Source organism: Streptomyces sp. NBC_00354, assembly GCF_036106915.1.
Classification (GTDB): Bacteria; Actinomycetota; Actinomycetes; order Streptomycetales; family Streptomycetaceae; genus Streptomyces.
In genome coordinates this window covers 2,569,019-2,626,320 of the sequence record NZ_CP107983.1, presented here as the reverse complement: position 1 = coordinate 2,626,320, position 57,302 = coordinate 2,569,019, and the positions used below count along the sequence as shown (strand labels likewise).

Below are 57,302 nucleotides of genomic sequence, written 5' to 3'. Positions count from 1 at the left end.
AAGGAATCCGGCTCCGGCAAAGGCGAAGCATGCCCCAGCACACCTCAGGGTCTGACCGCGCTGCGGTGCCCCCCGCTGCCCGCGGCAGCGTGCGGACCACCGCGCCCTCGTCCCTCGAGGTGCTGTGGCGCTCGTACAAGGAGAACGGTGACGAGCGGTTGCGGGAGCAGCTGATCCTGCACTACTCGCCCCTGGTGAAGTACGTGGCCGGCCGGGTCAGCGTGGGCCTGCCGCCCAATGTGGAACAGGCCGACTTCGTCTCCTCCGGGGTCTTCGGACTGATCGACGCCATCGAGAAGTTCGACATCGACCGGTCCATCAAGTTCGAGACGTACGCGATCACCCGGATCCGGGGCGCGATGATCGACGAGCTGCGGGCGCTGGACTGGATCCCGCGCTCGGTCCGACAGAAGGCGCGCGCGGTGGAGCGGGCCTACGCCACGCTCGAGGCCCAGCTGCGCCGCACCCCGACCGAGCACGAGGTCGCCGGCGAGATGGGCATCGCGGTGGAGGAACTCCACGCCGTGTTCAGCCAGTTGTCGCTCGCCAACGTGGTCGCCCTGGAGGAGCTGCTGCACGCCGGCGGAGAGGGCGGCGACCGCCTCTCGCTGATGGACACCCTTGAGGACACCGCCGCCGACAATCCGGTCGAGGTGGCCGAGGACCGTGAGCTGCGCAGACTCCTGGCCCGGGCCATCAACACCCTGCCGGAGCGCGAGAAGACCGTGGTGACGCTGTACTACTACGAGGGCCTCACGCTCGCCGAGATCGGCAACGTGCTGGGCGTCACGGAGAGCCGGGTCAGCCAGATCCACACCAAGTCGGTGCTCCAACTGCGGGCCAAGCTGGCGGATGTCGGCCGGTGAGCTTGCGGCACCTCCGTAGAGTGGATGCGTGCCCAGGATTCGAGCGGCCTCTGTGGCCGAGCACCGGTCGATGCAGCGCGGCGCCCTGCTGGACGCTGCGCGCTCCCTGTTGTCCGAAGGCGGGACGGAAGCGCTGACCTTCCCCGCCCTGGCGGAGCGCACCGGCCTCGCCCGGTCCTCCGTGTACGAGTACTTCCGCTCCCGCGCGGCCGTGGTCGAAGAGCTGTGCGCCGTGGACTTCCCCGTCTGGGCCGCCGAGATCGAGGCGGCGATGGAGCAGGCGCAGTCTCCGGAGGCGAAGGTCGAGGCCTACGTACGGAGCCAGCTGGGGCTGGTCGGGGACCGGCGGCACCGGGCGGTGGTGGCGATCTCGGCCAGTGAGCTGGACGCGGGGGCGCGGGAGAAGATCCGTGCTGCGCACGGGGGGCTCGTGGCGATGATCGTGGAGGCGCTCGGGGCCCTGGGGCATGAGCAGCCCCGGCTTGCCGCGATGCTGCTGCAGGGGGTCGTCGATGCCGCTGTGCGGCGCATCGAGCTCGGCGCCGCGGAGGATCCCGGTGTGGTGACGGAGGCGGCCGTGGCCATGGCCCTGCGGGGCGTGCAGGGCTGAGGCCCCGGGGGCTCCGCCCCCGGACCCCCGCGCCTCAAACGCCGGCGGGGCTGGATTGGGGGCTCCGCCCCGGGCCCCGCGCCTCAATCGCCGGCGGGGCTAAAACTTCCTCAAGCTCCGGCCGGGCTGGATTCGTCGAGCGGCAGGAGTCTTGGCGTGGGGTGTGGGAGGACGGTCAGGGGGTTCAGGTAGGTGGTGCCTGACAGGAGGCCCCAGTGGAGGCAGGGCTTCCCGCAGTGCGTGCCTTCCGTGAGGACGGCGACCACCTGGCCCGCCGTGACCTCCTCGCCCTCCGCGACCAGCGGCCGCACCGGTTCGTACGTCGTGCGCAGGCCGCCCGGGAGCGTGAGGGAGAGGACCCTGCGGCCGGCGACCGGGCCCGCGTAGTGCACCCGGCCCGGCCCGACCGCACGCAGCTCCGCGCCCACCGGGGCGGCCAGGTCCACCCCGCGGTGCCCCGCCGCGTACGGGGTCGGGGGCGGGTCCCACCAGCGGGCCACCACCAGTGGGGGCGGCAGCGGCCGCGCCCACGGTACGAGCGCCTGGGCCAGGGTCAGCAGCAGCGTGAGCAGCAGTGTCGTCATGCCGTCCAGGTTGCCGTCGGCTCGCGCAGCGTGACGGCGCCTGTGGACAGACGGCCGGGTGTGGACAACGGCGTCACCTGGCATACCGCCCGGTCCCGTACACTTCTTACGGCGATCCGGGTCACCGGGTCGACTTCGCACGCCCCAGCACCAGCCGCTCAGGCCGGGTGAATGCGTCTCTCGGTCCCCTTGTCGGGGGGCAGGACGCGGTGGGGCGTCAGGAACCAAACCGAGAAATCAAGGAGATGGCCATGGCCGTCGTTACGATGCGGGAGCTGCTGGAAAGCGGCGTCCACTTCGGTCACCAGACCCGTCGCTGGAACCCGAAGATGAAGCGCTTCATCTTCACCGAGCGCAACGGCATCTACATCATCGACCTGCTCCAGTCGCTGTCGTACATCGACCGCGCCTACGAGTTCGTCAAGGAGACCGTCGCCCACGGCGGCTCCATCATGTTCGTCGGTACCAAGAAGCAGGCCCAGGAGGCCATCGCCGAGCAGGCGACGCGCGTTGGTATGCCGTACGTCAACCAGCGCTGGCTGGGTGGCATGCTCACCAACTTCTCCACCGTCTACAAGCGCCTCCAGCGTCTGAAGGAGCTTGAGGCGATCGACTTCGAGGACGTCGCCGCCTCGGGTCTCACCAAGAAGGAGCTCCTGGTCCTCTCCCGCGAGAAGATCAAGCTGGAGAAGACCCTCGGTGGTATCCGCGAGATGTCGAAGGTTCCCAGCGCCGTCTGGATCGTCGACACCAAGAAGGAGCACATCGCCGTCGGTGAGGCGCGCAAGCTCCACATCCCGGTCGTCGCGATCCTCGACACCAACTGCGACCCCGACGAGGTCGACTACAAGATCCCGGGCAACGACGACGCGATCCGTTCCGTCACCCTGCTCACCCGCGTGATCGCCGACGCCGTCGCCGAGGGCCTCATCGCCCGCTCCGGCGCTGCGACCGGTGACTCGAAGCCGGGCGAGAAGGCCGCCGCCGAGCCGCTCGCCGAGTGGGAGCGCGACCTGCTCGAGGGTGAGAAGAAGGACTCCGCCGACGAGGCTGTCGAGGCCGCTCCGGCCGAGGCCGCTGTCGAGACCCCGGCCGCCGAGGTCGAGGCCCCCGCCGCCGAGGCTGTCGAGGCCCCGGCCGCCGACGCCGAGCAGGCCTGACCCACTGAGAGCGCCCGGCGTTCACGCGACGGGCACTCACAGCACGGACGATGACGGCGGGGGAGCCGCGCCAAAAGCGCGGCGCCTCCGCCGTTCACCCGTAGATCTACGACTTCGAGAGAGAATCACAGACTCATGGCGAACTACACCGCCGCTGACGTCAAGAAGCTCCGCGAGCTCACCGGCGCCGGCATGCTGGACTGCAAGAACGCGCTCGTGGACGCCGACGGTGACGTCGACAAGGCCCAGGAAGCGCTCCGTATCAAGGGTCAGAAGGGCGTCGCCAAGCGCGAAGGCCGTTCTGCCGAGAACGGTGCCGTCGTCTCCGTCATCGCCGACGACAACACCTCCGGTGTCATCGTCGAGCTGAAGTGCGAGACGGACTTCGTCGCCAAGGGCGAGAAGTTCCTGGCCGTCGCCAACCAGCTGGCCGCGCACGTCGCCGCCACCTCCCCGGCCGACATCGAGGCGCTGCTCGCGTCCGAGATCGAGCCCGGCAAGACCGTCACCGCCTTCGTGGACGAGGCGAACGCGAACCTGGGCGAGAAGATCGTCCTGGACCGCTTCGCGCAGTTCACCGACGGTTACGTCGCGGCGTACATGCACCGCACGATGCCCGACCTGCCGTTCCAGATCGGCGTCCTGGTCGAGCTCGACAAGGAGAACGCCGAGGTCGCCCGCGGCGTCGCGCAGCACATCGCCGCGTTCGCGCCGCAGTGGCTGTCCGCCGAGGACGTCCCGGCCGAGAAGGTCGAGTCCGAGCGTCGCATCGCCGAAGAGGTCACCCGCGCGGAGGGCAAGCCCGAGGCTGCCATCGCCAAGATCGTCGAGGGTCGCGTCAACGGCTTCTTCAAGGACGCCACGCTGCTCGGCCAGGCGTACGCGCTGGACAACAAGAAGTCCGTCCAGAAGGTTCTGGACGAGGCCGGTGTCACCCTGAAGCGCTTCACGCGCATCAAGGTCGGCATCTGAGTCCGTCCGTACACGACGGACACCGGACCCCGGTAGGGTCTGAAGCAGTCGTCCGCCCGCGCGCGGAACGACCGCAGATCTGACGAGGAGGCCATTGCCGTAGAGGGAACCGCGAGGACCCACCGGCAATGGCCTTCTTCGTATGTGCACGAGGAGATCTCCATGAATCAGGGCGTGGACCCCCACACCGCTTCCGACGACAAGAGCGACCACGACAAGAAGGGCCGCCGCTTCATGCTGAAGCTGTCGGGCGAAGCCTTCTCCGGTGGTGGAGGACTGGGCGTCGACCCCGACGTCGTCCATGCCATCGCGCGCGAAATCGCCGCGGTGGTCCGTGACGGCGCGGAGATCGCCGTCGTGATCGGCGGCGGAAACTTCTTCCGCGGCGCCGAACTGCAGCAGCGGGGCATGGACCGTGCGCGGTCCGACTACATGGGCATGCTCGGCACCGTCATGAACTGCCTCGCCCTCCAGGACTTCCTGGAGAAGGAAGGCATCGACTCCCGTGTGCAGACCGCCATCACCATGGGCCAGGTCGCGGAGCCGTACATCCCGCTGCGCGCCGTACGCCACCTGGAGAAGGGCCGCGTCGTCATCTTCGGCGCCGGCATGGGCATGCCCTACTTCTCCACCGACACCACGGCCGCCCAGCGAGCCCTGGAGATCGACGCCGAGGCCCTGCTCATGGGCAAGAACGGCGTCGACGGGGTCTACGACTCCGACCCGAAGAAGAACCCCGACGCGGTGAAGTTCGACGCGCTGGAGTACAGCGAGGTGCTCTCCCGCGACCTCAAGGTCGCCGATGCCACCGCCATCACGCTGTGCCGCGACAACAAGCTGCCGATCCTGGTCTTCGAGCTGCTCGCCGAGGGCAATATCGCCCGCGCCGTCAAGGGTGAGAAGATCGGCACGCTCGTGAGCGACCAGGGCACCCGGGCCTGAGCGTCCCGACGCCGGGCCCGGCCCCATCGGGCCGAGCCCGCCCCGCCCGCCTGAACCATCCAAATCTGACATGCAGGAGCACGTGGTGATCGAAGAAATCCTCCTCGAGGCCGAGGAGAAGATGGAGAAGGCCGTCGTCGTCGCCAAGGAAGACTTCGCGGCGATCCGCACCGGTCGTGCGCACCCGGCGATGTTCAACAAGATCGTGGCGGACTACTACGGCGCCATCACCCCCATCAACCAGCTCGCGTCCTTCTCGGTGCCCGAGCCGCGCATGGCGATCGTGACCCCGTTCGACAAGAGCGCCCTGCGCAACATCGAGCAGGCCATCCGCGACTCGGACCTGGGCGTCAACCCCAGCAACGACGGCAATATCATCCGGGTGACCTTCCCCGAGCTGACGCAGGACCGCCGCAAGGAGTACATCAAGGTCGCCCGTACCAAGGCCGAGGACTCCAAGGTCTCGATCCGCTCCATCCGCCGCAAGGCGAAGGACGCCCTCGACAAGCTCGTCAAGGACAAGGAGTCCGGCGAGGACGAGGTGCGCCGCGCGGAGAAGGAGCTCGACGACACGACCGCGAAATACGTCGCGCAGGTCGACGAGCTGCTCAAGCACAAGGAAGCCGAGCTCCTCGAGGTCTGATGAACGACTCTCCCTGGGCCACGGAGCAGGTTCCGGCGGGTCCCGCATACGATGCGCTGGTGGGCCCGCACACTCGGCCCATGCCCATCGTGCCCGATGCCGCCGGCCGTGACTTCGACGACCGGGAAGCACGCGATCGGGGGGCCGCCGCCGACGGCGGCCCCCCGTTCCGCGCCGAGACGCCGCCGCAGGAGCCCATGCCCAGCCCCCCGCCTCCGCCCTCGCAGGCACCGCAGGACGCCTCGCCCCCGCCGCAGAAGAAGCGGGCGGGGCGAGACCTGCGTGCCGCCATAGGGGTCGGCGTCGGCCTCGGTGCGGTGATCTTCGCTTCGCTGTTCATCGTGAAGGCGGTCTTCGTCGGCGTCATCGTCGTCGCGGTCGTCGTGGGCCTGTGGGAGCTCACCTCCCGGCTCCAGGAGAAGAAGGGCATCAAGGCGCCGCTCGTCCCGCTCGCGGTCGGCGGCGCCGCCATGGTCATCGCCGGATACGTCCGGGGGGCCGAGGGTGCCTGGGTGGCCATGGCCCTGACCGCGCTGGCGGTCCTGGTCTGGCGGATGACCGAACCGCCCGAGGACTACCTCAAGGACGTCACCGCAGGCGTCTTCGCGGCGTTCTACGTGCCCTTCCTGGCCACCTTCGTCGCGATGCTGCTCACCGCCGACGACGGTCCGGAGCGCGTGGTCACGTTCCTGCTGCTGACCGTGGTCAGTGACACCGGGGCCTACGCGGTGGGCTGGCGCTTCGGCAAGCACAAGCTGGCGCCGCGCATCAGCCCCGGCAAGACCCGAGAGGGACTGTTCGGCGCGGTGGCCTTCGCGATGGCGGCCGGCGCGCTGTGCATGGAGTTCCTGATCGACGGGGGCGCCTGGTGGCAGGGCCTGCTGCTCGGTCTCGCCGTCGCGGTCAGCGCCACGCTGGGCGACCTCGGCGAGTCGATGATCAAGCGGGACCTGGGCATCAAGGACATGGGCACGCTGCTGCCCGGCCACGGCGGCATCATGGACCGGCTCGACTCCCTGCTGCCGACCGCCCCGGTGGTGTGGCTGCTGCTGGCGGCCTTCGTCGGCACGGGCTGAAACCGGCCTCCGCGGGTTCCGGCCGGCGGGCGGTTCACCAGGGGGACCCCGCTGAGCCGGGGCGACGTACGTCCGAAGGCTTCGGGTGGGTCCGGGCGGTTACTCTTGAAAGGCGCGCTGCTTCTGCGGCGCGCCTTTCGTCTTACGAGGAGTACCTGCCATGGCCCGCCCCGTCCCGGGAGAGCTCACCTTCGTCGCCCCTCGCGGAGCCAAGAAGCCGCCCCGGCATCTCGCCGACCTCACCCCCGAGGAGCGTCGCGAGGCGGTCGCCGCGATCGGTGAGAAGCCGTTCCGGGCCAAGCAGCTCTCGCAGCACTACTTCGCCCGGTACGCGCACGACCCGGCCGAGTGGACGGACATCCCGGCGGGCTCCCGCGAGAAGCTCCAGCAGGAGCTGCTCCCCGAGCTGATGAACGTCATCCGGCACATCTCGTGCGACGACGACACCACCCGCAAGACCCTGTGGAAGCTGCACGACGGCACGCTCGTCGAGTCCGTGCTGATGCGCTACCCCGACCGGGTCACCATGTGCATCTCCTCGCAGGCCGGCTGCGGTATGAACTGCCCGTTCTGCGCCACCGGCCAGGCGGGCCTGGACCGCAACCTGTCCACCGCCGAGATCGTCCACCAGATCGTCGACGGCATGCGCGCGCTGCGCGACGGCGAGGTCCCCGGTGGACCGGCCCGGCTGTCCAACATCGTCTTCATGGGCATGGGCGAGCCGCTGGCGAACTACAAGCGGGTCGTCGGCGCCATCCGCCGCCTCACCGACCCCGAGCCCGACGGTCTGGGCCTGTCGCAGCGCGGCATCACCGTCTCCACCGTCGGCCTGGTCCCGGCGATGCTGCGGTTCGCCGACGAGGGCTTCAAGTGCCGCCTCGCGGTCTCGCTGCATGCTCCGGACGACGAGCTGCGCGACACCCTCGTGCCCGTGAACACCCGCTGGAACGTCCGCGAGGTCCTCGATGCGGCCTGGGAGTACGCCGAGAAGTCCGGCCGCCGGATCTCCATCGAGTACGCCCTGATCCGCGACATCAACGACCAGGCCTGGCGCGGCGACCTCCTGGGCAAGCTGCTCAAGGGCAAGCGTGTGCACGTCAACCTGATCCCGCTGAACCCGACGCCGGGCTCGAAGTGGACCGCCTCGCGTCCCGAGGACGAGAAGGCCTTCGTGGAGGCCATCGCCCGCCACGGGGTGCCGGTGACCGTCCGCGACACCCGCGGTCAGGAGATCGACGGCGCGTGCGGCCAGCTCGCGGCCTCGGAGCGCTAGCCTGCGGTTTTCGCGGGCCCGATTCGGCCACGGGGTACCCTGTGGCCGAACCAATTGCATATTCCGACAGGGGAGCGCCACAGCGCTGAGAGTGCGGTAACCGTCATCCGCAGACCCTCTGAACCTCGCCCCGGTCATTCGGGGTAGGAAGTTCGGTCATCACTCAAGCTGTTGCGCCCTGCCCGGCGACCGCTCGCACTGAGCGCCGGGCAGGGCCGCGTCTTCTCCTGGTCATCCCAGGAGGAATTCACCAGTGAGCACCACCAAGAAGTTCGCGGGCGCAGCGCTCGCGGCCGCGCTCGGCGTCGCCACGCTCAGCGCCTGCGGCGGCGGCGACGCCAAGGACAAGTCCGCGGGCGGCGCGAGCGAGGCGCCGAAGTCCAAGACGGTCACGCTCGTCTCCCACGACTCCTTCAACGTGACCGACACGGTCCTCAAGGAGTTCGAGCAGCAGAGCGGCTACACCGTCAAGGTCCTGAAGTCCGGGGACGCGGGCGCCGCCCTCAACCAGGAGATCCTCACCAAGGGTTCCCCGCGCGGCGACGTCTTCTTCGGTGTCGACAACACCCTGCTCTCGCGCGCCCTCGACAACGGGATCTTCACGCCGTACGAGGCCAAGGGCCTGGCCGACGTGAAGCCCGAGTACGTGCTCGACAAGGAGCACCGGGTCACCCCGATCGACTCCGGCGACATCTGCGTCAACTACGACAAGGCGTACTTCGCCGACAAGAAGCTCGCCCCGCCGCAGACGCTGGACGACCTGATCAAGCCCGAGTACAAGAACCTGCTGGTCACCGAGAACGCGGCGACCTCCTCGCCGGGCCTCGGCTTCCTCCTCGCCTCCGTCGGCAAGTACGGCGAGGACGGGTGGAAGGACTACTGGACCAAGCTCAAGGCCAACGGCGTCGAGGTCGTCGACGGCTGGGAGCAGGCCTACAACGAGCGCTTCTCGGGCTCTGCGGGCGGCAAGAAGGCCAAGGGCGACCGCCCGCTGGTCGTCTCCTACGCCTCGAGCCCGCCGGTCGAGGTCCTGTACGGCGAGCCGCAGCCGGCCGAGGCCCCCACGGGCGTCTCCACCGGCACCTGCTTCCGCCAGGTCGAGTTCGCGGGCCTGCTCAAGGGCGCGAAGAACGAGGAGGGCGGCAAGGCGCTCCTGGACTTCCTGGTGAGCAAGAAGTTCCAGGAGGACATGCCGCTGCAGATGTTCGTGAACCCGGTGGTCAAGGACGCGAAGCTGCCGGAGCTGTTCACGAAGCACGGCGTGGTCGTCGAGAAGCCGGAGAACGTCTCTCCGGAGACCATCGCCAAGAACCGTGAGCAGTGGGTCAAGACATGGTCCTCGCTCGTCGTGAAGTAGGACGCGAGAGCACTCCTGCGAAGGAGGGCGTACGCGGTACGGCCGTCAGGCTCGCCCTGATGGCCGTACCGCTCGCCTTCTTCGGGCTGTTCTTCGCCTATCCCGTCGCCGCGATCGTCGGCCGCGGGATCAAGACCGAGGACGGCTGGCAGTTCGGCCGGATCGGCGAGGTGCTGACCCGGCCCGACATCGCCGACGTGCTCTGGTTCACCACGTGGCAGGCGTTCGCGTCCACGGCGCTCACGCTCCTGATCGCACTCCCCGGCGCGTACGTCTTCGCGCGCTTCGAGTTCCCCGGCAAGCAGCTGCTGCGGGCCGTGGTGACCGTTCCCTTCGTGCTGCCGACCGTGGTGGTCGGCACCGCCTTCCTGGCGCTGGTCGGCCGGGGCGGGCTGCTCGACGAACTGGTGGGCGTCCGGCTCGACACCACCGTCTGGGCGATCCTCCTCGCGCACGTCTTCTTCAACTACGCCGTCGTCGTGCGGACGGTCGGCGGGCTGTGGGCCCAGCTGGATCCGCGCCAGGAGGAGGCCGCCCGGGTGCTGGGCGCCGGGCGGTTCGCCGCCTGGCGGCGGGTGACGCTGCCCGCGCTGGCCCCGTCGGTGGCCGCCGCCTCCCTCATGGTGTTCCTGTTCACCTTCAGCTCCTTCGGCGTCGTCCTCATCCTGGGCGGGCCCGCGTACTCCACCCTGGAGGTGGAGGTCTACCGGCAGACCGCACAGCTCCTGGACCTGTCCACGGCCGCCGTGCTGACGATGGTGCAGTTCGCGGCTCTCGGCGGGATCCTCGCGGTGCACGCCTGGACGGTGCGCAAGCGGGAGACCGCGCTGCGGCTGGTGGACCCGGGGCGCACGACGCACCGGCCGCGCGGCTGGGCGCAGCGCACCCTGCTGGGCGGGGTGCTGCTGACGGTCGCCCTGCTGATCGTGGCCCCGCTGGCGGTGCTGGTGGAGCGGTCCTTCGACGCGCCCGGCGGATACGGGTTCGGTTTCTACCGGGCGCTCCAGGAGGTGGGCGCGGGCGGCGGAACCTTCCTGGTGCCCCCACTGGAGGCGATCTGGAACTCCCTGCAGTACGCGCTGGCCGCCACCGCCATCGCCCTGGTCATCGGCGGGCTCGCGGCCGCGGCCCTCACCCGGCGCGCCGGCCGTTTCGTACGGGGCTTCGACGCGCTGCTGATGCTGCCGCTCGGGGTGTCCGCCGTGACGGTCGGCTTCGGCTTCCTGATCACCCTGGACGAGCCGCCGCTGGATCTGCGGACCTCGTGGATCCTGGTGCCACTGGCCCAGGCCCTGGTGGGCGTGCCGTTCGTCGTACGGACCATGCTGCCGGTGCTGCGCGCGGTGGACGGGCGGCTGCGGGAGGCCGCCGCCGTGCTCGGCGCCTCCCCGCTGCGCGCCTGGCGGGAGGTGGACCTGCCCCTGGTCCGGCGGGCGCTGCTGATCGCGGCGGGCTTCGCCTTCGCCATCTCGCTCGGGGAGTTCGGCGCGACCGTGTTCATCGCGCGGCCGGACCATCCGACGCTGCCGGTGGCCGTGGCACGGCTGCTGGGGCGGGCCGGAGAGATGAACTACGGGCAGGCCATGGCCCTGAGCACGATTCTGATGCTGGTGTGCGCGGTGTCCCTGCTGGTGCTGGAGCGGCTGCGCCCCGACAAGACCTCGGGAGAGTTCTGATGACGTTGCTCGAACTGGCCGGGGTGTCGGTCCGCTTCGGCGAGCGTGCTGTCGTCGACGCGGTGGATCTGGAGGTCGCCGAGCACGAGATCGTGTGCGTGCTCGGGCCGAGCGGGAGCGGCAAGTCCACGCTGCTGCGGGTCGTCGCCGGGCTCCAGCCGGTCTCCGCCGGGCGAGTGCTGCTCGGCGGGGCGGACCAGGTGCGGGTGCCGGTGCACCGGCGCGGGGTCGGCCTGATGTTCCAGGACCACCAGCTGTTCCCGCACCGGGACGTGGGCGGGAACGTCGCGTTCGGGCTGCGCATGGGGGGCTCCGGCCGGGGGTCCCGCGAGGCCCGGGTCGCGGAACTGCTGGAGCTGGTCGGGCTGCCCGGGGCCCAGGGCCGGTCCGTGTCCTCCCTCTCGGGCGGTGAGCAGCAGCGGGTCGCCCTGGCCCGGGCGCTGGCCCCCTCGCCGCGGCTGCTGATGCTGGACGAACCGCTGGGGCAGCTGGACCGGGGGCTGCGCGAGCGGCTGGTGGTGGAGCTGCGGGGGCTGTTCTCCCGGCTCGGGACCACGGTGCTGGCCGTGACCCACGACCAGGGGGAAGCCTTCGCCCTGGCCGACCGGGTGGTGGTGATGCAGGACGGGCGGATCGCGCAGGCCGGGACCCCGCTCGAGGTCTGGCAGCGGCCGGCCTCGGAGTTCGTGGCGCGGTTCCTCGGCTTCGAGAACGTGGTCCCGGCGAGGGTGTCGGGCGGCGCCGCGGTGACGGCGTGGGGCAAGGTCCTGGTGCCGGCCGGTTCCCCGGAGGGCGAGCGGCGGATCCTGGTCCGGCCGGCGGGCGTGGTGCTCGCGGCGGCCGGGCTGCGGTGTGAGGTGCTCGCGCGGACGTTCCGTGGGACGCATGTGGCGCTGCGGCTGCGGCCGGAGGTGGGGCCTGAGCTGGAGGCGGAGTGCGGGCTGGCCGGTGCCCCGGCCGTGGGGGACCGGGTCGCGGTGTCCTTCGCCCCGGCCGAGGTGGTCGTCCTCCCGGCGGCGTAGCCGCTGCGCGGGGCTTGGGCTGAACAGACCCGGGGCTCCGCCCCGGACCCCGCGCCTCAAACGCCGGCGGGGCTGGGGTTGGCGGGGGTGGATTCGGGGGTGGCGTCTTCGGCCGGGGTTTCTGCGCCCTCGTGGTTGCCGTACCAGGCGACGGCCACCGCGCCGGTGACGGCCAGGACGAAGCCGAGGACCGCCAGCCATGCCAGGCCCGGCCGCGATGCGTCGCCCAGCCACAGGACGCCGATCGCACCCGGCAGGACGGTCTCGCCGACCACCAATGCGGCCGTCGCGCCGTTCACCGAGCCGATCTGGAGGGCGACCGTGTGCAGGTACATGCCGCCCACACCGGCCAGCAGGATGGCGTAGAGGGCCGGGTCGGCGAGCAGCTTGCCCAGGTCGAACGGGTCGACCCCGTCGAGGATGCGGACGCCGACGCCGAGCGCGCCGAAGGCCAGGCCCGACAGCAGGCCCGCGAGGATCGCGGCCCGGGCGCCCAGGAGGCGGACGGCCACCGTGCCGCCCGCGATGATCAGCAGGGTCACGGCGAACAGCCACCAGTGCGTGGACATCGGGGCGTGGTGGCCGCCCTCGTGGCCCGCCGCCGTCGCCAGCAGCACCAGCGCCGCGCAGACGACCCCGATCGAGGTCCATTCCTTCCGGGTCAGCCGGATGCCCAGCATCTTCACGCTCAGCACGGCGGTGATCACCAGGTTGGCGCTGATCACCGTCTGGGAGAGGAACAGGGGCAGCAGCCGGGCGGCGAGCGCGCCCAGTCCGAAGCCGACGAAGTCCAGGATGGTGCCGACGATGAACTCCCACGTCATCGCCGCCTTCGCGGTGGACGAGAGGTTCGGGCCGCCGTGCGCGGTCACCCCGGCGGCGGCCGGGGACAGCCGGGCCGCTTTGCGCGAGCCGACGGCTTGCAGGACGGACCCCGTGCCGTAGCAGATGGATGCCGCGATCGCGGTCAGCAGGCCTATGAGCACCGAGGGCTCCGTTCACGTCTGGCAGGGTTTTGCACTTTGATTACCTATGGCAGACGTGCGATCGGGCCGGTAAGTTGCCTCGGTCCGTCACTCATTTCATCGAAGCGAGTACGGCGGGGACCTCGGCCACCGAGTCGACCAGCGCGATCCGGGACTCCATCGCACGGCCGCGCGCCAGCGCCTGGAGCAGCGGCCACGCGGGCAGGTGCTCGGTCCAGTGCGTACGCCCGACCAGCACCATCGGGGTCGGCTCGCCCCGCGACCCGTAGTAGTTCGGCGTCGCGTTGTCGAATATCTCCTGGAGGGTGCCCGCGGCGCCCGGCAGGAAGACCACGCCCGCGTTCGACCGGGCGAGCAGCCCGTCCTCGCGGGTGGCGTTCGCGAAGTACTTGGCGATGTGGCCGGCGAAGGCGTTCGGCGGCTCGTGCCCGTAGAACCAGGTCGGGATCCCCACCGAGTCGCCGCCGCCGGGCCAGCGGTCCCGTACGGCGAACGCCGCCTGTGCCCAGTCGGAGACCGAGGGAGCGAAGGACGGGGCCTTGGCCAGGATCTCCAGGGCCTCCGCCAGGGCGTGGTCCGCGGCCGGAGCCAGGTAGGCGCCGAGGTTGGCGGCCTCCATCGCGCCGGGTCCGCCGCCGGTGGCCACCGTCAGCCCGGACCGGGTGAGCTCCCGGCCGAGTTCGGCCGCGCCCTGGTAGTCCAGACCGCCGCGGGCCATCGCATGGCCGCCCATGACACCGACCACCCGGGCGCTGGCGAGGTGCTCGTCGAGGGCGTCGGAGATCGCGTCGTCGTGGATGGACCGCAGCATCGAGGAGAAGATGTCGCCGTCCGCCTTGGTCTCCTGGAACCAGGCGTACGACTGGGCGTCAGGAGTGGCCTCGTAGCCGGCGGACAGCCCCGCGAACACCTCGTCGGCGGTGTACAGCAGGCCCCGGTACGGGTTGAAGGGCAGGTCCGGCACCGGCGGGAAGACCAGAGCACCGTCCGCGCGCACCTTGGCCGACGCGTCGGGCTCCATCGCACAGCCCAGGAAGACGGCCGCGGAGGTGTCGGCGGACAGGAGGGCGAACGTGCGCTCCAACAGGTTGACCGACTGGATCCGGTAGCCGCTGAGCGAGCCACGGGCCACGACCTGGTCGAATTCGGCGAGCGTCTCGATCTCGGTGTCGATGTATCCGTTGACCATTCGGCCCACCCTAAGGACTGCCCGTGTCAGCGGGTCAACGCCAGTGACGTCAGCTGCGCCACACCCCATACGACCGGTACGCACACGGCCGCCAGCGCGGTGGCCCGCAGGGTCGCGGCCGTACGCAGGAGCGTGCCCGGAGTGCCCAGGTCGCGCAGGGTCGCGCGGGTGTCGGAGCGGTCCTGGCGGACCTCCACGGCGCAGGTGAGCAGGGTCGCGGCCACGCACAGCGCCACCAGGGTGCAGGCCGGCCCGGTCAGCGGGCCCAGCGGGACGGGGAAGCCGCCCCGGTCGCGCAGGGCCGCGGCGGTGAGGACGCCCGCGCCGACCGCGCACAGCAGGCCGAGCGGACGGCCCAGCCGGGGCGCCTCCTCCTGGAGGGTCCGCCCGGCCAGCAGCCGCATGGCGCCCGGGCGGACCGCCTGCACCAGGGCCCCGCAGGCGTAGGCGAGGCCCGGGCCCGCGAGGGAGAGCCCGACGGCGGTGAGTGCCCAGCCGGCCGGCATGCCGACGCCGCCGAGGCCTGTGTACGCCTCGACCGCCAGTCCGCAGGCGGTGAGTGCGATGCCCCAGGGCAGACCGGTCTGCGGGGCCAGCGGCGGGTGCGGGCGCAGGGCGAGGGCCGTGGCGGTGGAGGCGGTCAGCGGCACCAGGGCCAGCAGGGTGAGGGCGGCCGCCACGGGCAGCGGCCGGTCGGCGTGCAGCATTCGGGCCCCGGCTCCGTCGAAGGGCAGGCCGGTGAGGTCGCCCCGCAGGTGGAGGAAGGCGGCCAGGGCCAGGGCGCTGCCCAGGGTGCACGAGACGGCGGTGGAGACCGCCGCGGCGAGGGCGAGCCGTACGGGGCCCAGCCCGACGGCGTCCATCCCCTCGCGGGGCCGGCTCGCGGGGTCCGTCCGGGCGACGGCGACCGCGAACTGCACGGTGACGGCGAGCGGGACCAGGGCCCACAGCAGGCGCGGGAACGATCCGGCAGGCCGGGCGGTGGCCTCGGCGAGCACGTACAGCAGGAGGAAGCCGGTGCCGGCGCAGGCGGCGGCGACCAGCAGCCGGCGCAGCTGGACGAGCGGGCGGGAGCCGCGGGCTAGGCGGAGAGCGAGCACGCGGCCTGGCCCTCCGGGGTCTCGTCGGAAGGACCGCCGACGGCGGCCGCGGTCCCGGCGGGGCGGCCGTCGAGCAGCGCAACCCGGCGGTCGGCGACGGTCGCGGTCTCCTCGTCGTGCGTGGCCAGCACCACGGTGATCTCGTGCGAGCGGGCCGCGGTGGTGAGTGTACGGAGCAGCAGGGCGCGCTCGGAGCGGTGCAGCGGGGCGGTGGGTTCGTCGGCGAAGACCACGGCGGGCTCGTTCACGAGGGCCCGGGCGAGGGCGACCCGCTGGGATTCGGCGCGGGTCAGGGCAAGCGGGCGCTTGCGGGCGAAGCCGCCGATGTCGAGGCGGTCCAGCCATTCACAGGCGGCCGCCTTGGCCGAGCGGTGGGAGGCACCGGCGACCAGCAGGGGCAGGGCGGCGTTCTCCCAGACTTTGAGCTCGGGCAGCAGCAGGGGATCGGGGCCGATCCAGCCGAACCGGTCTCGGCGCAGCCGTTCGCGGGCCAGCGCGCCCATGGTGTGGACGGGCATGCTGTTGAACCAGATCTCGCCCTGCTCGGGCACCAGGTGTCCGGCCAGGCAGCGCAGCAGCGTGGTCTTCCCGCTGCCGCGCGGGCCGGTCAGGGCCAGGATCTCGCCCTGGCGGACGCCGACCGAGACCCCGATGAGGCCGGGTGAACCTCCCCCGGACTTCGTCCGGGGGGACCCCCAGTGGGAGTAGTGAACGGACCGTGCCCAGAGGACGTCATTGTCCGGTGGGGCGTTGTCCGGTGGAGCCACCATGGCGTACACCTCCGTTCGGGGGAACGAAGCGGAACCGGTTCGGTCACTGGCGCCGCACTGAGATGTAAAGAGATGAACGTCTTGGATGGTGACAGCACACGGCCCGGACCCCCGCGTTCTCACTCGAACGGAGGATCCGGGCCGTGTGGTTCGGACTATTTGCTGCGCTTTGCTGCGCTGCCGGTTACAGCTTGGTCCACGCCTCGGTGAGCACCGAGCGCAGGATGCCTTCGATCTCGTCGAAGGTGCCCTGGTCCGCGATCAGCGGCGGGGCCAGCTGGATGACCGGGTCGCCACGGTCGTCGGCACGGCAGTACAGGCCGTTCTCGAAGAGCGCCTTGGAGAGGAAGCCGTAGAGCACGCGCTCGGTCTCCTCGTCCGTGAAGGACTCCTTGGTGACCTTGTCCTTGACGAGCTCGATGCCGTAGAAGAAGCCGTTGCCGCGGACGTCGCCGACGATGGGCAGGTCGTGCAGCTTCTTCAGCGTCGAGAAGAAGGCGTCCTCGTTGTCCAGCACGTGCTGGTTGAGGCCTTCCTTGTCGAAGATGTCGAGGTTGGCGAGCGCCACCGCGGAGGACACCGGGTGTCCGCCGAAGGTGTAGCCGTGCAGGAAGGTGTTGCCGCCCTTGTAGAACGGCTCGGCGATGCGGTCCGAGACGATGCAGGCACCGATCGGGGAGTAGCCCGAGGTCATGCCCTTGGCGCAGGTGATCATGTCCGGGATGTAGTCGAACTTGTCACAGGCGAACATCGTGCCGAGGCGGCCGAAGGCGCAGATCGTCTCGTCGGAGACGAGGAGCACGTCGTACTCGTCGCAGATCTCGCGGACCCGCTGGAAGTACCCGGGCGGCGGGGGGAAGCAGCCGCCGGCGTTCTGCACCGGCTCGAGGAAGACGGCGGCGACGGTGTCGGCGCCCTCGAACAGGATCTCCTGCTCGATCTGGTCGGCGCACCAGCGGCCGAAGGCCTCCGGGTCGTCGCCGTAGATCGGGGCGCGGTAGATGTTGGTGTTCGGCACCTTGTGCGCGCCGGGTACCAGCGGCTCGAAGGGGGCCTTCAGGGCGGGCAGACCGGTGATGGACAGGGCGCCCTGCGGGGTGCCGTGGTAGGCGACCGCGCGGGAGATGACCTTGTACTTGGTGTGCTTGCCCTGCAGCTTGAAGTACTGCTTGGCGAGCTTCCACGCGGTCTCGACGGCCTCGCCGCCGCCGGTGGTGAAGAAGACCTTGTTCAGGTCGCCCGGGGCGTAGCCGGCGAGGCGCTCGGCCAGCTCGACGGCCTGGGGGTGCGCGTACGACCAGATGGGGAAGAACGCGAGTTGCTGGGCCTGCTTGTAGGCGACCTCGGCCAGTTCCTTGCGGCCGTGACCGGCGTTGACCACGAACAGTCCGGCGAGACCGTCCAGGTAGCGCTTGCCCTTGTCGTCGAAGATGTAGGTGCCCTCACCCCGCACGATGGTGGGGACGGGGGAGTTCTCGTACGACGACATGCGGGTGAAGTGCATCCACAGGTGGTCGTATGCGGTCTTGGAGAGGTCCTGGCTCACGGGCTATCGAGTTCCCCACATGTAGGTCTGCTTCTTCAGCTTCAGATAAACGAAGCTTTCGGTTGATCGCACGCCGGGGAGCGCGCGGATCTTCTTGTTGATCGTCTCCAGCAGGTGGTCGTCGTCCTCGCAGACGATCTCCACCATCAGGTCGAACGAGCCCGCGGTCATGACCACGTACTCGCACTCGGCCATCTGGGTCAGTGCGTCGGCCACCGGGTCGAGGTCTCCCTCGACGTTGATGCCGACCATGGCCTGGCGTCGCAGGCCCACGGTGAGCGGGTCGGTGACGGCGACGATCTGCATGACGCCCTGGTCGAGCAGCTTCTGCACGCGCTGGCGTACAGCTGCCTCCGACAGGCCGACGGCCTTGCCGATCGCTGCGTAGGGACGGCGTCCGTCCTCCTGCAGTTGCTCGATGATCGCCAGGGACACAGCATCGACCGAAGGGGACGGTTGTCTGTTCCTGGAATCTGCGCTTCGACTGACCACGAGCTCACTGTGCACGAGGAGTCGTCTGTTCCGCAAGACGGAATCGATGAAATCCGTTGTCTGAGGACCTTGATCTCACTGATTTCGTAGTTCGTGGTGTCTGGCCCTGCCGAAAGCGTCCGCCTAAGGGCTAAGATTGGGATTCGTCTCAATCGTTGGACATGTGATCAGGAGTGTGGCTGGAGTGACCACCGAACTGCGTCGTCTGCGCAACTACATCGGCGGAGAGTTCAAGGACGCCGCCGACGGGCGGACCACCGAGGTGGTCAACCCCGCCACCGGCGAGGTGTACGCCACCGCCCCGCTCTCCGGCCAGGCCGATGTCGACGCCGCCATGGCCGCTGCCGCGGCCGCCTTCCCGGGCTGGCGCGACACCACCCCCTCCGAGCGGCAGAAGGCCCTGCTCAAGATCGCGGACGCCTTCGAGGCGCGCGCGGACGAGCTCGTGGCCGCCGAGTCGGAGAACACCGGCAAGCCGCTGGGCCTCACGGCCAGCGAGGAGCTGCCGCCGATGGTGGACCAGATCCGCTTCTTCGCGGGTGCGGCCCGCCTGCTCGAGGGCCGCTCGGCCGGCGAGTACATGGAGGGGATGACCTCGATCATCCGCCGTGAGCCGGTCGGCGTATGCGCCCAGGTCGCGCCGTGGAACTACCCGATGATGATGGCCGTGTGGAAGTTCGCCCCGGCTATCGCCGCGGGCAACACCGTGGTGCTCAAGCCCTCGGACACCACCCCGGCCTCCACCGTCCTGATGGCCGAGATCATCGACTCGGTCCTGCCCAAGGGCGTCTTCAACGTCATCTGCGGTGACCGCGAGACCGGCAAGGCCATGGTCGAGCACTCCACCCCGGCGATGGCCTCCATCACCGGCTCGGTGCGCGCGGGCATGCAGGTCGCCGAGAGCGCCTCGAAGGACGTCAAGCGCGTCCACCTGGAGCTCGGCGGCAAGGCCCCGGTCGTCGTCTTCCAGGACGCCGACATCGCCAAGGCCGTCGAGGACATCGCGGTCGCCGGCTACTTCAACGCCGGCCAGGACTGCACCGCCGCGACCCGTGTGCTCGTGCACGAGTCCATCCACGACGAGTTCGTGAGCGCCCTCGCCAAGGCCGCGGCCGACACCAAGACCGGCCAGCCGGACGACGAGGACGTGCTCTACGGCCCGCTGAACAACCCGAACCAGCTCAAGCAGGTCGCGGGCTTCATCGAGCGACTCCCGGCGCACGCCAAGGTCGAGGCGGGCGGCCACCAGGTCGGCGAGAAGGGCTACTTCTACGCCCCGACCGTGGTCTCGGGCCTCAAGCAGGACGACGAGATCATCCAGAACGAGGTCTTCGGCCCCGTCATCACCGTCCAGTCCTTCACGGACGAGGCCCAGGCCCTGGAGTACGCGAACGGCGTCGAGTTCGCCCTCGCCTCCTCCGTGTGGACCAAGGACCACGGCCGCGCGATGCGGATGTCCAAGAACCTCGACTTCGGCTGCGTGTGGATCAACACCCACATCCCGCTCGTCGCCGAGATGCCCCACGGCGGCTTCAAGAAGTCGGGCTACGGCAAGGACCTCTCCGCCTACGGCTTCGAGGACTACACGCGCATCAAGCACGTGATGACCTCGCTCGACGGCTGATCGGTCTCCACGGAGATCGCATCGATCACCGAAGGAGCTTGAGAGGGCGGGCAGTAGACAATGTGTCTATTGCCCGCCCTCTTCTGTTCCCCGAGGCTTTGCCCATGCCTGAACTCGCCTTCTCCCGCCGCGCGGCACTGCGCGGCCTCGGTGCCGCCGGCCTGTTCGCGGCCCTCGCCGGCTGCGGTGTGCCCGCCGCTTACGTCCCCGAGGACCGCCGGGGAGGCCGGGACCGCTCCGACCGGGACAAGAAGGTCGCGTTCTCCAACTGGCCGCTGTACATCGACACCGATGACGAGGACGAGGAGCGCCGTCCCACGCTGGACGCCTTCTCGGAGAAGACCGGCATCGAGGTCCGGTACACCGAGGAGATCAACGACAACGACGAGTTCTTCGGCAAGGTCAGCCCGGCCCTGATGAACCGCCAGGAGACCGGCCACGACCTGGTGGTGGTCAGCGACTGGATGGCCGCCCGCTTCGTCCACCTGGGCTGGGCCCAGAAGATGGACCGGTCGGCGCAGCCTAACGTGGCCGCCCACCTGGACCCGCAGCTGCGGTCCCCCGCCTTCGACGAGGGCCGACTGCACACCGTCCCGTGGCAGTCGGGGATCACCGGCATCGCCTACAACCGCAAGGCCCTGGGCCGGGAGATCAAGTCCGTCAAGGACCTGTGGCACCCGGACCTGGCGGGTAAGGTCACCCTCTTCTCGGGTCTGGACGAGTCCTTCGCCCTGCTGATGCAGGGTGACGGCGTGGACGTCACCCGGTGGACCGAGTCCGACTTCCACCGGATGTGCGACCAGGTGCAGAGCATGGTGAAGAAGAAGCACATCCGCCGCTTCACCGGCAACGACTACACCTCCGATCTGAGCAAGGGCGACGTCCTGGCCTGCCAGGCGTACTCCGGCGACGCCATCCAGCTCCAGGCCGACAATCCCGACATCGAGTTCGTTGTCCCGGAGGAGGGCGCCGAGCTCTGGGCGGAGAGCCTGCTCGTTCCCAACCTGGCTCGGCACAAGGTCAACGCCGAGGCCCTGGTCGACTACTACTACGCCCCGGAGGTGGCCGCCGAGCTCGCCGCCGCCGTCAACTACGTCTGCCCGGTCCCGGCTGCCCGCGAGGTGCTGGCCGGTTCCGACGACAAGGAGACCGCCGCACTCGCCGAGAACCCGCTGATCTTCCCCGACGGGGAGATGCGCAAACGGCTCGTCGTGGCCCGGGACATCTCCTCGGCCGAGCGCCGCTCCCTCGCCCAGCGCTGGAACGCCATCGTCGGTCTCTGAGTGCCGGGCGGAGCCGAATGATCACGGTCCTGCCACAGAACTGAACGCGTTCAGAGATTTGGCTGAACGTGTTCAGAAACGGGCGTACGCTTCCTTCCATGAGCGAGAGAAGCGCCCTTCAGCGGCGGATCCGTGCCTGGCTGGTCCTGTTCATCGTCTGCCTCGTGCTCAGCGGTCTCACCGCCTTCCCCCTGGTCAGCGAATTGCACTGGGCCAACTCCCTCGTATCCCACACGTGGCTGCGGCGGGTGGGGGAAGGGCTGGACCGGGCCGATGCGGACTATCCGTTCCTCCTCTACGGCACCGACTGGCTCGCCTTCGCCCACCTGGTGATCGCGGTCTTCTTCTACGGAGTCCACCGCGACCCCGTCCGCAACATCTGGATCGTCGAAGCCGGCATGATCGCCTGCGCCGGTGTGATCCCCCTGGCCCTGATCTGCGGCCCCATCCGGGGCATCCCCTTCGGGTGGAGCGTCATCGACATGTCGTTCGGCGTCTTCGGGGTCATACCCCTGCTGGCACTCCGCCGCATGATCAAGCGCCTCGAGGCAATGCCCCGTGACGGCTACCTGGCGAAGGCCGCCGCGACGATCCCGTAGGCCACCTTGTTCATGTCCTGGCCCTTGGCGTCGGTGGAGTTGACCGAGTAGACGAGGGTGCGCGAAAGATCGCGCGCCCCGCCGATCACGGTGCTGTAGCCGTACCGGGAGCCCGTCTTGCCGTACACCGCCGTGCCGTCCGGCAGGACGAACCGCTTCAGCCCCGCGGTCTGCACGGCCTCCTCCCCGGACTCGAAGTCCGACACCGTGGGCACCGTGAACATCTCCTCCAGCTGCACCTTCGGCACCACCCTGCCGCCGAACAGGGCCTCGGTGAACTTCTCCAGGTCCGCCGTGGTCGATATCAGGTCCCCGGCGGCCCAGTTGGACGAGGAGTTCCACTCGGTCACATCGACCAGCGCGGTCCCGCCGCCGGGCTTCTGTACCGCCTGGTAGCCGTGGTGGTGCGGGCCCGGTATCCGGTTCTCCCGACGCAACGGAACCGAAGTGTGGTGCAGCCCCAGCGGCTTGAGGATCCGGGCGGACAGGGCCTGCTCGTACGTCGCCCCCGTCAGCTTCTCGATCAGCACGCCCAGGATCGTGTAGTCGATGTTGAGGTAGTGCTGCTTCTCGCCCGGCCGGAACTCGGGCCCCTTCGCCACCGCTTCGGCGATCAGTGCATGCGGGTCGACCACGTCGAACCGGTGGGCGTACTGCGCCTCGAACGAGTCCCCCGGGCCCTCGGCCGGCGCGATGCCGCTCGTGTAGTTCAGCAACTGCCGCACGCTGATGGGCTCGAAGCCCTTCGGCCCGGCCGGCAGCAGCCCCGGCAGGTACTGCTGCACCGGCTCGTCCAGATCGACCTTGCCTTCGGCGGCCAGCTGGAGCACCACCGCCGCCGTGAAGGTCTTGGTCACCGAACCCGCCCGGAACCGGGCGCCGTCGAGCGCCTTGCGTCCGGTGCGGACATCGGCCACGCCGGAACTGCCCACCCAGCGGCCGCTCGTACCGCCCACCCGGACCAGCGCGGCCGTCGCATCCTTGCTGTCCGGACCGACGCCGGCGATCGCCTTCCCCAGCGCCGCCGCGTCGGGCGGGGTCGTGTAGACGGGCGGCGCCGTGCCGTCAGGGGTCACGGGCTCGGCCGCCGGTGCGGTCACCGGCCCGGGCGCCGGGGCGGCATGGGCGACGGCCGGTCCCACCGCAATGCCCAGAACCAGAGCGGTGGCGATCAGTGTGCGCGTACGGACTTTCATGGTGGGAACCCCCCTGCGAGTCATCGGGCCCCAGCGGCCCGATGACTCAATGCTGCAGGTCAGAGGGGTGTTCGCGGATCACCACAGAGAGGGGTCTTCACCGGTACGACAACTCACCGGTGCGAGGGATCCGACCGCCGGCTTCTCACTCCCCAGAGGGAGATACCCCGGAGCCAGCTCCGGTCCGGGCCCCGGTCCGGGCCCCGGTCCAGGCCTCGGTCCCGGCCCCTGTCCCTGCCCCGCTCCCGGCCGCGATCAGGCCCGTCTCGTACGCGCAGATCACCGCCTGGATCCGGTCCCGCAGCCCCAGCTTCGCCAGCACATGACCCACGTGCGACTTCACCGTGTGCTCACTCACCACCAGCGCGGCAGCGATCTCCGCATTCGACAGCCCCCGCCCCAGATGCAGCAGCGTCTCCCGCTCCCGCGGTGTCAGCCCCTCCAGCCGCTGAGCGGGCAGCGCCCCCGCGGCCGCCGGCCGCGCCGTCGCCGCCGTGTACTCCTCGATCAGCCGCCGCGCCACCGAAGGCGCCAGCAGCGACTCGCCCGCGGCCACCACCCGTACGGCATGCACCAGGTCGTCCCGCCGCACGTCCTTCAGCAGGAACCCGCTCGCCCCCGCGTGCAGCGCCTCGTACACGTACTCGTCCGAGTCGAAGGTCGTCAGCATCACCGTCCGGCACGAGGTCCCGGCCGAGATCGCCCGGCACGCCTCGATCCCGTCGAGCAGCGGCATCCGGATGTCCAGCAGCGCCACGTCCGGCCTCAGCTCCCGCACCGCCGCCACCGCCGCCGCGCCGTCCCCGGCCTCCGCGACGACCTCGACGTCCTCCTGCGCGTCCAGGATCATCGCGAAACCGCTGCGCACCAGCTCCTGGTCATCGGCCACCACCACACGGATCGTCAACGTCCCACCTCCAGCGGCGAGGTTACAAGGACGACGCGCACCGAGAACCCCAGGCCACCGGGCCCCGGACCGCACTCCGCCGTCCCGCCGTGCGCCGCCGCCCGCTCCCGGATCCCGATCAGTCCGTGCCCGCCGCCGGGCACGCCGGCAGCAGCTCCCGGACCCGGGCCCCGGCCGTCGTCCGTCACCGTCACCGTGAGCGACTCCGTCCCGTACTCCAGCCGTACGGACACCGCCGGAGCCCCGGCGTGCTTCACCACGTTCGTCAGCGCCTCCTGCACCACCCGGTGCACCGTCGCCTCCAGCGCCGCGGGCAGCGCGCGCACCGCGCCCGTCCGCTCGTACGACACCTGCGGCCCGCTGTCCCGGACCCGCTCCAGCAGCCCCGGCAGCTCCTCGATCCCGGGCTGCGGCGCGCGCGGCGCCGCCCGCTCCGTGCCGTCCGTCCGCAGCACTCCCAGCATCGTCCGCAGCTGCGCCATCGCGTCCCGCCCCGTCTCGGCGATCGCGTCGAAGGCCGCCTCCGCCCGCTCCGGAGCCCTGCGCACCGCGACCGGACCGGCCTCCGCCTGCACGATCATGATGCTGACCGCGTGCGAGAGGATGTCGTGCATCTCCCGTGCGATCCGTGCCCGTTCGCGCGCCGCGGCCTGCTCCGCCTCGATCCGGTTCGCCCGCTCCAGCTCGGCGGCCCGCGCCTCGATCGCCGCCGTGTAGGCCTGGCGGGTGTACTGGAGCCGCCCCAGCGCATACGCCGCCGCGAAGACGAACAGCGCGAACAACAGCTCCCTGGCCGTCCCGGTGTTGAGCGCCACGGAGGCGAGGATCAGCCCCGCCAGGGTCACACCCATCGTGATCCGCACCCGGGCCGGGCACAGGAGCGCCATCGTGTACACGCCGATCAGCGGGGCGTACGGCAGGGGCTGCCCGGGGCCGTCCAGCGCCAGCGTGTAGACCGAGCCGGCCGCGACCATCCCGAAGATCGCCGACACGGGCGCGCGCCGCCGCCACACCAGCGGCACATTGCCCAGCGTGGTCAGCAGGTACGCCGGCCAGGTGGCCGGCGAATCCAGCGGATCGCGGGGCACGACGAACGGAATCGTCGTCGCCACCTGAACCAGCAGCGTCAGTCCCAGGTCCCGCCACCGCGGATCCGCCTGCCGGATCCGCTCCCCCCAGGCGCGTATCACCGGCTGGGCAGCCCGAACTCGGCCCGTACGCCCGCCAGCGCGTCCACCCGGTTGGTGGTGACGGAGTCCACCCCGGCCGCGATCAGCCGGCGCATCGTCCGCGTGGTGTCCGCCGTCCAGGCCGAGACGAGCAGGCCGTCCCGGTGCAGGGCGTCCGTCAGTTCCCGGCTGACCAGCCCGAAGCGGTAGTTGAGCCAGGTCGGCGCCACCGCGTCGATGAGCACCCGGCGCGGCGGCGCCAGCGTGGTCCACGTCAGCGCGATCTCCGCGCCCGGATCGGCGGCGCGCACGGCCAGCATGGTGTCCGGCCCCGCGCTGTAGTACGTACGCTCGCGCGCCCCGCACTCCCGGACCTGGCCGACGACCGTCGTCACGGATTCGGGCGTCGCGCCCGGCAGGTCGATCATCACCCGGCCCGCACCCGACGCCGTCAGGGCCTCGCGCAGCGTCGGGATCCCACCGTCCGTCAACTCCTTCAGCTGCGGGGCCGTGACGGCGTCGAGCCGCACGTCATGGCCCCACAGTCGCTGGAGCGTTTCGTCGTGGAGCAGCACCGCCTCCCCGTCGCGGGTCAGCCGTACGTCGATCTCGACCGCGTCCGCTCCGCGTGCGAAGGCCGAGCGGATCGAGGGCAGGGTGTTCTCGCGGACACGGTAGGGATCGCCGCGGTGGCCGACGGCAGTCAGGGTGCGCATGACTGCCATTGTCGGCGTTCCCCGCAGTCCGTCAGCTCGCCAGCCAGGCGTCGGTGTACGTGTCGATCTCCGCGTTGATCTTCGCCTTGCCGGCCTCGTCCAGGAATGAGGCCTCGACGGCGTTCTTGGCCAGCTGTGCGAGCCCGCCCTCGTCGAGGTCGAGCAGCCGCGCTGCGACCGCGTACTCGTTGTTGAGGTCCGAGCCGAACATCGGCGGGTCGTCGCTGTTGATGGTGACGAGCACGCCCGCCTGCACCATCTCCTTGACGGGGTGCAGATCCAGGTCGGTCACGGCGCGCGTGGCGATGTTGGAGGTCGGGCAGACCTCGAGCGCGATCCGGTGCTCGGCGAGGTACGCGAGGAGCTCCGGGTCCTGGGTGGCGCTGGTGCCGTGGCCGATGCGCTCGGCGCCGAGGTCGCGGATCGAGTCCCAGATGGTCTCCGGGCCGGTGGTCTCGCCGGCGTGCGGCACGCTGTGCAGGCCCGCCGCCCGGGCGGCGTCGAAGTACGGCTTGAACTGCGGGCGCGGGACGCCGATCTCGGGGCCGCCGAGGCCGAAGGAGACCAGGCCCTCCGGGCGCAGTTCGACGGCGAGGCGCGCGGTCTCGGCGGCGGCCTCCAGGCCGGCTTCGCCCGGGATGTCGAAGCACCAGCGCAGGATGACGCCGAGCTCGGTCTCGGCGGCCTTGCGGGCGTCCTCGATGGCCTCCATGAAGGCCTTCTCGTCGATGCCGCGACGGGTGGAGGAGTACGGGGTGATGGTCAGCTCGGCGTAGCGGATGTTCTGCCGGGCCATGTCGCGGGCGACTTCGAAGGTCAGGGTGCGTACGTCGTCGGGGGTGCGGACCAGGTCGACGACGGAGAGGTAGACCTCGATGAAGTGCGCGAAGTCGGTGAACGTGAAGTAGTCGGCGAGTGCCTCGGGGTCGGTGGGGACCTTGGAGTCGGGGTGGCGGGAGGCGAGTTCGGCGACGATGCGCGGGGAGGCCGAACCGACGTGATGGACATGGAGTTCCGCCTTGGGCAGCCCTGCGATGAAGGGGTTCAGGTCGGGCATGAGGGAGCCTCCGGGAGGGACGCGGGTGCGGACAGATCGGGCTTCATCGTAGGCAGCTCCGGGACTGTCGGCGGCAGCGCTTAGCATGGCCGTACGAGAGGGGGGCGCCGCATGACCGATCAGAGCCCCGAGCCGAGGGACCCGTGGGCGCCGCCGGAGCGGCCGGCGGTGGAACTCGGCAAACCGCAGGCCACGCAGGGCGTGTCGGGTCCGCCGTCCGTGCACGACCAGCCGACGATCGCGGGGATGCCGGGGGCCGACTTCCCGCCGGCGCAGATACCGGGGCCGGCGCCGGTACAGGCTCCGGCGGCCACGTCCGAGCCGGCCGCGATGCTGCCGCCCGCGTACGGGTATCCGGCCCAGCCGGATCCCGGGGGCTACGCGTACCCCGGACCGCCGCCGGCGCAGCCGACGTATGGGTACCCGGGCTATCAGGGATACCCCGGGTACCCCGCCTATCCGCAGAAGAGCAACGGCTTCGGCGTCACCGCTCTCGTCCTCGGCATCATCGGCGTGGTCACCTGTTACCTGGGCGTCCTGTTCGGAGTCCCGGCGGTCATCTTCGGCGCCCTGGGCCGCGGCAAGGCCCGGCGCGGTGAGGCCGACAACGGCTCGATGGCACTGGCCGGCATCATCCTGGGCTCGGTCAGCATCCTGATCAGCATTCTGATGATCGCGCTCGTGATCGCCGGGGTCCTGCTCGGTGACCCGGGCAGCGATTCCGACTTCGACGGCCCGGCCGCGCCGACGCGGATCCGCGAGAACGTCTGACACAGCGGCCGCGGGCGACAGGCTGCAGGCTGCAGAGAACACGGAACAGGGCCGGGACCGGGCATACGCTGCCCGCTCCCGGCCCTGTTCCGTCCGGCCGCCTGTCTGTCTGTCCGTCCGTCAGCCCGTACCGGGGCCTACGCCACCCACGGCCAGTCGGCGTCCACGCCGCCCTCGATCAGGGACACCATGCGGAAGGCCGCATCGGTGAGCCCGCCGAAGGTGTGCCGGTTCCCGGACCCGGAGGGCGCGTGGCCCGCCCGGTACCCGGCCAGGTTCCAGGTGTACACCGGGACCTCGTCGGGGACGAGGGCCGTCGGGTCACCGCCGTACTGGTACGTGGCCTGCTCGTCCGTGACGATCAGGACCCGGTCGTGCCCCTTGTAGTACCGCCGCACCGCCTCGGCGGTGTAGGTGCCGCCGAGGTCCTCGAACCGCTCCAGCACCTTCAGTACGGACTCGCCCCGGTGGTACGGGACCTGCTTGCTGTCCGTCCCGAACTGCACCAGGTCCGCATCCTCGGCGCGCAGCGCCAGCGCCGTGCCGAACACGGCCGCCGCGTCCGCCCGGTTGAGCTGCGAACGGTCCGACAGCGGCGCCCACATCGACCCCGAGCGGTCCACGAGGACCAGCGTCCGGCCGGGCAGGGCCGGTACGTTGGCCAGCGAGTGGCCGAGTGCCTGCTCCAGCGGGTACGCCCAGCGCAGCGAGGGCGCGTGCTGGTAGGCGGCCAGGTAGCGGAACGGGAACTGCCGGGACCGGGCGACGACCTCCGGGTCGGAGACCTTCGCCGCGACCTGCGCGGCCACCGCGTCCGAGACACCGGCCTGGTCGAAGTTGCGCAGGTTCCGCAGCAGCGCCATCGCGCCCATGGACGGGATGACCGCCTCCCAGGCGGCCGCGTCCATCGGCCCCTGGAGCCACCCGGCCAGCGCCTCCCAGGTCATGCCCGCGGCGGCGAGCCGCTCGGCCCCGTCCGGTGCGGTGACCGCGGCCCGGCGCTCCTCCACCGGCAGCTCCATGAGCTCCCGGTGGGCGACCAGGGTGCGGTTGCCGGCCGGGACCTGCGCCGTCTCGGGGTGGTGCCGCCGGTCGAGGGCGTACCGGAACAGCTCGCCCTGCCAGGCCTTGGCGGGATCGGGGGAGGCGTGCACGAGGTTCAGCACGTCGCCGAAACGGAAGCCCTTGGACGAGGTGTCGTACTTCAGCAGCGAGGTGCCGGAGTAGAGCCTGCGGACGGCATCCGCGACACCGCGCTTGACCGGCTTGGGCACGTTCCGCACGTACGTCGCGGTCCAGTAGGCCAGCAGCTCACCGGGCTCGTCCGCGCGCCGCAGTACGGAGTCCACGACCTGGCGGTTCGAAGGCCCTTCCGTGGCTCCGGCGTCGAGCCGCGCCTTGACGTACTCGGCCGCTCCGACCAGCGAGGCGGTCCGCATGTTCGCGTCGGTGCGCAGCCAGCCGAGCAGGCCGGCGGTCCACGCGGGGTCCTCGACGGCGAAGCGGCGCACGAGTGCGGAGAACCGGTCGTCGCGGGCCTCGCCGCTCTCGTAGAACGTCCGCTGCGTCACGAAGTTGGCGACGGCGAGCAGGAACAGCTCGGAGCGCGGGTCGCGGGCGAAGCCGCGGCTGCCCTGGTGGTTGGCGGTGCGGCCGGTGGAGCGCACGGGCGAGGCGGCCGCGGGTACGGCCTTGGACGCGCGGCGCAGGTTGAAGCGAGCCATGTGAATCCCCCCGAATTCAGCAGAACGTGGGGGAGGCGTGACGTGCGGGATGCCCGAGATCAGAGTCGGCGACGGACTTATATCCAGGCGAGCTGCCAAGCTGCTCCACCGGCCGGAGCCGGGCGGGATTCGAACCCGCGACCTCCTGGTCCCCGAAGTAACCGTCGCCTGCGCACCGGGCATCCCACACGCGTGCCTCCCGAGATCAAGGTGGCGGCGGCTTGGGATTCTTGGGAGAGAAGGAGCCGCAGCCCGCGCACCGGGAGGTGCGTGACGTAGGTGTCCAGAGTTCGAGGTCGGCGAAACCACGTGCTGCTCTGCCAACTGAGCTACACCGGCCCGGAAGCCGGTGGCGGGACTCGAACCCGCGACCTGCCCATTAAGAGTGGAAGTAGGTCTCGCCTGCGCACCTGGACGAGTCCTACGGTAGGCGGCCCGCCCGCCCGTCCGCCACGCATTTAAGATCCCGTCCGGCCGAGGTCAGGCGGCGTCCGTACGCAGCCGGTCGCGGGCCTCCATCAGGGCGAAGCCCAGCAGGTTCAGACCGCGCCAGCGGGACGGGTCGAGGGCGCGCTCGTCGTCCGCCGCCAGCCCGATGCCCCAGATGCGGTCCATCGGACTCGCCTCCACCAGCACGCGGTTCCCGGTGGACAGCAGGTACGAGCGCAGCTGGGGGGTCGAGGCGAACTTGTGCACGCTGCCCTCCACCACCAACGCGAACCGCTCCTGCTCCCATACCGCCGCGTCGAAGCCGCGCACCAGCCGCCCGACCTTCTTGGCCTCCGCCGGAGTCCGCGCCTCCAGCGCTGCGCGCTCCGCCTCGGGGTCGCCGAACAGCCGAGCCTTGCCGGCCATCATCCAGTGCTCGGCCGTGGCATAGCGGACATCACCCACGGTGAACTCGGACGGCCACCACTGGCTCATGCAGCTGGGCCCGAGCGTCCCGTCCGGACGCGGCCGGTGCCCCCAGAACGGCAGGTACTTCACCCGCTCACCGCGGCTGACCTGCTCGATCAACTTGTCGATCATCTCCATGCACGCGAGTGTGGCAGTCGCCACTGACACTTCGTACGGGATTTGGGACGTGCCTCGACACATGGTCGACCGATTCCGTCGCGTAATCAAAAGGCAACAACGGAATCACTTGGCGGTGGGGACCACCTCTGCCAGGATCGGCACTCAATTCGAGCTGAAGCTACGGAGAGCGTGAGAGCGTCATGGGTAATCGCTTCCAGGTCAAGGACCGCTTCGCAGACGGCGCGCAGTACATCGACGGGCAGCTCAGGTCCGGTACCTCCGGCCGGTCGCACACCATCGTGAACCCTGCGACGGGCGAGGAGGTGCTCACGTACGAGCTCGCCTCCACCGCCGACGTCGACGCGGCCGTGGCCGCCGCCAAGCGGGCCTTCCCGGCCTGGGCCGCGGCCACTCCCGGTGAGCGTTCGGACGCCCTGCACCGGCTTGCCGCCGTGCTGGCCGAGCAGGCGGAGGACTTCGCGTACGCCGAGTCCCTGCAGTGCGGCAAGCCGATCAAGCTGTCCACCGAGTTCGACGTACCGGGGACCATCGACAACACCGCCTTCTTCGCGGGCGCCGCCCGGCATCTGCAGGGGCAGGCGGCAGCTGAGTACTCAGGAGACCACACCTCCTACGTGCGCCGCGAGGCCATCGGGGTCGTCGGCTCCATCGCGCCCTGGAACTATCCGCTCCAGATGGCCGCCTGGAAGATCCTTCCGGCGATCGCCGCGGGCAACACGATCGTCCTCAAGCCCGCCGAGCTGACCCCGCTCACCTCCCTGATGTTCGCCCAGGCGGCCAAGGACGCGGGCTTGCCCGACGGCGTGGTCAACATCGTCACCGGCGCGGGCCGGGACGCGGGCGAGCACCTGGTCGGGCACCCGGACGTGGTCATGACCTCCTTCACCGGTTCCACCGCCGTCGGCAAGCGGGTCGCCGAGATCGCCACCGCCACCGTCAAGCGGCTCCACCTGGAGCTCGGCGGCAAGGCGCCCTTCCTGGTCTTCGACGACGCCGACCTGGAGGCCGCCGCGCACGGCGCCGTCGCCGCGTCCCTGATCAACACCGGCCAGGACTGCACCGCCGCCACCCGCGCGTACGTCCAGCGCCCCCTGCACGACGCCTTCGTCGCCCGCGTGTCCGAGCTGATGGAGACCGTCCGCCTCGGCGACCCCTTCGACCCGGCCACCGACCTCGGCCCCCTGGTCTCGCACGCCCAGCGCGACCGGGTCGCCGCCTTCGTGGAGCGCGCCCGCGGATACGCCACCGTCGTCACCGGCGGGGAGATCCCGGGGGGCGAGCTCGCCGAGGGCGCGTACTACCGGCCCACCCTCGTCTCCGGCGCCGCCCAGGACAGCGAGGTCGTCCAGTCCGAGATCTTCGGCCCGGTCCTCGTCGTCCTGCCCTTCGACACCGACGACGAGGGCATCGAGCTGGCCAACGACACCCCGTACGGCCTCGCCGCCTCCGCCTGGAGCCGCGACGTCTACCGGGCCGGCCGGGCCACCCGCGAGATCAAGGCGGGCTGCGTCTGGGTCAACGACCACATTCCGATCATCAGCGAGATGCCCCACGGCGGCTACAAGGCGAGTGGCTTCGGAAAGGACATGAGCGCCTACTCCTTCGAGGAGTACACGCAGGTCAAGCACGTGATGTACGACAACACGGCGGTGGCCGCGAAGGACTGGCACCGCACCATCTTCGGGGACCGCATCTAGGGGGGTGCCCGGCGGATCAGGGTCGGATGGGCCCTGATCCGCCGGACACCCCCAAACCGTCCACGGCTTCCGCCGAATGGCAGCCGGCCGCCTGACCAGCGGCGCCACCCCTCCCGAAAGGGCAGCTCATGGAGCAGTACGAGCCCGACCGCCTCTCGGCGGCGCAACTCGCCGCGATGCGGCGCAGCCTCACCAGCGGGCGGGGCGCCCTCACCCGCCGCTCACTGTTGCGCGCCTCCGGGATCGGCGCGCTCACCCTCGGCGGTCTGGCCTCCCTGTCCGCCTGCGGTATCCCGCCCGCCAAACGCGCGGGTGACACGGCCGTCGCCTCCGACGACCGCTCGGACCAGGAGAAGGAGATCAACTTCTCCAACTGGACCGAGTACATGGACACCAGCGAGGACGAGAAGACCCACCCCACGCTGGAGGAGTTCACCAAGCGCACCGGGATCAAGGTCAAGTACACCGAGGACATCAACGACAACGTCGAGTTCTTCGGCAAGGTCCGCCCGCAGCTGGCGGCCGGCCAGGACACCGGCCGCGACCTGATCGTCGTCACCGACTGGCTCGCCGCCCGCATCATCCGGCTCGGCTGGGCGCAGAAGCTGGACCCCTCCCACCTCCCGCACGCCTACGCCAACCTGATCCCGCAGTTCCGCAACCCCGACTGGGACCCGGGCCGGTCGTACAGCTACCCCTGGACCGGCATCGACACCGTCATCGCCTACAACGCGAAGGCGACCGACGGCAAGAAGGTCGACTCCGTCACGCAGCTGCTCGACGACCCCTCCCTCAAGGGCCGCGTCGGCTTCCTCACCGAGATGCGCGACAGCGTCGGCATGACCCTGCTCGACCAGGGCAAGGACCCGGCGAACTTCACCACCGCCGACTACGACGCGGCCATCGGCCGGCTCCAGAAGGGCGTGGACACCAAGCAGATCCGCCGCTTCACGGGCAACGACTACACGTCGGACCTCGACAAGGGCGACCTCGCCGCCTGCCTGGCCTGGGCCGGCGACATCATCCAGCTCCAGGCCGGCAACCCGGACATCAAGTACGCGATCCCGGCACCCGGTTACATCACTTCCAGCGACAACCTGCTGGTCCCCGCCCACGCAGGGCACAAGGCCAACGCCGAGAAGCTCATCGACTTCTACTACGAGCCGCCGATCGCCGCCCAGCTGGCCGCGTTCATCAGCTACGTATGCCCGGTCGAAGGCGTGAGGGAAGACCTTGCGAAGATCGACCCCGAGCTCGCGGACAACCCCTTGATCATTCCGGACAAGGCGATGGCGGCCAAGGCCCACGCCTTCCGCTCCCTCACCAGTGAGGAAGAGACCGCGTACGAAGAGAAGTTCGCCAAGCTCATCGGAGCCTGACGAACCCCCTTCCGTGCCGGCACCCGCGCCCCGCACCCTTCCGACGACACCACCACCGAAGGCCGCGACCCATGACTGACAAGACCGCGGGCGGCGACGTCCGCCTCGCCGGGATCAGCAAGCACTACGGCTCGTTCACCGCCGTGCACCCGCTGGATCTCACCATCCCCCAGGGCTCCTTCTTCGCCCTGCTCGGCGCCTCGGGCTGCGGGAAGACCACCACCCTGCGCATGATCGCCGGCCTGGAGGAGCCCTCCACCGGTACGGTCCACCTCGGGGACCGGGAGGTCACCCAGCTGCCGCCGTACAAGCGCCCCGTCAACACGGTGTTCCAGAGCTATGCGCTGTTCCCGCACCTGAACATCTACGAGAACGTGGCCTTCGGACTGCGCCGCCGCGGCATCAAGTCCGTCAAGAAGCAGGTCGAGGACATGCTCGAGCTGGTCGAGCTGGGCCAGTTCGCCCAGCGCAAGCCGCACCAGCTGTCCGGCGGCCAGCAGCAGCGCGTGGCCGTTGCCCGCGCGCTCATCAACCACCCGCAGGTGCTGCTCCTCGACGAGCCCCTCGGCGCCCTCGACCTCAAGCTGCGCCGCCAGATGCAGCTGGAGCTCAAGCGGATCCAGACCGAGGTGGGCATCACCTTCGTGCACGTCACGCACGACCAGGAGGAGGCCATGACCATGGCCGACACGGTCGCCGTGATGAACGGCGGCCGCGTCGAGCAGCTAGGCGCCCCCGCCGAGCTGTACGAGAACCCGAAGACCACGTTCGTCGCCAACTTCCTCGGCACCTCGAACCTCATCGAGGCCGAGGTCCTGGAGGCCGGCGGCGCCGACGTCATGGTCAGCTCGGCGGGAACGAAGCTGCGGCTGCCCGCGGCCCGGTGTTCGACGACCCCCAAGGCCGGCGGAAAGCTGCTCGTCGGGGTGCGTCCCGAGAAGATATCCCTGGTCCACGCGGACGAGGAGGACTCCGTCGCGGCCAGCCGCAACAAGGTCCGCGGCACGATAGCCGCCTCCTCCTTCATCGGCGTCTCCACCCAGTACGTCATCGACAGCCAGGTCTGCCCCGAGCTGGAGGTGTACGTCCAGAACATCGAGCGGGACGCGCGCCTCGCCCCCGGCGCCGAGGTCGTCCTGCACTGGAACCCGGAGCACACGTTCGGGCTCGACGCCGCACAAGACATCGACGCGGGCATCGAGACGGTCGAGGAGGGCGCATGACCGCCACCGCCGCGCCGCCGGAGGCCGAAGCCACCACCGAACCCCCGGTCCACAAGCCGTCGCTGCGCAAGCGGCTCGTCCCGTACTGGTTGCTGATCCCCGGCATCCTGTGGCTGCTGGTCTTCTTCGTCCTGCCGATGATCTACCAGGCCTCCACGTCGGTGCAGACGGGCTCCCTCGAAGAGGGCTTCCAGGTCACCTGGCACTTCCAGACGTACTGGGACGCCCTCACCGAGTACTACCCGCAGTTCCTGCGCTCCCTGCTGTACGCCGGCACCGCGACCGTCCTGTGCCTGCTGCTCGGGTACCCGCTGGCCTACCTGATCGCGTTCAAGGCGGGCCGCTGGCGCAACCTGCTGCTGGTGCTGGTCATCGCGCCGTTCTTCACCAGCTTCCTGATCCGCACGCTCGCCTGGAAGACGATCCTGGCCGACGGCGGCCCGGTGGTGGAGGTCCTCAACACCCTGCACGTCCTGGACGTCACCAGCTGGCTCGGGATGACCGAGGGCGAGCGGGTGCTCGCCACGCCGCTCGCCGTCGTCTGCGGTCTGACGTACAACTTCCTGCCCTTCATGATCCTTCCGCTCTACACCTCCCTGGAGCGGATCGACACCCGCCTCCACGAGGCGGCCGGGGACCTGTACGCCCGCCCCGCCACCACCTTCCGGAAGGTGACCTTCCCGCTCTCGATGCCGGGCGTGGTCTCCGGGACCCTGCTCACCTTCATCCCGGCGAGCGGCGACTACGTGAACGCCGAGCTGCTCGGCTCCACGGACACCCGGATGATCGGCAACGTCATCCAGTCGCAGTACCTGCGCATCCTCGATTACCCGACGGCCGCCGCGCTGTCCTTCATCCTCATGGCCATCGTGCTGATCATGGTCACCATCTACATCCGCCGAGCGGGGACGGAGGACCTGGTCTGATGCGTTGGCTCCGGCGCAATCTCGTCGTCATCTTCGGACTCGGCACGCTCGCGTACTTGATCCTGCCGAACGTCGTCGTGACGGTCTTCTCCTTCAACAACCCCGTCGGGCGGTTCAACTACGCCTGGCAGGAGTTCTCACTGGACGCCTGGAAGGACCCCTGCGGGGTCGCCGACCTGTGCGGCTCCCTGTCCCTGTCGCTCCAGATCGCCGTGTGGGCCACCGTCGTCGCGACCGTCCTCGGTACGGCCATCGCCTTCGCGCTCGTCCGCTACCGCTTCCGGGCGCGCGGCGCGGTCAACTCGCTGATCTTCATGCCCATGGCCATGCCCGAGATCGTGATGGCGGCCTCGCTGCTCGCGCTCTTCCTGAACATGGGCATCCAGCTCGGCTTCTGGACGATCCTGATCGCCCACATCATGTTCTGCCTCAGCTTCGTCGTCGCAGCCGTCAAGGCGCGCGTCCTGTCGATGGACCCGCGGCTGGAGGAGGCCGCCCGCGACCTCTACGCGGGCCCGGTGCAGACCTTCGTACGGGTCACCCTGCCGATCGCGGCACCCGGTATCGCCGCAGGCGCGCTGCTCTCCTTCGCGCTCTCGTTCGACGACTTCATCATCACCAACTTCAACTCGGGCAACACCGTCACCTTCCCCATGTTCGTGTGGGGATCGGCCCAGCGCGGTACGCCTGTCCAGATCAACGTCATCGGCACGGCGATGTTCGTCATCGCGGTGCTGGTGGTGCTCACCGGCCAGATGGTCGGGAACCGCCGCAAGAACGCACAGCCCAAGTAACTCTGTAGGGAGTTGGAAGCCATGGCCCCAGTCGCCATGCGAAGTGTTGCTCAATCGCTTTCAGAAGCACTGCCGGTCTCGTACTGGCTGGACGACCCCGGCAAGCCCGCCGCACAGCCGGCGCTGACCTCGGACGAGGCCTGCGACCTGCTCGTCATCGGCGGCGGGTACAGCGGACTGTGGACCGCGCTGATCGCCAAGGAGCGCGACCCCGCCCGGGACGTCGTCCTGATCGAGTCGAAGGAGGCGGGCTGGGCCGCCTCCGGACGCAACGGAGGCTTCTGCGCCGCCTCCCTCACGCACGGCCTCGCCAACGGCATGGCCCGCTGGCCGGGCGAGCTCGCCAAGCTGGAGGAGCTGGGCGCCCGCAACCTCGACGAGATCGAGGCGGCCATCGCCCGCTACGGCATCGACTGCGACTTCGAGCGCACCGGCGAGATCGACGTGGCCACCGAGCCCCACCAGGTCGAGGAGCTGCGCGAGCTGTACGAGGAGGCCGGGAAGCTGGGCCTCGCGGGCGGCTCGCGCTGGCTGGACCGCGAGGAGCTGCGCGCCGAGGTCGACTCGCCGTCGTTCCTCGCGGGCCTGTGGGACACCGACGGCGTCGCCATGCTCAACCCCGCCAAGCTCGCCTGGGGCCTGAAGGAGGCCTGCCTGTCGCTGGGTGTGCGGATCTACGAGAACACCCGCGGGCTGTCGCTGGCCTCCTCGGGCGCCGGGATGGCCGTGCGCACCCCGTACGGGCGGATCTACGCCCGGCGGGTGGCGCTGGGCACGAACATCTTCCCGTCCCTGGTCAAGCGGATCCGCCCGTTCACGGTCCCGGTCTACGACTATGCGCTGATGACCGAACCGCTGACCGCCGAACAGCTGGGGGCCATCGGCTGGCAGAACCGCCAGGGCCTGGGCGACAGCGCCAACCAGTTCCACTACTTCCGCATCACCCCGGAGAACCGCATCCTGTGGGGCGGCTACGACGCCATCTACCCCTACCGCGGCAAGCTCGACTCCGAGTACGACCACCGCCCCGAGACGTACCTGAAGCTCGCGCAGCACTTCTTCAGCGCGTTCCCGCAGCTGGAGGGCATCAAGTTCAGCCACGCCTGGGGCGGGGCCATCGACACCTGCTCCCGCTTCTCCGCCTTCTTCGGCACCGCGCACGGCGGCAAGGTCGCCTACGCGGCCGGCTACACCGGGCTCGGCGTCGGCGCCACCCGCTTCGGCGCCGACGTGATGCTGGACCTGCTGAACGGGGCCCGCACCGAGCGGACCGAGCTGGAGATGGTGAAGTCCCGGCCGATGCCGTTCCCGCCGGAGCCCTTCGCGTGGACCGGGATCACCCTCACCAAGTGGTCCCTGGCCCGGGCGGACGCCCGTGGCGGGCGCCGCAACCTGTGGCTGAAGGCCCTGGACAAGCTCGGCCTCGGCTTCGACAGCTGACCGGGGCCCATGACCGCACGATGCCCCGTACGCCCCCGGCGCGCGCCGCGGTTCACGCCGTGAGCCGCTTCACCACCACGGGGTGACGAAACCCGCGTCATCGCAGGGCCCGGCCCCGCTCTCTCCCGGTGAGGACGCCTCACCCCAGAGAACGGAGGCCGGGCGATGCAGGGCTCGGAGATCAGGACCGCGGTGGAATGGCTCGTGTCGGTGGCGCCGGACCCCGAAGCCTGCCGGTGGGAGTGGGAGCGCAACCCCCTCGGGGTGGCCCTGCTGCCCGCCGGCCGGCACTGGGACGTGCTGATCCTGCCCGGCGAGCTGGGACAGGCCGCCCTCGACGTCCTGACGCAGTTCCTCCACCGGCCCGGCCCGGTGCTCGCCGACTTCGCCGACTCGCGGCTGGGCTTCTTCGTGCCCCCGGGTACGGCGTCCCGCTGGATCGCCACCGGCGTACGGGGAGCCGGGCGCGGGACCTGGATCGTGGTCCCGTACCCCGGCCGGAACACGGGCGGGGTGCGCTGGCTGGTGGTCCCGGACGGCCGCGGGACGCTCACCGATCCGGTGCTGCTGGAGCTCGCGATGCACGAGGCCGCGGCCCGGGCGGTGGGGGAGGAGAGCCGGGGGCCTTGACAAGGGTATTGGTCTGGACCATGTTGGGCGCCGCTGCCGGCATCACCGGCGGCCTGGCTCCATCCCCCCATGTTCCGGAGGCAGTTGTGCGCAGACCCCCCACCAGAATCACCGCCCGGTTCACCGCAGCCGCCCTCGCGATGGCCGGCTTCCTCGCCGCGGGCCAGCCGGCCGCCGCGGCCGACGCCGACCTCGCCCGCAACGGCGGCTTCGAAGCCGGACTCGACGGCTGGAGCTGCTCGGCCGGCAGCGGAGCCGTCGTCACCACCCCGGTCCACGGCGGCAGTTCCGCCCTCAAGGCCACCCCGGCCGGCCAGGACAACGCCCGCTGCTCTCAGACCGTCACCGTCAAGCCCGATTCGACGTACACGCTCGGCGCCTGGGTGCAGGGCGCGTACGTCTACCTCGGCGCGGCCGGGACCGGCACCACCGACGTGTCCGCCTGGACGCAGACCCCCGGCGCCTGGAAGCAGCTGAGCACGACGTTCCGCACGGGCGCGGCCACCACCTCCGTGACGATCTACACGCACGGCTGGTACGGCCAGCCGGCGCACCTCACGGACGACGTCACGCTCGTCGGCCCCGACCCGGGCGGCTCCGGACCCGGCCAGCCCCAGCCCCCGGCCGCCCCCACCGGCCTGACCGCATCCGGCGCCACCGCGAGCAGCATCGACCTCTCCTGGGCGGCCGCATCCGGCGCCACCTCGTACAAGCTCCACCGGGACGGCGCCGCGCTCGTGAGCGTCACCGGCACCTCGGCGACGGTCACCGGACTCGCCGCGTCCACCTCGTACACCTTCCAGGTCAGCGCAGTGAACGCGGCCGGCGAGTCCGCGAAGAGCGCCCCCGTCTCGGCCTCCACGACGAGCGGAGGCGGCAACCCGGGCAACCCCGGCCTCCCGGCCCACGCCCTGGTCGGGTACCTCCACGCGAGCTTCGCCAACGGCTCCGGCTACGTCCGGATGGCCGACGTCCCCGCCTCCTGGGACGTCATCAACCTCGCGTTCGGCGAACCGACGTCGGTGACTTCGGGGGACATCCGCTTCTCGCTCTGCCCGGCGAGCGAATGCCCGGGTGTGGAATCCCCGGCCGAGTTCAAGGCCGCCATCAAGGCCAAGCAGGCGGCCGGCAAGAAGGTCCTGATCTCGATCGGCGGCCAGAACGGCCAGGTCCAGCTCGCCACCACGGCCGCCCGCGACACCTTCGTGTCCTCCGTCAGCACCATCATCGACGAGTACGGGCTCAACGGGCTCGACATCGACTTCGAGGGCCACTCGCTCTCCCTGGCGACGGGCGACACCGATTTCCGCGCCCCCACCACCCCGGTGATCGTCAACCTGATCTCGGCCGTCAGGACGCTGAAGGCCAAGTACGGCCCGGCCTTCGTCCTGACCATGGCCCCGGAGACCTTCTTCGTCCAGCTCGGCTACCAGTACTACGGCTCCGGCCCCTGGGGCGGCCAGGACCCGCGTGCCGGCGCCTACCTCCCGGTCATCCACGCCCTGCGCGACGACCTCACCCTGCTCCACGTCCAGGACTACAACTCGGGCTCGATCATGGGCCTCGACAACCAGTACCACTCCATGGGCGGGGCCGACTTCCACATCGCCATGACCGACATGCTGCTCACCGGGTTCCCGGTCGCGGGCAACACCGCGCGCGTCTTCCCGCCGCTGCGCCCGGACCAGGTGGCGATCGGCCTCCCGGCCACGACGAACGCGGGCAACGGCCACACCTCGCCCGCCGAGGTGAACAAGGCGCTGGACTGCCTGACGAAGAAGACCGACTGCGGCACCTACGCGACACACGGCACCTGGCCCGCCCTGCGCGGCCTGATGACCTGGTCGATCAACTGGGACCGCTTCGGCGGCTGGGAGTTCTCGAAGAACTTCGACGCCTACTTCGGCGGCTGACCGGCCGGACCTCCTAGTCGCCGGTGGAGCCGTGGAAGCCGACGTGGCTGGGCTCGTCACCGGTTCCGGCGTAGAGCAGGACGTACAGCCCGCTCCAGCGCAGTCCGGGCTCGCCGAACAGGCTGTCCGTGTACTCCTGATGGTTCATCGCCCGCCCCGCCCGCGCGGTCGCCTCCTCGTACTGGGCCACCGTCGGCCGGTCCGTCCCGAAGTGGTGCAGGACCCGGTCGGCCGGCAGCGGCCGCACCGCGGCGTACTCCTCTGCGGGGCCCGCGTCGACCCGCACGACGTCCAGGACCGTGTGCGTGCCCTGCGTGCCCATGAACTCGGCGTCGGCCCACAGCGCGGCCAGGTCCGGATAGTCGTCGTGCTCCCCGAACTCCTCTGCGAACACCCGCGCGTGCAGGGCCGTCAGCGAGGCCTCGACGCTGCCCTCGTAGTCCGTCACGTAGTCCCAGTCGCTCGCACCCATGGCGCGCCCCCGCTCTCAGCTGTGAAGAAGTCCAAGATCGGGCGTCAGCCTAGACCCGGGGTCCGACAGCGCGGCGTACGGCGTGGGCGACGGCCAGCAGCAGGGGCGTACACAGGAAGCAGCTGGCCAGTACGTCCAGGGGCCAGTGCCAGCCGCGCAGGATCAGCCCGGTGACCGTGGCGGCCGTCAGGAGGAGGGCGGCGGCCATCGGCCACCCGCGGCGGGTGTGCGGGCCGATCAGCAGCGCCGCGCCGATGTAGGCGACGGCCGAGGTGGCGGTGTGGCCCGAGGGGTAGTAGCCGGCGGCCCACGGCTCCAGGGGTCCCGGACGGGCGGTCCACTCCTTCAGCGGCACGATCACGGCCGGGACCAGGGCCATCGCCAGGCCCGCGGTCAGGGCCGGGGCCCAGGCGCGGGAGCGCCGGACGGAGTACGCCATCGCCAGCACCAGGACCGGCACGGCGACCGGGACGTTGCCGAGGTCGGAGAGGCGCTCGGTGACGGAGTCGGGGACCGTGCGGACCAGGGCGCGGCTGAGGCGCTCGTCCGGCGTGAGCAGCGGACCCGAGACCAGGACCTGCCAGGTCGTCAGGACGAGCCCCAGCAGGGAGAGAAGGAGGAGAATGGCCGGCCGTCCCGGAACAGGGGGGATGGTTCCGGGACGGCCGCCCGGATCGGGTTGCCGGGCGCCCCGGGGGGTTTGGGGCGAACGGCCGTCCGATCGGTGAGGAGTGTGCGCGAACGCAGGCCCAGTGCGGCGCTGGGGAAGCCCGGTACTGGTGTCGCCCCCGGTTTCCCGGGAGCGGGGTGTCTCACTCATCTGCAGAAACCGTACGGCAGCGGAAAGGGGACCGACAGCAGGATCGCGCTCCTGCCATCGGCCCCCCACATCTTCTTCACAGGCTCCGCCCGTTACCGGGGGTACCGGCGGGCTCTTGTGTTCGGAGGGTCGCTCAGACGTCCGTGCCGATGGCCGCGAACGCAGCCTCGATGAGGTCCAGGCCTTCGTTCAGCAGGTCCTCGCCGATGACGATCGGGGGGAGGAAGCGGAGCACGTTGCCGTAGGTGCCACAGGTGAGGACGAGCAGGCCCTCGGCGTGGCAGGCCTTGGCGAGCGCGCCGGCTGCCTCCGGGAACGGGGTCTTGGAGGCCACGTTTTCAGGAGTGTCGGTCTTGACCAGCTCGATCGCGATCATGGCGCCGCGGCCGCGGATGTCGCCGATGATGTCGTACTTCTCCTGCATGGCCGTCAGGCGGGCCTTCATGACGGACTCGATCTTCTTCGCCGCGGCGTTGAGGTCGAGCTCCTTCATGGTCTCGATGGAGCCGAGCGCACCGGCGCAGGCCACCGGGTTGCCGCCGTAGGTGCCGCCCAGGCCACCCGCGTGCGCAGCGTCCATGATCTCGGCGCGGCCGGTCACGGCGGCGAGCGGCAGACCGCCCGCGATGCCCTTGGCGGTGGTGATCAGGTCCGGGACGATGCCCTCGTCCTCGCACGCGAACCACTGGCCGGTGCGGCAGAAGCCGGACTGGATCTCGTCGGCGACGAAGACGATGCCGTTGTCGTTGGCGAACTTCACGATCGCCGGGAGGAAGCCCTTGGCCGGCTCGATGAAGCCGCCCTCGCCGAGGAGCGGCTCGATGATGATCGCGGCGACGTTGTCGGCGCCGATCTGCTTGGTGATCTGGTCGATCGCCTGGGCGGCGGCCTCGGGGCCGCAGTTCTCGGCGCCGGTGGGCCAGCGGTAGCCGTAGGCGACCGGGACGCGGTAGACCTCGGGGGCGAACGGGCCGAAGCCGTTCTTGTACGGCATGTTCTTCGAGGTCAGCGCCATCGTCAGGTTCGTACGGCCGTGGTAGCCGTGGTCGAAGACGACGACGGCCTGGCGCTTGGTGTACGCACGGGCGATCTTGACGGCGTTCTCGACGGCCTCGGCACCGGAGTTGAACAGCGCCGACTTCTTCGCGTGGTTGCCCGGGGTCAGCTCGGCGAGGGCCTCGCAGACCTCGACGTAGCCCTCGTACGGCGTGACCATGAAACAGGTGTGGGTGAAGTCCGCGAGCTGAGCGGAGGCGCGGCGCACGACGGCCTCGGCGGAGGCGCCGACGGAGGTCACGGCGATGCCGGAACCGAAGTCGATCAGGCGGTTGCCGTCGACGTCCTCGATGATGCCGCCGCCCGCGCGGGCCGTGAAGACGGGGAGCACGGAGCCCACGCCGCCGGCGACCGTCTCGAGACGGCGGGCCTGCAGCTCCTGCGACTTGGGGCCGGGGATCGCGGTGACGATGCGGCGCTCCTGCGGGACAGCGGTCATAGAGGGCTCCTGGGGGGTGTTTTCGGACGCACTTGTGTCTTTGTCCGCAGGCTAGGCCCGGGGGAGGGGGTACGGCATGCTCCGTTCGGGAGTGGTGTCCGCGTGTCCTTGTCCGTGACGGCCATAGGAAGGACATGCCGCATGTCTTGTGGACGCTGCGGCAGTAGAGGCCGGTACGGGCCCATCGCCGCCTCCGGGCAACTACATTGAGCGACGCAGTGCAGGCACGGGCAGGGGGCAGGGGTTTCATGGACACCGACGGCACGTACGGCCACAGCCAGCGCGGGCCCGGTGGTCCGCCTGACGGAGTGGCTGCCGGAGGCCACGTGCCCCGCCCCGCCGGACCGCCGCCCGTACTCCCGCCACGACCGGCCAAGGCCCCGCCGCCACCCGCCTACGCACCCGGCGCGGCGGCTGAGGGCCCGATGCCGGCCCAGCCCCCCTTCACCGCCTGGCTGCGTGCTCCCCGCCCGGCGGCGGAGCCGGGCATCTGGCGTTACGCCTACACCCCGGCAGAGCCGAAGCCCACCGGCTCCGACCGGTCCGTGCTGACCCGGGTCGTCGTCGCCTTCCTCGTCTACTTCGTCTGCTGGCGGCTCTTCGTTGCCGGAGACCTCCCCTTCCTGGGGGCTCCCCTCTATTTCTTCACCCCTGCCGGATGGTGGACCGACGGCCTCACGCGCGCGCCGGTCGACCACCGCGGCATGGCCGCCCTGGAGCTCTACGAGCTGCTGGGCACCGTGGGCATGTTCCTCGGCTTCGCCAGGATCGGCGGGTGGCGAGCGGCCTTCGACCGACTGGTCGCTTCCCGGGGGCCTTGGTACCGGGCGCTGGGGGCGGCGGCCGCCGCCCTCGTCGTGGTGCTGCTGATCGAGAACAAGACACTGTCGGTCTATCCCCTGGCGTTCGCGCACCTGCCGTACGCGGAACTCGGCAGCACGGCCGCCTCGGTGATCACCTACGCCCTCTACGCCCTGATCTATCTCCCCGTCATCCTCGTCTTCGGCCGCCTTGGCGGCTGGGCCTCCCTGCTGGCGGATCTCCTCTCTCCGGCCGCCCCTCCTGCGGCCGCCCCGGGCGATCCGGGCGATCCGGGTGGTCCGGAGGATCCGGTCGGCTGGCCGCAATTGCGAGCCGCCGGGCTGGGGGAGTCCGCCGACCGGCTGGCCGCCGAAGCCGAAGCGGGCCGCATGAACGACGTCGACCTCGCGCGGATCCGCCGCGCCTGGGAGTCCGTAGTGGTGGACCCCTCGCGCCACACCGCCTTCGTCCACGCCGTGCGGGCCAAGGGAGCCGCCGCCTGCGGCCACCCCTCGGGTGCGCGCGACCTGCCGCTGCGAACCGCCTGCCACGACCTGGCGGTTGCGCAGGTCCGTCTCGGCCGGGTCACCGACGCCGAGCCCAACCCGTACGAGCGGCGCGGGACCGGGTTCGCCTTGGACCCCGAGGTCCTCGGCACCTCGGTTCTCGCCGTCGGCCCTTCGGGCGCCGGAAAGACGAGCCTGCTGGTCCGGCCGGTCGTCGAGTCTCTGGCGCTCCAGGCTCTCGCCGGACAGGCGGCGGTGATCGCCGTCGGTGCCGCCGGAAGCCGGCTGGGGCCCGACGAGGCCTACGACATCGTGGTCCGTCCCGGCGACCCCGCGTCCGTCCATGACCTCGACCTCTACGGTGGCACCACCGACCCCGACGAGGCCGCCTCCCTCCTCGCCGACGCGCTCGTCGGTGACACGCCGGGGATCGACGTACGCCGGGCTGCCACGGCCCTCGCCCAGCTCCTCGGCCCCTTCCGGGCCGCGTACGACCGCTTTCCCACCGTTCCGGAGCTGCGGGCGCTGCTCGACCAGCTGCCGGCCGCCCTCGCGGAACTGCGCCAAGAGCTGGAGAGCGCCGGGCACGGGACGATGCTGCGCGAGCTCGACGCCCGTGCCCGCCAGCACACCGCCCACAGCGATCCCGGGGCGGCTCTCGCCGACCGTGTGGCGTTGCTCGACCGGCCCGCCTTCCACGGCTTCTTCGACAGCACCGGCACCGGTCGGCCCTTCTCCATGCGTGCCCTGGAACATCCGATCCGGGTCCGCGTCGACCTCCCGGAGCGCGGTCATCCCGACGCGTCACGGTTGTTGGCCCGGCTGCTCCTCGCGCAGTTCAACGCCTCCGCCACGGCCCGGGCCGACCGCTCCCTCTTCGCCTTCCTCGCCCTCGACGACGCTTCGCACACGCTCACCCCCGATGTCGTTCGCGGAGTACAGAGGCTCCGCACGGCGAACGCCGGAGTCCTGCTCGCGCTTCGCACCCTGGACGACGTACCGGAAACGCTCAGGACCCCGCTGCTCGGGGCGGTCGGCTGCCGGATGGCCTTCTCCGGGGTCACCACCTGGGACGGCAAGCGCTTCGCCGATGCCTGGGGCACCGAGCTGGTCGAGACGCGGGACGTCACGAGCCGGACGGTCTACGCCGATCAGCCCTTCACCCGAGCCCTGCACGCCGTGCGCAAGCTGATCACCGGGAAGGCGGTGACGACCGACGCGGTCACGGTGCGGCAGGTGGAGCGCGAGCGCTGGTCGGCCTCGGCCCTCGCCAACACCGTTCCGCCGGGGCATGCCGTGCTCTCGCTGACCTCGGTCCGCGGCGAGCGGGCGGCTCCGCTGCTGGTCCGGCTGGCCGCGACGGGCTGAGCCGACCCGTACGAGGTGGCAGAATCGAGGGGAGTCGTTCATACGACAAGGCGAAATTCCGCGCCGCGCCCCTCCTTACCTCTAAGGCCCCTGGTACCCGATGCCGCTCACTCTCGCCTCGCTCGTCCAGCACTCGGCGCTCAAGCTCAGCGTCCGGGCGGGGGAGAGCCGCCTGGACACCCCCGTCCGCTGGGCCCACGTCAGCGAGCTCGCCGACCCCGTCCCCTATATGGAGGGCGGGGAACTGCTCCTGATCACCGCGATGAAGCTGGACGCGGAGGATCCGCAGGAGATGCGCCGGTACGTACGCCGCCTCGCCGCGGCCGGGGTCGTCGGCATCGGCTTCGCCGTCGGCGTGAACTACGAGGCGGTCCCGGAGGCGCTGGTCGAGGCCGCGCGGGCCGAGGACCTGCCGCTGCTGGAGGTGCCGCGCAGGACCCCGTTCCTCGCGATCAGCAAGGCCGTCTCCGCGGCCCTCGCCGCGGACCAGTACCGCGCGGTGACCGCCGGCTTCGAGGCACAGCGGGAGCTGACGCGGGCCGCGCTGTCCGCCGACGGCCCCGCCGAGCTGCTGTCGAAGCTGGCGGCGCACGTGCACGGCTGGGCCGCCCTGTACGACACCTCGGGCGCGGTGGTCGCGGCCGCCCCGGAGTGGGCAGCCCGGCGCGCCGCCCGGCTGACCCCCGACGTGGAGCGGCTGCGGGAGCGGCCGGCGCCGGCGAGCGCGGTGGTGGGCGGCACGGAGGACCGGGTCGAGCTCCAGTCGCTGGGGACCGGCCGACGGGCCCGCGGCGCGCTCGCCGTCGGCACCGGGGCCCCGCTGGGCACGGCCGAGCGGTACGCCGTGCACTCGGCGGTGGCGCTGCTGACCCTGACCACGGAGCGGTCGAGGTCGCTGCACGACGCGGAGTCCCGGCTCGGGGCGGCGGTGCTGCGGATGCTGCTGGACGGGGAGGCCGAGCATGCGCGGGCGGTGGCCGGGGACCTGTACGGGGCCCTGCTGGAGGCGCCGTTCCGGCTGATCGTGGCGGAGCCGGCGCTGCCGGGGACGGCGCAGCCGGAGGGGCTGGCGCTGCTGGCCGATGCGGTGGAGTCGGCGGCAGCCCGTGCGGGGGAGGCGCTGCTGGTGGTGCCGGAGCCGGGGCGGCTGGTGGTGCTGGCGGCCGACGGGGGCTCGGCGGTGCAGGCGTGCGCGGACCACGCGGAGGCGCTGGAGTCGCGGCGCGGGCGGGAGGCGACGGGTCCGGAGCCGGACGAGCTGGTGGTCGGCCTGTCCGCCGCCGCGGTGCCTGCGGGGGTTTCGGCGGCCTTCAAGCAGGCCGACCAGGCGCTGGCCGTGGCCCGGCGGCGGGGGCGGCCGATGGTGGAACACGAGGACCTGGCGGCGGGGTCGGTGCTCCCGCTGCTGGCGGACGACGCGGTACGGGCGTTCGCGGACGGTACGTTGCGGGCGCTGCGCGAGCACGACGAGAAGGGGCGGGGGGATCTGGTGGCGTCCCTGCAGGCGTGGCTGTCGCGGCACGGGCAGTGGGATGCGGCGGCGGCCGACCTCGGGGTGCACCGGCATACGCTGCGGTACCGGATGCGGCGGGTGGAGGAGATCCTGGGCCGCTCCCTGGACGACCCGGACGTCCGCATGGAGCTGTGGCTCGCCCTCAAGGCCACCTCGCCTGCGGCGTAGCCACCGGGTTGCCGCTGCGCGGAGCCCGGGAAACGGAGCGACACTGACAAACCGGCGCGGCCGGCGCCCGGCATGCTCCACCCCGGATAAACGCCGAATCCCGGACGGAGTCCTACGGTGGAGGGGACAAGGACCCCGCACACACTCGAAGGGCCGGGATTCGCATGACTTCCACCCACGCCTTCTGGCTCGCCGGCCGCCAGGCCACCGGCGAGGACAGCTTCGACGTCCACTCCCCGTGGGACAACCGGCTCGTCGGCACCGTCAGCGTGCCCACCGACGCCCAGGTCGAAGAGGCCGTGGCCGCGGCGTACGCCGTGACGGCCGAGTTCTCCGCGACTCCCGCCCATGTCCGTGCCGCCGCCCTGGACCACGTGTCCAAGCGCCTCGCCGAGCGCACCGAGGAGATCGCCCAGCTGATCTCCGCCGAGAACGGCAAGCCCATCAAGTGGGCCCGCGGTGAGGTCGGCCGTGCGGTGTCCGTGTTCCGCTTCGCCGCCGAAGAGGCCCGCCGCTTCAACGGCGGAGAGGCCCAGCGCCTCGACACCGACGCCGGCGGCGTCGGCCGTCTCGCGCTGACCCGCCGCTTCGTCAAGGGCCCGGTCCTCGGCATCGCGCCGTTCAACTTCCCGCTGAACCTGTGCGCCCACAAGGTGGCCCCGGCCATCGCCGTCGGCGCGCCGATCATCCTGAAGCCGGCCCCGGCCACCCCGCTCTCCGGCCTGATCCTGGGTGAGCTGCTCGCCGAGACCGACCTCCCGGCCGGTTCCTGGTCGGTCCTGCCGGTCGCCAACGACAAGATGCCGGCCCTGGTGAAGGACGAGCGCCTGCCCGTCATCTCCTTCACCGGCTCCGACAAGGTCGGCTACGCCATCCAGCAGTCGGTGCCCCACAAGCACTGCACCCTGGAGCTCGGCGGCAACGCCGCCGCCGTGGTCCTGGACGACTGGTCCTCCGAGGCCGACCTCGACTGGGCCGCGACCCGTATCGCGACCTTCTCGAACTACCAGGCCGGCCAGTCCTGCATCTCCGTGCAGCGCGTGATCGCCGACGCCTCCGTCTACGACCGCCTCGTCGAGAAGGTCGTCACGAAGGTCCAGGCCCAGGTCACCGGCGACCCCTCCGACTCCGCCACCGACGTCGGCCCCCTCGTCTCCGAGGACGCCGCCAAGCGGGTCGAGACCTGGGTCGACGAGGCGATCTCCGCCGGAGCCAAGCTGCTCACCGGCGGCAAGCGCGAGGGTGCCTCGTACGAGCCGACCGTCATCGCCGACCTGCCCGCCGATACCACCCTCGCCGTCGAGGAGGTCTTCGGGCCGGTGCTGACGCTGACGAAGGTCGAGAACACCGACGAGGCCTTCGCCGCCGTCAACGACTCGAAGTTCGGCCTGCAGACCGGCGTCTTCACCCGGAACATCCAGACCGCGTTCCGCGCCCACCGCGAGCTCGAGGTCGGCGGTGTGATCGTCGGCGACGCGCCGTCCTACCGCGCCGACCAGATGCCGTACGGCGGCGTCAAGCAGTCCGGTGTGGGCCGCGAGGGTGTCCGCTACGCGATGGACGACTACACGTACGAGCGAGTCCTGGTCCTGACCGGCCTCGACATCTGATTCTCGTACGGCCCGAAAGCCGACGGCCGGAGCCTACTGTGCGGGGGCTCCGGCCGTCCCCTTTTCTCTTCGGCTCGGTTCGCGGTGACCCGCGGCCCTTCGACTCACTCGCCAGGCGGTAGCCCCGCGGGCGGGCCGGTTTTCCCTCACTCGGACCGCCCCGGCTTTTCCCGGAGGGCCGGAGAGGGTACGACTCACAGGTAGCACCGGCCAGTAGGCCGGTAACACCGACTCCGGCGGCGAGGTGAGTCCCCTCATGTCCGCAACACAGCCCAAGGTGACCGAGCGCGAGGCACGGCAGGTCGCGGAAGCGGCCCGGGAACAGGACTGGCGCAAGCCCAGCTTCGCCAAGGAACTCTTCCTGGGGCACTTCCGGCTCGACCTGATCCACCCGCACCCGATGCCGGCGGACGAAGACGTCCGGCGCGGCGAGGCCTTCCTGGCCCGGCTGCGGGCGTTCTGCGAGACCGAGATCGACAGCGCGCGCATCGAGCGCGAGGCCAAGATCCCCGACGAGACCGTGCGCGGGCTCAAGGAGCTCGGGGCCCTCGGCATGAAGATCGACCCCAAGTACGGGGGCCTGGGCCTCACCCAGGTGTACTACAACAAGGCGCTGGCCCTCGTCGGCTCGGTCAGCCCCGCCATCGGGGCCCTGCTCTCCGCCCACCAGTCGATCGGCGTCCCGCAGCCGCTGAAGATGTTCGGCACGCAGGAGCAGAAGGAAACCTTCCTGCCTCGCTGCGCGACCACCGCCATCAGCGCCTTCCTGCTCACCGAGCCGGACGTCGGCTCCGACCCGGCGCGGCTGGCCACCACCGCCGTCCCCGACGGCGAGGACGGGTACGTCCTCGACGGGGTGAAGCTCTGGACCACCAACGGGGTCGTCGCGGACCTGCTGGTGGTGATGGCCCGGGTGCCGAAGTCGGAGAACCACCGCGGCGGGATCACCGCCTTCGTCGTCGAAGCCGATTCCCCCGGGATCACCGTCGAGCACCGCAACGCCTTCATGGGCCTGCGCGGCCTGGAGAACGGCCTCACCCGCTTCCACCGGGTCAAGGTGCCCGCCTCGCAGCGCATCGGCGCCGAGGGCGCCGGGCTCAAGATCGCGCTGACCACCCTGAACACCGGCCGGCTGTCCCTGCCCGCCATGTGCGTCGGCGCCGGGAAGTGGTGCCTGAAGATCGCCCGTGAGTGGTCGGGCGTGCGCGAGCAGTGGGGCCGTCCGGTCGCCCGGCACGAGGCCGTCGGCGCCAAGATCTCCTTCATCGCCGCCACCACCTTCGCCCTCGAAGCGGTCGTCGACCTGGCCTCCCAGATGGCCGACGAGGACCGCAACGACATCCGCATCGAGGCCGCCCTCGCCAAGCTCTACGGCAGCGAGATGGCCTGCCTGATGGCCGACGAGCTCGTCCAGATCCGCGGCGGGCGCGGCTTCGAGACCGCCGAGTCGCTGGCCGCCCGCGGCGAGCGCGCCGTCCCCGCCGAGCAGATGCTGCGCGACCTGCGCATCAACCGGATCTTCGAGGGCTCCACCGAGATCATGCACCTGCTGATCGCCCGCGAGGCCGTCGACGCCCACCTGTCGGTCGCCGGCGACCTCATCGACCCCGAGAAGGCGCTCGGCGACAAGGCCAAGGCCGGAGCCCGCGCCGCCGGGTTCTACGCCCGCTGGCTGCCCAAGCTCGCCACCGGCCCCGGCCAGGTCCCCGGCGCGTACCGCGCCTTCCACCCCGGCGGCCACCCCGACCTCTCCGTCCACCTGCGCTACGTCGAGCGCAGCGCCCGCAAACTCGCCCGGTCCACCTTCTACGCCATGTCCCGCTGGCAGGGCCGCATGGAGACCAAGCAGGGCTTCCTCGGCCGGATCGTCGACATCGGCGCCGAGCTCTTCGCGATGAGCGCCGCCTGCGTGCGCGCGGAGCACCTGCGCGCCTCGGGGGAGCACGGCCGCGAGGCCTACCAGCTGGCCGACGCCTTCTGCCGGCAGTCCCGGATCCGCGTCGAGGAGCTCTTCGGCCGGCTCTGGTCCAACACCGACGACCTGGACCGCAAGGTCGTCGCCGGGGTGCTCTCCGGCACCTACACCTGGCTCGAGGAGGGCGTGCTCGACCCCTCCGGCGACGGCCCCTGGATCGCGGACGCCACCCCCGGCCCGTCGACTCAGAAGAACGTCCACCGCCCCATCCGCTGACCTGCGATCATCGCCGGGTGCCCGTCAGGCGTACGACACTGGCGACAGGGAACCCGGGAAAGCGGATGCATGTGAACGTGGACAGGGAGAGCCGACGGCTCGCCTGGTGCGTGGCGCTCCTGCTGCGCCACGCACCGGACGCCGTCGCCGCCGACCTCCTCGGGCGGCTGGACGCGCCCACCCGCCGGTTCCTGTGCCGGGACGAATACCTCCCGGCCTCCGCGGTCACCCTGCTGCTGCGCGAGGGCACCGACGAGGACCGCCGCGCCATCGCCCGCAGCCCGCAGGTGCACGGCCGCCCCCTGCCCGGCCTCCCCGGCCCTGCGCGGTACGCGGCCCGCCCCGGCCCCTCTCCGGAACTGCTCGCCACCCTCGGCGCCGAGCTCCGCCGCCCGCTCGGGCCGCCGCCGACCGGTGCAGAGCATGCCGGGCCGTCTGCGGAGCCTGTCGGGCCGCCGCTGACCGGCCCCGAGCTCATCGGGCTGCTGCGCCGGCACGGCAGCCGCCGGCCTCGCATCCCGCTCGACGTACTGGCCCTCCCGTACGAGCTCGACCCCGAGACCCTGCTGCGCGAGCACGCCCGCACCCCACTGCCGCCCGGCTCAGTGGAGGCCCTGCTGCTGGTCGCCGATCTGGACCGGCGGGCCAGGCTCGCACTGCTCGACACCCGCGCGCAGGCCTCGTACGGACCGGCATGGCACCGGCCGGCGGTCCGCGCCGTCCGGACCGGCACCCTGACCTTCGACGAGCTCGCGGCGGCCGTCGCACCGGCCCACCGGGCCCTGCTGCTCGGGCAGGCCCACGCCGCCGGCGGCCTCGGCTGGAACCTGGCCGAGTGGGCCGGGATGCGCTCGGCCCTGCTGCGGGTGCTCCGCCCGGCGCTCGGCGACGACCCGCGCCTGTGGGCCGAGCTGCAGCGGCACGCCCCCGGGTTCACCGGCACCCTGCCCGAGCTGGCGGCCGCGGTCGCCGCCGGGGCCGCGCCGCCGCAGCCGCAGGCCGCGATACCCGGCCTCGCCGAGGCCGTGGACGCCCTTGCGCCCGGCTCCGCCCGGGAGCCGGACGACAGCGTGAACCGCGAGCTGGCCCTCGCGAGCCTCGGGGTGCCCAACGCCATGGGCGATCTGCGCGAGGACATCCGGTGGGTCCGCGCCTGCCTCGACGACGGCATCCTGGCCGGCGCCGACGTGATCCGGCACAAGGCCCCCGCCGCCTGGGCCCTGGACGAGGGCCACTGGCTGGGGGAGGTGGACCACCCCGACCGCCACGACCACCACCCGGCGGTCCTCGCCGCCCGCGCCGAGGCGGACCGGCTGTTCGAAGCCGCCCTCGGCGGGGACGCCGACGCCTGGTGGCGGGCCGCCCGCGCGCTCCCGGACTTCGCCGGGACGCTGCCCGAACTGCTCGCAGGCGCCGTTCACGGGGACTCCGTGTCCAACCGCTCCTGAGTTGCGGCAACAATGGGGGCATGAGCGACCGCCCAGCCCCCCTCGCCGATCCGCACCTCCTCTTCGACCCCGCGGCCGGCCGGCGGGACATCGTCATCCTCGGGTCCACCGGGTCCATCGGGACCCAGGCCATCGACCTCGCCCTGCGCAACCCCGACCGGTTCCGGGTGACCGCGCTGTCCGCCGCCGGAGGGCGCGTCGGGCTGCTGGCCGAGCAGGCCCGGCAGCTGCGCGTGAACACCGTGGCCGTCGCCCGCGAGGACGTCGTACCGGCCCTGAAGGAGGCGCTGAACGCCCAGTACGGCGCCTCCGAGCCGCTGCCCGAGATCCTGGCCGGGCCCGACGCGGCGACCGAGCTCGCCGCCTCCGAGTGCCACACCGTCCTCAACGGCATCACCGGTTCCATCGGCCTCGCGCCCACCCTCGCCGCACTGCGGGCGGGCCGCACCCTGGCCCTGGCCAACAAGGAGTCGCTGATCGTCGGCGGCCCGCTGGTCAAGGCCCTCGCGAAGCCCGGCCAGATCATCCCGGTCGACTCGGAGCACGCGGCCCTCTTCCAGGCCCTCGCCGCCGGCACCCGGGCCGATGTGCGCAAGCTCGTGGTCACCGCCTCCGGCGGGCCCTTCCGCGGCCGCACCCGCGCCGAGCTGGCCGGCGTCACCGTCAAGGACGCCCTCGCGCACCCCACCTGGGCCATGGGCCCGGTGATCACCATCAACTCGGCGACCCTGGTCAACAAGGGGCTGGAGGTCATCGAGGCGCACCTGCTCTACGACATCCCCTTCGACCGCATCGAGGTCGTGGTCCATCCGCAGTCGTACGTCCACTCGATGGTGGAGTTCTCCGACGGCTCCACGCTCGCCCAGGCCACCCCGCCGGACATGCGCGGACCCATCGCGATCGGCCTCGGCTGGCCCGAGCGCGTCCCGGACGCGGCCCCCGCCTTCGACTGGACCAAGGCGTCGACCTGGGAGTTCTTCCCCCTCGACACCGAGGCCTTCCCGTCGGTGGGACTGGCCCGGCACGTGGGTACCCTGGGCTCCACCGCCCCCGCCGTGTTCAATGCGGCGAACGAGGAGTGCGTGGAGGCGTTCCTGGCCGGTCGGCTGCCGTTCACAGCAATCATGGATACGGTCTCTGCCGTGGTCGATGAGCACGGGACGCCGGACGCGGGAACTTCTCTCACGGTCGCAGACGTCCTCGAAGCGGAGACCTGGGCCAGGGCCCGGGCACAGGAGATGGCGGCCCGGGCCGCCGTGGAGGCGCGCGCATGACAGCACTCATGACGGTGCTCGGAATACTCATCTTCGTATTCGGGCTGCTCGTTTCCATCGCCTGGCACGAGCTCGGCCACCTCTCGACGGCCAAGCTGTTCGGCATCCGCGTGCCCCAGTACATGGTCGGCTTCGGCCCGACCATCTGGTCGCGCCACAAGGGCGAGACCGAGTACGGGATCAAGGCCATCCCGATGGGCGGCTACATCCGCATGATCGGGATGTTCCCGCCCGGCGAGGACGGCAAGGTGACTGCCCGGTCGACCTCGCCTTTCCGCTCGATGATCGAGGACGCGCGCTCGGCGGCGTACGAGGAGCTCCAGCCCGGCGACGAGACGCGGCTGTTCTACACGCGCAGGCCGTGGAAGCGCGTGATCGTGATGTTCGCGGGCCCGTTCATGAACCTGGTGCTGGCGCTGGCGATCTTCTTCGGCGTCTGGATGAGCTTCGGGATCAACCAGACGACCACGCAGGTCGCGAGCGTCTCGCCGTGCGTCATCCAGCAGAGCGAGAAGCGCGAGATCTGCAAGGCCGGCGACCCGGTCGCCCCGGCCAAGGCCGCCGGTCTGCTGGCCGGGGACCGGATCGTGGCGTTCAACGGCCGCAAGGTGGCCGACTGGGCCGCCCTGCAGAAGCAGATCCGCGACACGGTCGGCCCCGCCACCGTCACGGTCGTCCGGGACGGGAAGCAGCAGACCCTGCCGGTCAACCTGATCGAGAACAAGGTCGCCAAGACGGACGGCCACGGCGGGTACGTCAAGGGCCGGTACGTGACGGCCGGCTGGCTCGGCTTCAGCCCGAAGAGCGAGATCGCCCCGCTGTCCTTCGGCCAGTCCGTGGACCACATGGGCGAGGTCGTCGACAACAGCGTCCAGGGGCTGCTCAAGCTGCCCGCCAAGGTCCCGGCCCTGTGGGACGCGGCCTTCAGCGGAGCCGAGCGCGAGCCCGACTCCCCGATGGGCATCGTCGGCGCGGCCCGGATCAGCGGCGAGATCGCCACCCTGGACATCCCGGCAGAGCAGCGGCTGGTGTTCTTCCTCCAGCTCGTCGGGTTCTTCAACCTCTCGCTGTTCCTGTTCAACATGCTGCCGCTGCTCCCGCTCGACGGCGGGCACATCGCGGGCGCCCTGTGGGAGTCGGTCCGGCGCACCGTGGCCCGGGTCTTCCGGCGCCCGGACCCCGGCCCGTTCGACGTGGCGAAGCTGATGCCCGCCGCGTACGTGGTGGCCGGCGTGTTCGTCTGCTTCACGCTGCTCGTGCTCGTGGCCGACGTGGTGAACCCGATCAAGATCACCTAGTACGTCCGCATGTACGCCGGCCGGACGGGGAGCCGGGCACGCTTCGTGCCCGGCTCCCTACGTTCGGGTGTTCCGGGCCCTCGGATGCATGGGCCGCCCCGTGGTTGGCGTAATCTCGAAACCTGGAGCCCGCCGATCTCGGGACCTTGATCCACACCTTGGGGTTGCACAGCAGATGACTGCCATCTCTCTCGGAATGCCGGCCGTGCCGACGAAGCTTGCCGACCGCAGGGTCAGCCGCAAGATCCAGGTCGGCTCGGTGGCCGTCGGCGGCGACTCACAGATCTCGGTGCAGTCGATGACGACCACCCGGACCTCCGACATCGGCGCCACGCTCCAGCAGATCGCCGAGCTGACCGCCTCCGGCTGCGACATCGTCCGCGTGGCCTGCCCGACCCAGGACGACGCCGACGCCCTCGCCGTCATCGCGAAGAAGTCGCAGATCCCGGTCATCGCCGACATCCACTTCCAGCCCAAGTACGTGTTCGCCGCGATCGACGCCGGCTGCGCCGCCGTCCGCGTGAACCCGGGCAACATCAAGCAGTTCGACGACAAGGTCAAGGAGATCGCGAAGGCCGCCAACGACGCGCGCACTCCGATCCGCATCGGCGTCAACGCCGGCTCCCTCGACGCCCGGCTGCTCAAGAAGTACGGCAAGGCCACCCCCGAGGCGCTGGTCGAGTCCGCGCTGTGGGAGGCCTCGCTCTTCGAGGAGCACGGCTTCAGCGACATCAAGATCTCGGTCAAGCACAACGACCCGGTCGTCATGGTCAACGCCTACCGCCAGCTCGCCGCCCAGTGCACGTACCCGCTGCACCTCGGCGTCACCGAGGCCGGCCCCGCCTTCCAGGGCACCATCAAGTCCGCCGTCGCCTTCGGCGCGCTGCTCTCCGAGGGCATCGGCGACACCATCCGCGTCTCCCTCTCGGCCCCGCCGGTCGAGGAGATCAAGGTCGGCATCCAGATCCTGGAGTCGCTGAACCTCAAGCCGCGCCGCCTGGAGATCGTCTCCTGCCCGTCCTGCGGCCGCGCCCAGGTGGACGTCTACAAGCTGGCCGAGGAGGTCACGGCGGGCCTCACGGGCATGGAGGTCCCGCTGCGCGTCGCCGTCATGGGCTGCGTCGTCAACGGCCCGGGCGAGGCCCGCGAGGCCGATCTCGGTGTCGCCTCCGGCAACGGCAAGGGCCAGATCTTCGTGAAGGGCGAGGTCATCAAGACCGTCCCCGAGTCGAAGATCGTGGAGACCCTCATCGAAGAGGCGATGAAGATCGCCGAGCAGATGGAGAAGGACGGCGTGATGTCCGGCGAGCCCACCGTCGCCATCGGCGTCTGAGCACCCCGGGCGCCCCGGCGGCGCCCCGCACGCATCGGCCCCGGCCCCGTTCCCGCAGCTCGCGGGCGGGGCCGGGGCTTTTTCGTGACCCGTGGGACCAGGCATGCTCCGGTGGCGGCGGGTACAGTTCGGAGATCAGCAGACTTGTATGGTGAGGCCCCAGTGTTGACGCAGACCACCACCCGGGTCCTTGAGCCCAGTGATCTCGACGCCGCCCTCGAAGTCCTCGGACGCGAGCCGGTCGAGAACGCCTTCGTCACCTCCCGGGTCCAGGTCGCCGGACTCGACCCCTGGCGTCTGGGCGGCGAGATGTGGGGCTACTACGCCGACGGCGAGCTGCGCTCCCTCTGCTACGCGGGCGCCAACCTGGTCCCCGTCTGCGCCGACTCCGACGCCGTCCGCGCCTTCGCCGACCGGGCCCGCCGCACCGGCCGCCGCTGCTCCTCCATCGTGGGCCCCGCCGACGCCACCCGGCTGCTGTGGCGGCTCCTGGAGCCCAGCTGGGGACCTGCCCGCGACGTCCGCTCCCACCAGCCGCTCATGGTCACCGAGCGGGCGTCCGCGGACGTGCGCCCCGACCCGCTCGTGCGGCGGATCCGCAAGGACGAGATGGACCTGATCATGCCCGCCTGCGTGGCCATGTTCACCGAGGAGG

General features: G+C 71.0%; 49 protein-coding genes (1 of these 49 cut by a window edge). 32 read left to right on the top strand and 17 right to left on the bottom strand.

All coding sequences use genetic code 11. From position 1 onward, the window contains the following. The first annotated feature begins 29 nt into the window (after positions 1–29). Positions 30–866, top strand: a complete 837-nt coding sequence (gene whiG / locus OHT74_RS11400) for an RNA polymerase sigma factor WhiG (RefSeq protein ID WP_266663291.1) — start codon at positions 30–32, stop codon at positions 864–866. A 52-nt stretch (positions 867–918) separates the two neighbouring features. Beyond that, positions 919–1,476: a TetR/AcrR family transcriptional regulator gene (locus OHT74_RS11395; RefSeq protein WP_266672654.1), complete on the top strand. Its 558-nt coding sequence runs from the start codon at positions 919–921 to the stop codon at positions 1,474–1,476. A 110-nt stretch (positions 1,477–1,586) separates the two neighbouring features. Here OHT74_RS11395 and OHT74_RS11390 read toward each other — a convergent pair whose 3' ends face one another. Then, a complete protein-coding gene (locus OHT74_RS11390) occupies positions 1,587–2,060 on the bottom strand; it encodes a M23 family metallopeptidase (RefSeq protein ID WP_328620195.1) in 474 nt (157 codons plus the stop codon). A gap of 251 nt (positions 2,061–2,311) precedes the next feature. On the opposite strand from OHT74_RS11390, the gene rpsB reads away from it, so the two are divergent. From rpsB to OHT74_RS11345, 9 genes are all read left to right on the top strand, one after another. After that, positions 2,312–3,220, top strand: coding sequence for a 30S ribosomal protein S2 (gene rpsB, locus OHT74_RS11385; protein ID WP_328620194.1), 909 nt, complete (start codon positions 2,312–2,314; stop codon positions 3,218–3,220). 135 nt (positions 3,221–3,355) lie between these two features. Next, positions 3,356–4,192: a translation elongation factor Ts gene (gene tsf, locus OHT74_RS11380; protein WP_266663285.1), complete on the top strand. Its 837-nt coding sequence runs from the start codon at positions 3,356–3,358 to the stop codon at positions 4,190–4,192. Positions 4,193–4,354: 162 nt separating this feature from the next. Further along, a complete protein-coding gene (gene pyrH / locus OHT74_RS11375) occupies positions 4,355–5,134 on the top strand; it encodes a UMP kinase (protein WP_030162523.1) in 780 nt (259 codons plus the stop codon). A gap of 85 nt (positions 5,135–5,219) precedes the next feature. After that, on the top strand, positions 5,220–5,777 hold the full coding sequence (gene frr / locus OHT74_RS11370; protein WP_030298420.1) for a ribosome recycling factor: 558 nt from the start codon (positions 5,220–5,222) through the stop codon (positions 5,775–5,777). Continuing rightward, the gene (locus OHT74_RS11365; RefSeq protein WP_266663282.1) at positions 5,777–6,853 is read left to right on the top strand and encodes a phosphatidate cytidylyltransferase; all 1,077 of its coding nucleotides are present in this window, start codon (positions 5,777–5,779) and stop codon (positions 6,851–6,853) included. The genes frr and OHT74_RS11365 overlap by 1 nt, the downstream gene beginning before the upstream one ends. 160 nt (positions 6,854–7,013) lie before the next feature. Beyond that, complete coding sequence (rlmN, locus tag OHT74_RS11360) at positions 7,014–8,126, top strand: 23S rRNA (adenine(2503)-C(2))-methyltransferase RlmN (protein WP_266663280.1); 1,113 nt, start codon at positions 7,014–7,016, stop codon at positions 8,124–8,126. 253 nt (positions 8,127–8,379) lie between these two features. Beyond that, entirely contained in the window at positions 8,380–9,483 is a 1,104-nt protein-coding gene (locus OHT74_RS11355; protein ID WP_328620193.1) for a thiamine ABC transporter substrate-binding protein, read from the top strand. 59 nt (positions 9,484–9,542) lie between these two features. Next, on the top strand, positions 9,543–11,159 hold the full coding sequence (locus OHT74_RS11350) for an ABC transporter permease (protein WP_266663275.1): 1,617 nt from the start codon (positions 9,543–9,545) through the stop codon (positions 11,157–11,159). Further along, complete coding sequence (locus OHT74_RS11345; RefSeq protein WP_266997257.1) at positions 11,159–12,181, top strand: ABC transporter ATP-binding protein; 1,023 nt, start codon at positions 11,159–11,161, stop codon at positions 12,179–12,181. Before OHT74_RS11350 ends, OHT74_RS11345 begins: the two co-directional genes overlap by 1 nt. 56 nt (positions 12,182–12,237) lie before the next feature. Here OHT74_RS11345 and OHT74_RS11340 read toward each other — a convergent pair whose 3' ends face one another. The 6 genes from OHT74_RS11340 to OHT74_RS11315 all read right to left on the bottom strand — a co-directional run bounded on the left by OHT74_RS11340 (position 12,238) and on the right by OHT74_RS11315 (position 18,279). Beyond that, entirely contained in the window at positions 12,238–13,167 is a 930-nt protein-coding gene (locus OHT74_RS11340) for a hypothetical protein (protein WP_328620192.1), read from the bottom strand. Between the two features lie 91 nt (positions 13,168–13,258). Beyond that, a complete protein-coding gene (locus OHT74_RS11335) occupies positions 13,259–14,356 on the bottom strand; it encodes an LOG family protein (protein WP_328620191.1) in 1,098 nt (365 codons plus the stop codon). Positions 14,357–14,382: 26 nt separating this feature from the next. After that, positions 14,383–15,456, bottom strand: a complete 1,074-nt coding sequence (locus tag OHT74_RS11330; RefSeq protein WP_328620190.1) for a hypothetical protein — start codon at positions 15,454–15,456, stop codon at positions 14,383–14,385. Continuing rightward, positions 15,438–16,226: an ABC transporter ATP-binding protein gene (locus tag OHT74_RS11325; protein WP_328620189.1), complete on the bottom strand. Its 789-nt coding sequence runs from the start codon at positions 16,224–16,226 to the stop codon at positions 15,438–15,440. The genes OHT74_RS11330 and OHT74_RS11325 overlap by 19 nt, the downstream gene beginning before the upstream one ends. Positions 16,227–16,410: 184 nt before the next feature. Further along, positions 16,411–17,772 carry an aspartate aminotransferase family protein gene (locus OHT74_RS11320; protein WP_266636311.1) on the bottom strand — a complete coding sequence of 454 codons (1,362 nt, stop codon included), beginning with the start codon at positions 17,770–17,772 and terminating at the stop codon, positions 16,411–16,413. Between the two features lie 3 nt (positions 17,773–17,775). Further along, complete coding sequence (locus OHT74_RS11315; RefSeq protein ID WP_266663262.1) at positions 17,776–18,279, bottom strand: Lrp/AsnC family transcriptional regulator; 504 nt, start codon at positions 18,277–18,279, stop codon at positions 17,776–17,778. A gap of 169 nt (positions 18,280–18,448) precedes the next feature. Here OHT74_RS11315 and OHT74_RS11310 point away from each other — a divergent pair, with 169 nt between their 5' ends. The 3 genes from OHT74_RS11310 to OHT74_RS11300 all read left to right on the top strand — a co-directional run bounded on the left by OHT74_RS11310 (position 18,449) and on the right by OHT74_RS11300 (position 21,770). Then, on the top strand, positions 18,449–19,888 hold the full coding sequence (locus OHT74_RS11310) for a gamma-aminobutyraldehyde dehydrogenase (protein ID WP_266663260.1): 1,440 nt from the start codon (positions 18,449–18,451) through the stop codon (positions 19,886–19,888). A gap of 104 nt (positions 19,889–19,992) precedes the next feature. Further along, positions 19,993–21,171, top strand: coding sequence for a polyamine ABC transporter substrate-binding protein (locus OHT74_RS11305; RefSeq protein ID WP_328620188.1), 1,179 nt, complete (start codon positions 19,993–19,995; stop codon positions 21,169–21,171). Between the two features lie 98 nt (positions 21,172–21,269). Continuing rightward, entirely contained in the window at positions 21,270–21,770 is a 501-nt protein-coding gene (locus tag OHT74_RS11300; RefSeq protein ID WP_328620187.1) for a hypothetical protein, read from the top strand. On the opposite strand, the gene OHT74_RS11295 is transcribed toward OHT74_RS11300, so the two are convergent. The 5 genes from OHT74_RS11295 to OHT74_RS11275 form a co-directional block, all read right to left on the bottom strand. Then, positions 21,737–22,966, bottom strand: coding sequence for a serine hydrolase domain-containing protein (locus OHT74_RS11295; RefSeq protein WP_328620186.1), 1,230 nt, complete (start codon positions 22,964–22,966; stop codon positions 21,737–21,739). The two genes, OHT74_RS11300 and OHT74_RS11295, sit on opposite strands and share 34 nt — an antisense overlap. A 145-nt stretch (positions 22,967–23,111) precedes the next feature. Next, complete coding sequence (locus tag OHT74_RS11290; protein WP_328620185.1) at positions 23,112–23,873, bottom strand: response regulator transcription factor; 762 nt, start codon at positions 23,871–23,873, stop codon at positions 23,112–23,114. Beyond that, positions 23,870–25,063 (bottom strand): sensor histidine kinase, encoded by a 1,194-nt coding sequence (locus OHT74_RS11285; protein ID WP_443047353.1) that lies wholly within the window; start codon positions 25,061–25,063, stop codon positions 23,870–23,872. Before OHT74_RS11285 ends, OHT74_RS11290 begins: the two co-directional genes overlap by 4 nt. Then, positions 25,060–25,767, bottom strand: a complete 708-nt coding sequence (locus OHT74_RS11280) for a glycerophosphodiester phosphodiesterase (RefSeq protein ID WP_266663247.1) — start codon at positions 25,765–25,767, stop codon at positions 25,060–25,062. Before OHT74_RS11280 ends, OHT74_RS11285 begins: the two co-directional genes overlap by 4 nt. 22 nt (positions 25,768–25,789) lie before the next feature. Further along, positions 25,790–26,815, bottom strand: a complete 1,026-nt coding sequence (locus OHT74_RS11275; protein ID WP_328620183.1) for an adenosine deaminase — start codon at positions 26,813–26,815, stop codon at positions 25,790–25,792. Positions 26,816–26,926: 111 nt separating this feature from the next. Between OHT74_RS11275 and OHT74_RS11270 the strand changes: the two genes are divergently transcribed. Beyond that, positions 26,927–27,586, top strand: a complete 660-nt coding sequence (locus tag OHT74_RS11270; protein WP_328620182.1) for a DUF4190 domain-containing protein — start codon at positions 26,927–26,929, stop codon at positions 27,584–27,586. Between the two features lie 137 nt (positions 27,587–27,723). Here OHT74_RS11270 and OHT74_RS11265 read toward each other — a convergent pair whose 3' ends face one another. Then, the gene (locus OHT74_RS11265) at positions 27,724–29,310 is read right to left on the bottom strand and encodes a TROVE domain-containing protein (protein ID WP_328620181.1); all 1,587 of its coding nucleotides are present in this window, start codon (positions 29,308–29,310) and stop codon (positions 27,724–27,726) included. Positions 29,311–29,790: 480 nt separating this feature from the next. Beyond that, entirely contained in the window at positions 29,791–30,345 is a 555-nt protein-coding gene (locus OHT74_RS11260) for an NADAR family protein (protein ID WP_266663239.1), read from the bottom strand. A 182-nt stretch (positions 30,346–30,527) separates the two neighbouring features. Here OHT74_RS11260 and OHT74_RS11255 point away from each other — a divergent pair, with 182 nt between their 5' ends. The 8 genes from OHT74_RS11255 (at position 30,528) to OHT74_RS11220 (ending at position 40,350) form a co-directional block, all read left to right on the top strand. Beyond that, positions 30,528–32,045 carry a gamma-aminobutyraldehyde dehydrogenase gene (locus OHT74_RS11255; RefSeq protein WP_266663237.1) on the top strand — a complete coding sequence of 506 codons (1,518 nt, stop codon included), beginning with the start codon at positions 30,528–30,530 and terminating at the stop codon, positions 32,043–32,045. Between the two features lie 128 nt (positions 32,046–32,173). Continuing rightward, positions 32,174–33,424, top strand: coding sequence for a polyamine ABC transporter substrate-binding protein (locus OHT74_RS11250; protein WP_266663235.1), 1,251 nt, complete (start codon positions 32,174–32,176; stop codon positions 33,422–33,424). 71 nt (positions 33,425–33,495) lie between these two features. Beyond that, on the top strand, positions 33,496–34,647 hold the full coding sequence (locus OHT74_RS11245) for an ABC transporter ATP-binding protein (RefSeq protein WP_328620180.1): 1,152 nt from the start codon (positions 33,496–33,498) through the stop codon (positions 34,645–34,647). Next, positions 34,644–35,573, top strand: coding sequence for an ABC transporter permease (locus OHT74_RS11240; protein ID WP_266663231.1), 930 nt, complete (start codon positions 34,644–34,646; stop codon positions 35,571–35,573). Before OHT74_RS11245 ends, OHT74_RS11240 begins: the two co-directional genes overlap by 4 nt. Then, the gene (locus tag OHT74_RS11235; protein WP_328620179.1) at positions 35,573–36,367 is read left to right on the top strand and encodes an ABC transporter permease; all 795 of its coding nucleotides are present in this window, start codon (positions 35,573–35,575) and stop codon (positions 36,365–36,367) included. The genes OHT74_RS11240 and OHT74_RS11235 overlap by 1 nt, the downstream gene beginning before the upstream one ends. A gap of 21 nt (positions 36,368–36,388) precedes the next feature. Next, on the top strand, positions 36,389–37,807 hold the full coding sequence (locus OHT74_RS11230) for an NAD(P)/FAD-dependent oxidoreductase (protein WP_266663228.1): 1,419 nt from the start codon (positions 36,389–36,391) through the stop codon (positions 37,805–37,807). A 165-nt stretch (positions 37,808–37,972) separates the two neighbouring features. Further along, the gene (locus OHT74_RS11225; protein ID WP_328620178.1) at positions 37,973–38,437 is read left to right on the top strand and encodes a hypothetical protein; all 465 of its coding nucleotides are present in this window, start codon (positions 37,973–37,975) and stop codon (positions 38,435–38,437) included. A 140-nt stretch (positions 38,438–38,577) separates the two neighbouring features. Next, positions 38,578–40,350, top strand: coding sequence for a chitinase (locus tag OHT74_RS11220; RefSeq protein WP_328623301.1), 1,773 nt, complete (start codon positions 38,578–38,580; stop codon positions 40,348–40,350). Between the two features lie 13 nt (positions 40,351–40,363). On the opposite strand, the gene OHT74_RS11215 is transcribed toward OHT74_RS11220, so the two are convergent. The 3 genes from OHT74_RS11215 to gabT all read right to left on the bottom strand — a co-directional run bounded on the left by OHT74_RS11215 (position 40,364) and on the right by gabT (position 43,137). Beyond that, a complete protein-coding gene (locus OHT74_RS11215; protein WP_328620177.1) occupies positions 40,364–40,822 on the bottom strand; it encodes a hypothetical protein in 459 nt (152 codons plus the stop codon). A gap of 49 nt (positions 40,823–40,871) precedes the next feature. After that, positions 40,872–41,642 (bottom strand): phosphatase PAP2 family protein, encoded by a 771-nt coding sequence (locus OHT74_RS11210; RefSeq protein WP_328620176.1) that lies wholly within the window; start codon positions 41,640–41,642, stop codon positions 40,872–40,874. Between the two features lie 133 nt (positions 41,643–41,775). Then, complete coding sequence (gene gabT / locus OHT74_RS11205) at positions 41,776–43,137, bottom strand: 4-aminobutyrate--2-oxoglutarate transaminase (protein ID WP_328620175.1); 1,362 nt, start codon at positions 43,135–43,137, stop codon at positions 41,776–41,778. Between the two features lie 248 nt (positions 43,138–43,385). On the opposite strand from gabT, the gene OHT74_RS11200 reads away from it, so the two are divergent. The 9 genes from OHT74_RS11200 to OHT74_RS11160 form a co-directional block, all read left to right on the top strand. Further along, complete coding sequence (locus OHT74_RS11200) at positions 43,386–45,812, top strand: ATP/GTP-binding protein (RefSeq protein ID WP_443047350.1); 2,427 nt, start codon at positions 43,386–43,388, stop codon at positions 45,810–45,812. A gap of 100 nt (positions 45,813–45,912) precedes the next feature. Further along, entirely contained in the window at positions 45,913–47,493 is a 1,581-nt protein-coding gene (locus tag OHT74_RS11195) for a PucR family transcriptional regulator (protein WP_266997281.1), read from the top strand. Positions 47,494–47,657: 164 nt separating this feature from the next. After that, the gene (locus OHT74_RS11190) at positions 47,658–49,103 is read left to right on the top strand and encodes an aldehyde dehydrogenase family protein (protein WP_266663214.1); all 1,446 of its coding nucleotides are present in this window, start codon (positions 47,658–47,660) and stop codon (positions 49,101–49,103) included. A gap of 256 nt (positions 49,104–49,359) precedes the next feature. After that, on the top strand, positions 49,360–51,294 hold the full coding sequence (locus OHT74_RS11185; RefSeq protein WP_266663212.1) for an acyl-CoA dehydrogenase family protein: 1,935 nt from the start codon (positions 49,360–49,362) through the stop codon (positions 51,292–51,294). A gap of 77 nt (positions 51,295–51,371) precedes the next feature. Continuing rightward, a complete protein-coding gene (locus OHT74_RS11180) occupies positions 51,372–52,742 on the top strand; it encodes a hypothetical protein (RefSeq protein WP_328620173.1) in 1,371 nt (456 codons plus the stop codon). A 20-nt stretch (positions 52,743–52,762) separates the two neighbouring features. Then, complete coding sequence (gene dxr, locus OHT74_RS11175; RefSeq protein ID WP_266997285.1) at positions 52,763–54,016, top strand: 1-deoxy-D-xylulose-5-phosphate reductoisomerase; 1,254 nt, start codon at positions 52,763–52,765, stop codon at positions 54,014–54,016. Further along, positions 54,013–55,314, top strand: coding sequence for a M50 family metallopeptidase (locus tag OHT74_RS11170; protein WP_328620172.1), 1,302 nt, complete (start codon positions 54,013–54,015; stop codon positions 55,312–55,314). The genes dxr and OHT74_RS11170 overlap by 4 nt, the downstream gene beginning before the upstream one ends. A gap of 175 nt (positions 55,315–55,489) precedes the next feature. Beyond that, entirely contained in the window at positions 55,490–56,647 is a 1,158-nt protein-coding gene (ispG, locus tag OHT74_RS11165; protein ID WP_266663204.1) for a flavodoxin-dependent (E)-4-hydroxy-3-methylbut-2-enyl-diphosphate synthase, read from the top strand. Positions 56,648–56,809: 162 nt separating this feature from the next. Then, positions 56,810–57,302: the 5' portion of a GNAT family N-acetyltransferase gene (locus tag OHT74_RS11160; RefSeq protein WP_328620171.1), read on the top strand. Its footprint extends 353 nt past the window's final position; the window shows 493 of its 846 coding nt (coding positions 1–493); its start codon is at positions 56,810–56,812; its stop codon lies off the right edge, out of view.

Excerpts from the sequence above, each read along its gene's own strand:
- whiG (WP_266663291.1), top strand. The coding sequence starts at position 30 with ATGCCCCAGCACACCTCAGGGTCTGACCGCGCTGCGGTGCCCCCCGCT.
- OHT74_RS11390 (WP_328620195.1), bottom strand. The coding sequence starts at position 2,060 with ATGACGACACTGCTGCTCACGCTGCTGCTGACCCTGGCCCAGGCGCTC.
- rpsB (WP_328620194.1), top strand. The coding sequence starts at position 2,312 with ATGGCCGTCGTTACGATGCGGGAGCTGCTGGAAAGCGGCGTCCACTTC.
- tsf (WP_266663285.1), top strand. The coding sequence starts at position 3,356 with ATGGCGAACTACACCGCCGCTGACGTCAAGAAGCTCCGCGAGCTCACC.
- pyrH (WP_030162523.1), top strand. The coding sequence starts at position 4,355 with ATGAATCAGGGCGTGGACCCCCACACCGCTTCCGACGACAAGAGCGAC.
- OHT74_RS11365 (WP_266663282.1), top strand. The coding sequence starts at position 5,777 with ATGAACGACTCTCCCTGGGCCACGGAGCAGGTTCCGGCGGGTCCCGCA.
- rlmN (WP_266663280.1), top strand. The coding sequence starts at position 7,014 with ATGGCCCGCCCCGTCCCGGGAGAGCTCACCTTCGTCGCCCCTCGCGGA.
- OHT74_RS11350 (WP_266663275.1), top strand. The coding sequence starts at position 9,543 with ATGGCCGTACCGCTCGCCTTCTTCGGGCTGTTCTTCGCCTATCCCGTC.
- OHT74_RS11345 (WP_266997257.1), top strand. The coding sequence starts at position 11,159 with ATGACGTTGCTCGAACTGGCCGGGGTGTCGGTCCGCTTCGGCGAGCGT.
- OHT74_RS11335 (WP_328620191.1), bottom strand. The coding sequence starts at position 14,356 with ATGGTCAACGGATACATCGACACCGAGATCGAGACGCTCGCCGAATTC.
- OHT74_RS11325 (WP_328620189.1), bottom strand. The coding sequence starts at position 16,226 with ATGGTGGCTCCACCGGACAACGCCCCACCGGACAATGACGTCCTCTGG.
- OHT74_RS11305 (WP_328620188.1), top strand. The coding sequence starts at position 19,993 with ATGCCTGAACTCGCCTTCTCCCGCCGCGCGGCACTGCGCGGCCTCGGT.
- OHT74_RS11300 (WP_328620187.1), top strand. The coding sequence starts at position 21,270 with ATGAGCGAGAGAAGCGCCCTTCAGCGGCGGATCCGTGCCTGGCTGGTC.
- OHT74_RS11295 (WP_328620186.1), bottom strand. The coding sequence starts at position 22,966 with ATGAAAGTCCGTACGCGCACACTGATCGCCACCGCTCTGGTTCTGGGC.
- OHT74_RS11280 (WP_266663247.1), bottom strand. The coding sequence starts at position 25,767 with ATGGCAGTCATGCGCACCCTGACTGCCGTCGGCCACCGCGGCGATCCC.
- OHT74_RS11275 (WP_328620183.1), bottom strand. The coding sequence starts at position 26,815 with ATGCCCGACCTGAACCCCTTCATCGCAGGGCTGCCCAAGGCGGAACTC.
- OHT74_RS11270 (WP_328620182.1), top strand. The coding sequence starts at position 26,927 with ATGACCGATCAGAGCCCCGAGCCGAGGGACCCGTGGGCGCCGCCGGAG.
- OHT74_RS11265 (WP_328620181.1), bottom strand. The coding sequence starts at position 29,310 with ATGGCTCGCTTCAACCTGCGCCGCGCGTCCAAGGCCGTACCCGCGGCC.
- OHT74_RS11260 (WP_266663239.1), bottom strand. The coding sequence starts at position 30,345 with ATGGAGATGATCGACAAGTTGATCGAGCAGGTCAGCCGCGGTGAGCGG.
- OHT74_RS11255 (WP_266663237.1), top strand. The coding sequence starts at position 30,528 with ATGGGTAATCGCTTCCAGGTCAAGGACCGCTTCGCAGACGGCGCGCAG.
- OHT74_RS11250 (WP_266663235.1), top strand. The coding sequence starts at position 32,174 with ATGGAGCAGTACGAGCCCGACCGCCTCTCGGCGGCGCAACTCGCCGCG.
- OHT74_RS11245 (WP_328620180.1), top strand. The coding sequence starts at position 33,496 with ATGACTGACAAGACCGCGGGCGGCGACGTCCGCCTCGCCGGGATCAGC.
- OHT74_RS11240 (WP_266663231.1), top strand. The coding sequence starts at position 34,644 with ATGACCGCCACCGCCGCGCCGCCGGAGGCCGAAGCCACCACCGAACCC.
- OHT74_RS11235 (WP_328620179.1), top strand. The coding sequence starts at position 35,573 with ATGCGTTGGCTCCGGCGCAATCTCGTCGTCATCTTCGGACTCGGCACG.
- OHT74_RS11230 (WP_266663228.1), top strand. The coding sequence starts at position 36,389 with ATGGCCCCAGTCGCCATGCGAAGTGTTGCTCAATCGCTTTCAGAAGCA.
- OHT74_RS11225 (WP_328620178.1), top strand. The coding sequence starts at position 37,973 with ATGCAGGGCTCGGAGATCAGGACCGCGGTGGAATGGCTCGTGTCGGTG.
- OHT74_RS11220 (WP_328623301.1), top strand. The coding sequence starts at position 38,578 with ATGGCCGGCTTCCTCGCCGCGGGCCAGCCGGCCGCCGCGGCCGACGCC.
- OHT74_RS11215 (WP_328620177.1), bottom strand. The coding sequence starts at position 40,822 with ATGGGTGCGAGCGACTGGGACTACGTGACGGACTACGAGGGCAGCGTC.
- OHT74_RS11210 (WP_328620176.1), bottom strand. The coding sequence starts at position 41,642 with ATGAGTGAGACACCCCGCTCCCGGGAAACCGGGGGCGACACCAGTACC.
- gabT (WP_328620175.1), bottom strand. The coding sequence starts at position 43,137 with ATGACCGCTGTCCCGCAGGAGCGCCGCATCGTCACCGCGATCCCCGGC.
- OHT74_RS11200 (WP_443047350.1), top strand. The coding sequence starts at position 43,386 with ATGGACACCGACGGCACGTACGGCCACAGCCAGCGCGGGCCCGGTGGT.
- OHT74_RS11195 (WP_266997281.1), top strand. The coding sequence starts at position 45,913 with ATGCCGCTCACTCTCGCCTCGCTCGTCCAGCACTCGGCGCTCAAGCTC.
- OHT74_RS11190 (WP_266663214.1), top strand. The coding sequence starts at position 47,658 with ATGACTTCCACCCACGCCTTCTGGCTCGCCGGCCGCCAGGCCACCGGC.
- OHT74_RS11185 (WP_266663212.1), top strand. The coding sequence starts at position 49,360 with ATGTCCGCAACACAGCCCAAGGTGACCGAGCGCGAGGCACGGCAGGTC.
- dxr (WP_266997285.1), top strand. The coding sequence starts at position 52,763 with ATGAGCGACCGCCCAGCCCCCCTCGCCGATCCGCACCTCCTCTTCGAC.
- OHT74_RS11170 (WP_328620172.1), top strand. The coding sequence starts at position 54,013 with ATGACAGCACTCATGACGGTGCTCGGAATACTCATCTTCGTATTCGGG.
- ispG (WP_266663204.1), top strand. The coding sequence starts at position 55,490 with ATGACTGCCATCTCTCTCGGAATGCCGGCCGTGCCGACGAAGCTTGCC.